This window comes from Blastomonas sp. CCH9-A1, assembly GCF_001557175.1.
Classification (GTDB): domain Bacteria; phylum Pseudomonadota; class Alphaproteobacteria; order Sphingomonadales; family Sphingomonadaceae; genus Blastomonas; species Blastomonas delafieldii_A.
The window spans coordinates 1-55,078 of sequence record NZ_LSHM01000012.1 but is presented as its reverse complement, the minus strand read 5'-3'; the positions used below and the strand labels follow the sequence as shown (position 1 = coordinate 55,078).

At 64.7% G+C, this 55,078-nt stretch carries 59 protein-coding genes and 1 pseudogene (1 of these 60 cut by a window edge); 31 read left to right on the top strand and 29 right to left on the bottom strand.

The window, feature by feature from the left end; all coding sequences use genetic code 11:
* The 3 genes in view from trbG to AX725_RS03570 are tightly spaced (each overlapping or abutting the next) and all read left to right on the top strand, a layout consistent with a single transcriptional unit that may run on beyond the window.
* Window positions 1–896: the 3' portion of a P-type conjugative transfer protein TrbG gene (gene trbG, locus AX725_RS03580; RefSeq protein ID WP_060977349.1), read on the top strand. Its footprint begins 127 nt before the window's first position; the window shows 896 of its 1,023 coding nt (coding positions 128–1,023); its start codon lies off the left edge, out of view; its stop codon occupies window positions 894–896.
* Complete coding sequence (locus tag AX725_RS03575) at window positions 896–2,119, top strand: TraB/TrbI/VirB10 family type IV secretion system protein (protein WP_060977365.1); 1,224 nt, start codon at window positions 896–898, stop codon at window positions 2,117–2,119. The genes trbG and AX725_RS03575 overlap by 1 nt, the downstream gene beginning before the upstream one ends.
* A complete protein-coding gene (locus AX725_RS03570; protein ID WP_060977350.1) occupies window positions 2,116–2,328 on the top strand; it encodes a DUF2274 domain-containing protein in 213 nt (70 codons plus the stop codon). Before AX725_RS03575 ends, AX725_RS03570 begins: the two co-directional genes overlap by 4 nt.
* A 16-nt stretch (window positions 2,329–2,344) precedes the next feature.
* Here AX725_RS03570 and AX725_RS03565 read toward each other — a convergent pair whose 3' ends face one another.
* The 6 genes from AX725_RS03565 to AX725_RS03545 form a co-directional block, all read right to left on the bottom strand.
* Entirely contained in the window at window positions 2,345–2,650 is a 306-nt protein-coding gene (locus AX725_RS03565; RefSeq protein ID WP_060977351.1) for a hypothetical protein, read from the bottom strand.
* Window positions 2,651–2,735: 85 nt separating this feature from the next.
* Entirely contained in the window at window positions 2,736–3,647 is a 912-nt protein-coding gene (locus AX725_RS03560) for a LysR family transcriptional regulator (protein ID WP_060977352.1), read from the bottom strand.
* Between the two features lie 106 nt (window positions 3,648–3,753).
* Complete coding sequence (locus tag AX725_RS03555; protein ID WP_060977353.1) at window positions 3,754–4,407, bottom strand: hypothetical protein; 654 nt, start codon at window positions 4,405–4,407, stop codon at window positions 3,754–3,756.
* A gap of 16 nt (window positions 4,408–4,423) precedes the next feature.
* Window positions 4,424–5,086, bottom strand: coding sequence for a HupE/UreJ family protein (locus tag AX725_RS03550; RefSeq protein WP_223811305.1), 663 nt, complete (start codon window positions 5,084–5,086; stop codon window positions 4,424–4,426).
* A gap of 119 nt (window positions 5,087–5,205) precedes the next feature.
* Window positions 5,206–5,595, bottom strand: coding sequence for a hypothetical protein (locus AX725_RS20855; RefSeq protein ID WP_124811103.1), 390 nt, complete (start codon window positions 5,593–5,595; stop codon window positions 5,206–5,208).
* 33 nt (window positions 5,596–5,628) lie between these two features.
* Window positions 5,629–5,895 (bottom strand): metal-sensing transcriptional repressor, encoded by a 267-nt coding sequence (locus AX725_RS03545; protein ID WP_060977355.1) that lies wholly within the window; start codon window positions 5,893–5,895, stop codon window positions 5,629–5,631.
* A gap of 171 nt (window positions 5,896–6,066) precedes the next feature.
* Here AX725_RS03545 and AX725_RS03540 point away from each other — a divergent pair, with 171 nt between their 5' ends.
* The 16 genes from AX725_RS03540 to AX725_RS03465 all read left to right on the top strand — a co-directional run bounded on the left by AX725_RS03540 (window position 6,067) and on the right by AX725_RS03465 (window position 22,651).
* Window positions 6,067–7,431 carry an MFS transporter gene (locus tag AX725_RS03540; protein WP_435653441.1) on the top strand — a complete coding sequence of 455 codons (1,365 nt, stop codon included), beginning with the start codon at window positions 6,067–6,069 and terminating at the stop codon, window positions 7,429–7,431.
* Entirely contained in the window at window positions 7,428–7,868 is a 441-nt protein-coding gene (locus tag AX725_RS03535) for a hypothetical protein (protein WP_150425505.1), read from the top strand. The genes AX725_RS03540 and AX725_RS03535 overlap by 4 nt, the downstream gene beginning before the upstream one ends.
* A gap of 51 nt (window positions 7,869–7,919) precedes the next feature.
* Window positions 7,920–9,188, top strand: coding sequence for a TolC family protein (locus AX725_RS03530; RefSeq protein WP_060977357.1), 1,269 nt, complete (start codon window positions 7,920–7,922; stop codon window positions 9,186–9,188).
* Window positions 9,185–10,342: an efflux RND transporter periplasmic adaptor subunit gene (locus AX725_RS03525; protein WP_060977358.1), complete on the top strand. Its 1,158-nt coding sequence runs from the start codon at window positions 9,185–9,187 to the stop codon at window positions 10,340–10,342. The genes AX725_RS03530 and AX725_RS03525 overlap by 4 nt, the downstream gene beginning before the upstream one ends.
* Complete coding sequence (locus AX725_RS03520) at window positions 10,339–13,584, top strand: efflux RND transporter permease subunit (RefSeq protein ID WP_060977359.1); 3,246 nt, start codon at window positions 10,339–10,341, stop codon at window positions 13,582–13,584. The genes AX725_RS03525 and AX725_RS03520 overlap by 4 nt, the downstream gene beginning before the upstream one ends.
* A gap of 69 nt (window positions 13,585–13,653) precedes the next feature.
* Entirely contained in the window at window positions 13,654–13,986 is a 333-nt protein-coding gene (locus AX725_RS03515; protein ID WP_060977360.1) for a DUF190 domain-containing protein, read from the top strand.
* Between the two features lie 30 nt (window positions 13,987–14,016).
* Window positions 14,017–14,499, top strand: a complete 483-nt coding sequence (locus tag AX725_RS03510) for an SRPBCC family protein (RefSeq protein ID WP_062344279.1) — start codon at window positions 14,017–14,019, stop codon at window positions 14,497–14,499.
* A gap of 152 nt (window positions 14,500–14,651) precedes the next feature.
* Window positions 14,652–16,529 (top strand): heavy metal translocating P-type ATPase, encoded by a 1,878-nt coding sequence (locus AX725_RS03505; protein WP_060978292.1) that lies wholly within the window; start codon window positions 14,652–14,654, stop codon window positions 16,527–16,529.
* 119 nt (window positions 16,530–16,648) lie between these two features.
* The gene (locus AX725_RS03500) at window positions 16,649–17,344 is read left to right on the top strand and encodes a VIT1/CCC1 transporter family protein (RefSeq protein ID WP_060978293.1); all 696 of its coding nucleotides are present in this window, start codon (window positions 16,649–16,651) and stop codon (window positions 17,342–17,344) included.
* 70 nt (window positions 17,345–17,414) lie between these two features.
* On the top strand, window positions 17,415–17,819 hold the full coding sequence (locus AX725_RS03495; protein WP_223806831.1) for a YqaA family protein: 405 nt from the start codon (window positions 17,415–17,417) through the stop codon (window positions 17,817–17,819).
* A 63-nt stretch (window positions 17,820–17,882) separates the two neighbouring features.
* Window positions 17,883–19,199 carry a histidinol dehydrogenase gene (gene hisD / locus AX725_RS03490; protein ID WP_060978295.1) on the top strand — a complete coding sequence of 439 codons (1,317 nt, stop codon included), beginning with the start codon at window positions 17,883–17,885 and terminating at the stop codon, window positions 19,197–19,199.
* Window positions 19,200–19,349: 150 nt separating this feature from the next.
* Window positions 19,350–19,874, top strand: coding sequence for a DUF2271 domain-containing protein (locus AX725_RS03485; RefSeq protein WP_060978296.1), 525 nt, complete (start codon window positions 19,350–19,352; stop codon window positions 19,872–19,874).
* A 9-nt stretch (window positions 19,875–19,883) separates the two neighbouring features.
* On the top strand, window positions 19,884–20,810 hold the full coding sequence (locus AX725_RS03480; protein ID WP_223811304.1) for a DUF4198 domain-containing protein: 927 nt from the start codon (window positions 19,884–19,886) through the stop codon (window positions 20,808–20,810).
* A 267-nt stretch (window positions 20,811–21,077) separates the two neighbouring features.
* The gene (locus AX725_RS20850) at window positions 21,078–21,368 is read left to right on the top strand and encodes a hypothetical protein (RefSeq protein WP_060978297.1); all 291 of its coding nucleotides are present in this window, start codon (window positions 21,078–21,080) and stop codon (window positions 21,366–21,368) included.
* Between the two features lie 127 nt (window positions 21,369–21,495).
* Complete coding sequence (locus tag AX725_RS03470; protein WP_060978298.1) at window positions 21,496–22,371, top strand: nickel/cobalt efflux transporter; 876 nt, start codon at window positions 21,496–21,498, stop codon at window positions 22,369–22,371.
* 13 nt (window positions 22,372–22,384) lie between these two features.
* Window positions 22,385–22,651, top strand: a complete 267-nt coding sequence (locus AX725_RS03465) for a metal-sensing transcriptional repressor (protein ID WP_060978299.1) — start codon at window positions 22,385–22,387, stop codon at window positions 22,649–22,651.
* A 12-nt stretch (window positions 22,652–22,663) separates the two neighbouring features.
* Here AX725_RS03465 and AX725_RS03460 read toward each other — a convergent pair whose 3' ends face one another.
* Genes AX725_RS03460 through AX725_RS03445 form a run of 4 tightly spaced genes read right to left on the bottom strand, consistent with a single transcriptional unit; the run spans window position 22,664 to window position 26,837 of the window.
* The gene (locus tag AX725_RS03460) at window positions 22,664–23,644 is read right to left on the bottom strand and encodes a YncE family protein (RefSeq protein ID WP_060978300.1); all 981 of its coding nucleotides are present in this window, start codon (window positions 23,642–23,644) and stop codon (window positions 22,664–22,666) included.
* A 9-nt stretch (window positions 23,645–23,653) separates the two neighbouring features.
* The gene (locus tag AX725_RS03455) at window positions 23,654–24,577 is read right to left on the bottom strand and encodes a DUF1259 domain-containing protein (protein ID WP_208597921.1); all 924 of its coding nucleotides are present in this window, start codon (window positions 24,575–24,577) and stop codon (window positions 23,654–23,656) included.
* Window positions 24,574–25,986 (bottom strand): chromate efflux transporter, encoded by a 1,413-nt coding sequence (gene chrA / locus AX725_RS03450; RefSeq protein WP_060978301.1) that lies wholly within the window; start codon window positions 25,984–25,986, stop codon window positions 24,574–24,576. The genes AX725_RS03455 and chrA overlap by 4 nt, the downstream gene beginning before the upstream one ends.
* Complete coding sequence (locus AX725_RS03445) at window positions 25,983–26,837, bottom strand: chromate resistance protein ChrB domain-containing protein (RefSeq protein ID WP_060978302.1); 855 nt, start codon at window positions 26,835–26,837, stop codon at window positions 25,983–25,985. Before AX725_RS03445 ends, chrA begins: the two co-directional genes overlap by 4 nt.
* A gap of 454 nt (window positions 26,838–27,291) precedes the next feature.
* Here AX725_RS03445 and AX725_RS21675 point away from each other — a divergent pair, with 454 nt between their 5' ends.
* Window positions 27,292–27,771 (top strand): Arm DNA-binding domain-containing protein, encoded by a 480-nt coding sequence (locus AX725_RS21675; RefSeq protein ID WP_331710215.1) that lies wholly within the window; start codon window positions 27,292–27,294, stop codon window positions 27,769–27,771.
* On the opposite strand, the pseudogene AX725_RS21670 reads toward AX725_RS21675, so the two are convergent.
* The 4 genes and pseudogenes from AX725_RS21670 to AX725_RS03425 form a co-directional block, all read right to left on the bottom strand.
* Window positions 27,655–28,011, bottom strand: a pseudogene (locus AX725_RS21670) (alcohol dehydrogenase catalytic domain-containing protein); the annotation flags it as partial. The gene AX725_RS21675 and the pseudogene AX725_RS21670 sit on opposite strands and share 117 nt — an antisense overlap.
* Before the next feature lie 69 nt (window positions 28,012–28,080).
* Entirely contained in the window at window positions 28,081–29,307 is a 1,227-nt protein-coding gene (locus AX725_RS03435) for an acyl-CoA dehydrogenase family protein (protein ID WP_060978303.1), read from the bottom strand.
* 14 nt (window positions 29,308–29,321) lie between these two features.
* Window positions 29,322–30,059, bottom strand: a complete 738-nt coding sequence (locus AX725_RS03430; protein WP_060978370.1) for an SDR family NAD(P)-dependent oxidoreductase — start codon at window positions 30,057–30,059, stop codon at window positions 29,322–29,324.
* An 11-nt stretch (window positions 30,060–30,070) separates the two neighbouring features.
* Complete coding sequence (locus AX725_RS03425) at window positions 30,071–31,099, bottom strand: phosphotransferase family protein (protein WP_060978304.1); 1,029 nt, start codon at window positions 31,097–31,099, stop codon at window positions 30,071–30,073.
* 71 nt (window positions 31,100–31,170) lie between these two features.
* Here AX725_RS03425 and AX725_RS03420 point away from each other — a divergent pair, with 71 nt between their 5' ends.
* Window positions 31,171–31,806, top strand: coding sequence for a TetR/AcrR family transcriptional regulator (locus AX725_RS03420; protein WP_060978305.1), 636 nt, complete (start codon window positions 31,171–31,173; stop codon window positions 31,804–31,806).
* On the opposite strand, the gene AX725_RS03415 is transcribed toward AX725_RS03420, so the two are convergent.
* Together AX725_RS03415 and AX725_RS03410 are read right to left on the bottom strand one after the other, a co-directional pair.
* Complete coding sequence (locus AX725_RS03415; protein WP_066113783.1) at window positions 31,793–32,512, bottom strand: anti-sigma factor; 720 nt, start codon at window positions 32,510–32,512, stop codon at window positions 31,793–31,795. The two genes, AX725_RS03420 and AX725_RS03415, sit on opposite strands and share 14 nt — an antisense overlap.
* A complete protein-coding gene (locus AX725_RS03410) occupies window positions 32,509–33,045 on the bottom strand; it encodes an RNA polymerase sigma factor (protein WP_081096934.1) in 537 nt (178 codons plus the stop codon). Before AX725_RS03410 ends, AX725_RS03415 begins: the two co-directional genes overlap by 4 nt.
* Window positions 33,046–33,079: 34 nt before the next feature.
* On the opposite strand from AX725_RS03410, the gene AX725_RS03405 reads away from it, so the two are divergent.
* The 5 genes from AX725_RS03405 to AX725_RS21410 all read left to right on the top strand — a co-directional run bounded on the left by AX725_RS03405 (window position 33,080) and on the right by AX725_RS21410 (window position 40,302).
* Window positions 33,080–34,351: a S8 family serine peptidase gene (locus AX725_RS03405; protein WP_067512251.1), complete on the top strand. Its 1,272-nt coding sequence runs from the start codon at window positions 33,080–33,082 to the stop codon at window positions 34,349–34,351.
* Window positions 34,352–34,450: 99 nt separating this feature from the next.
* Window positions 34,451–35,287 (top strand): hypothetical protein, encoded by an 837-nt coding sequence (locus tag AX725_RS03400; protein WP_060978307.1) that lies wholly within the window; start codon window positions 34,451–34,453, stop codon window positions 35,285–35,287.
* A 235-nt stretch (window positions 35,288–35,522) separates the two neighbouring features.
* Complete coding sequence (locus AX725_RS03395; protein ID WP_060978308.1) at window positions 35,523–35,867, top strand: hypothetical protein; 345 nt, start codon at window positions 35,523–35,525, stop codon at window positions 35,865–35,867.
* A 173-nt stretch (window positions 35,868–36,040) separates the two neighbouring features.
* A complete protein-coding gene (locus AX725_RS21415) occupies window positions 36,041–38,656 on the top strand; it encodes a PAS domain-containing protein (protein WP_082737491.1) in 2,616 nt (871 codons plus the stop codon).
* 86 nt (window positions 38,657–38,742) lie between these two features.
* Complete coding sequence (locus AX725_RS21410) at window positions 38,743–40,302, top strand: TonB-dependent receptor domain-containing protein (RefSeq protein WP_231733270.1); 1,560 nt, start codon at window positions 38,743–38,745, stop codon at window positions 40,300–40,302.
* On the opposite strand, the gene AX725_RS03385 is transcribed toward AX725_RS21410, so the two are convergent.
* The 13 genes from AX725_RS03385 to AX725_RS03325 form a co-directional block, all read right to left on the bottom strand.
* Window positions 40,274–41,830: a PH domain-containing protein gene (locus AX725_RS03385; RefSeq protein ID WP_060980114.1), complete on the bottom strand. Its 1,557-nt coding sequence runs from the start codon at window positions 41,828–41,830 to the stop codon at window positions 40,274–40,276. The genes AX725_RS21410 and AX725_RS03385 overlap by 29 nt on opposite strands.
* A complete protein-coding gene (locus tag AX725_RS03380; protein ID WP_060980115.1) occupies window positions 41,827–42,354 on the bottom strand; it encodes a PH domain-containing protein in 528 nt (175 codons plus the stop codon). Before AX725_RS03380 ends, AX725_RS03385 begins: the two co-directional genes overlap by 4 nt.
* Before the next feature lie 87 nt (window positions 42,355–42,441).
* On the bottom strand, window positions 42,442–43,038 hold the full coding sequence (locus AX725_RS03375; RefSeq protein WP_060980116.1) for a hypothetical protein: 597 nt from the start codon (window positions 43,036–43,038) through the stop codon (window positions 42,442–42,444).
* A gap of 71 nt (window positions 43,039–43,109) precedes the next feature.
* On the bottom strand, window positions 43,110–43,658 hold the full coding sequence (locus tag AX725_RS03370) for a demethoxyubiquinone hydroxylase family protein (protein WP_081097070.1): 549 nt from the start codon (window positions 43,656–43,658) through the stop codon (window positions 43,110–43,112).
* Window positions 43,655–44,161, bottom strand: a complete 507-nt coding sequence (locus AX725_RS03365; RefSeq protein ID WP_060980117.1) for a disulfide bond formation protein B — start codon at window positions 44,159–44,161, stop codon at window positions 43,655–43,657. Before AX725_RS03365 ends, AX725_RS03370 begins: the two co-directional genes overlap by 4 nt.
* A 43-nt stretch (window positions 44,162–44,204) precedes the next feature.
* Window positions 44,205–45,578 (bottom strand): S41 family peptidase, encoded by a 1,374-nt coding sequence (locus tag AX725_RS03360; RefSeq protein ID WP_060980133.1) that lies wholly within the window; start codon window positions 45,576–45,578, stop codon window positions 44,205–44,207.
* A gap of 239 nt (window positions 45,579–45,817) precedes the next feature.
* Entirely contained in the window at window positions 45,818–47,023 is a 1,206-nt protein-coding gene (locus AX725_RS03355) for a murein hydrolase activator EnvC family protein (RefSeq protein ID WP_099046571.1), read from the bottom strand.
* 10 nt (window positions 47,024–47,033) lie between these two features.
* Entirely contained in the window at window positions 47,034–47,456 is a 423-nt protein-coding gene (locus AX725_RS03350; protein WP_060980119.1) for a 23S rRNA (pseudouridine(1915)-N(3))-methyltransferase RlmH, read from the bottom strand.
* A 30-nt stretch (window positions 47,457–47,486) separates the two neighbouring features.
* A complete protein-coding gene (gene rsfS, locus AX725_RS03345) occupies window positions 47,487–47,840 on the bottom strand; it encodes a ribosome silencing factor (protein WP_081096834.1) in 354 nt (117 codons plus the stop codon).
* A 187-nt stretch (window positions 47,841–48,027) separates the two neighbouring features.
* Window positions 48,028–48,672 (bottom strand): nicotinate-nucleotide adenylyltransferase, encoded by a 645-nt coding sequence (locus AX725_RS03340; RefSeq protein WP_060980121.1) that lies wholly within the window; start codon window positions 48,670–48,672, stop codon window positions 48,028–48,030.
* Window positions 48,669–48,953, bottom strand: a complete 285-nt coding sequence (locus AX725_RS03335; protein ID WP_060980122.1) for a type II toxin-antitoxin system RelE/ParE family toxin — start codon at window positions 48,951–48,953, stop codon at window positions 48,669–48,671. The genes AX725_RS03340 and AX725_RS03335 overlap by 4 nt, the downstream gene beginning before the upstream one ends.
* Entirely contained in the window at window positions 48,953–49,255 is a 303-nt protein-coding gene (locus AX725_RS03330) for a CopG family ribbon-helix-helix protein (protein ID WP_060980123.1), read from the bottom strand. Before AX725_RS03330 ends, AX725_RS03335 begins: the two co-directional genes overlap by 1 nt.
* A 43-nt stretch (window positions 49,256–49,298) precedes the next feature.
* Window positions 49,299–50,579: a glutamate-5-semialdehyde dehydrogenase gene (locus AX725_RS03325; protein ID WP_060980124.1), complete on the bottom strand. Its 1,281-nt coding sequence runs from the start codon at window positions 50,577–50,579 to the stop codon at window positions 49,299–49,301.
* Between the two features lie 335 nt (window positions 50,580–50,914).
* Here AX725_RS03325 and AX725_RS03320 point away from each other — a divergent pair, with 335 nt between their 5' ends.
* The 5 genes from AX725_RS03320 to AX725_RS03300 all read left to right on the top strand — a co-directional run bounded on the left by AX725_RS03320 (window position 50,915) and on the right by AX725_RS03300 (window position 54,937).
* A complete protein-coding gene (locus AX725_RS03320; RefSeq protein WP_230962397.1) occupies window positions 50,915–52,027 on the top strand; it encodes a M23 family metallopeptidase in 1,113 nt (370 codons plus the stop codon).
* A 28-nt stretch (window positions 52,028–52,055) separates the two neighbouring features.
* The gene (locus AX725_RS03315; RefSeq protein WP_208598111.1) at window positions 52,056–52,439 is read left to right on the top strand and encodes a bactofilin family protein; all 384 of its coding nucleotides are present in this window, start codon (window positions 52,056–52,058) and stop codon (window positions 52,437–52,439) included.
* Window positions 52,440–52,485: 46 nt separating this feature from the next.
* A complete protein-coding gene (locus AX725_RS03310) occupies window positions 52,486–53,184 on the top strand; it encodes a hypothetical protein (RefSeq protein WP_060980127.1) in 699 nt (232 codons plus the stop codon).
* A 154-nt stretch (window positions 53,185–53,338) separates the two neighbouring features.
* Window positions 53,339–54,307, top strand: a complete 969-nt coding sequence (locus AX725_RS03305) for a PDZ domain-containing protein (protein WP_060980128.1) — start codon at window positions 53,339–53,341, stop codon at window positions 54,305–54,307.
* Window positions 54,308–54,346: 39 nt separating this feature from the next.
* Window positions 54,347–54,937 (top strand): GNAT family N-acetyltransferase, encoded by a 591-nt coding sequence (locus AX725_RS03300; protein WP_060980129.1) that lies wholly within the window; start codon window positions 54,347–54,349, stop codon window positions 54,935–54,937.
* The last annotated feature ends 141 nt before the right edge of the window (window positions 54,938–55,078 follow it).

Genomic DNA, 55,078 nt, shown 5'->3' with positions numbered 1-55,078 from the left:
TCGCGGCCACGCCGGCCGCACAACCGCCACGCGTGGTCGAGGTGGTGACTATCCCCGAACCGCTGCCGCTTCCGGGCCAGTTGAAGCCGGTCACGCAAAGCGCCTCGCCGCGAGAAGCGACCGATCCGCGCCGCCGCGTCGGGGCCGCGAACGCGGCCGCCCGCGTGCAACCCACCCGCGACGGCTATGTGAACGCCATCCAGCAATATCCCTGGACCGAAGGCGCGCTTTATCAGGTATATACCGCGCCCGGCCAGGTGACGGACATCGCGCTTCAGGAGGGCGAGCAGCTCGTCGGGCCGGGGCCGGTCGCGGCCGGCGACACCGTGCGCTGGATCATCGGCGACACGGTGAGCGGCAGCGGCGCGACGGCGCGCGTGCATATCCTCGCGAAGCCCACGCGGCCCGACATTTTCACTAACCTCGTCATCAACACCGACCGGCGCACCTATCATATCGAACTGCGCGCGACGGCCTCGACCTATATGGCGTCGGTGTCGTGGACCTATCCGCAGGACGCGCTGATCGCCCTGCGCGGCGCAAACGCCGCCGCTGCCGCCTCGGCCCCCGTCGCCACCGGCATCGACATCGCGGCGCTCAATTTCCGCTACCGGATCGAGGGCGACCGCGTGCCGTGGAAGCCCGTGCGCGCCTTCGACGATTCCGCGCAGGTGTTCATCGAGTTCCCGGCCGGGATCTCGCAGGGCGAGATGCCGCCGCTGTTCGTGACCGGCGCGGCTGGCGACGCCGAGCTGGTCAATTACCGCGTGCAGGGGCGCTATATGGTGGTCGATCGCCTGTTCGCCAGCGCGGAATTGCGCCTGAGCGACAAGCGCACCGAGCGGCGCGTGCGAATCGTGCGCGACGGCGCGGACACGTCCCGCAGGGGGCGGTGATGGCCGATCCCACCAATACGCCCGTCCAGCCAGCGCCGCAGGCATCCCCCCAACCCGCATCCGCGAACCCCGCCGCCTTTCAGCTTCGCGGGCCTGCGCCGCGCGTCATGCGCCTTTCGAGGAAGGCGCTGGCGACGCTCGGCGTGGTCGCGGGGCTCGGTATCGGCGGCTCGCTCTGGTATGCGCTCGCGCCCAAAGGAGAACAGGCGGCGAAGGAACTCTACAATACCGACAGCCGCGCCGCATCCGAGACCATCACCTCGGGGCCGAAGGATTACGGCCAGGTCCCGAAGCTCGGCCCCAGGCTTCCCGGCGATCTCGGCGGCCCGATCGTCTCGGCGCAGCAGCGCGGGGAGAATGTGCCCGTGCCACCGGTCGGCGCGCAGCCCGATCCGCGCATCCAGGCCGCCGAAGCCGCTCGCCAGCGCATCGCCCAGGAACGCGATGCAGCCCGCACCAGCATGGTGTTCCTCGGCGGAAGCAGCGCCGGGACCGGTGCGATGCCGTCCTTGCCGAGCCTCGCCATCGCAGCGCCGGAGGCCGCAGCTCCGCAACCGTCAGAGGCTGCGCAGGGCGACCAAGCCGCCAAGCGGGCGTTCATGGCGCAAGCGACCAATCAGCGCACTGTCAGCGCCGAGCGGCTGACCGCGCCGGCCTCGCCCAACATTGTCCAGGCCGGCAGCATCATCCCCGCCGCGCTGATCACCGGCATCCGTTCCGACCTTCCCGGCCAGATCACCGCCCAGGTGACGCAGAACGTCTATGACAGCATCACCGGGCGCATCCTGCTCATTCCGCAGGGCGCGCGGCTGATCGGCGAATATGACAGCGAGGTCGCCGCGGGGCAGACGCGTGTGCTGCTCTCCTGGGACCGCCTCATCATGCCGGACGGGCGCTCGATCGTTCTCGAGCGCCAGCCCGGAACGGACGCCGCGGGATTTGCGGGGCTACAGGGTCGCGTCAATCAGCATTGGGGCAATCTGCTGAAAGCCGCCGCCGTCTCGACCTTGCTCGGCGTCGGCGCCGAGCTGGGGGCCGACAGCGAGGACGACCTCACCCGCGCGCTTCGGCGGGGATCGCAGGACACCATCAACCAGACCGGACAGCAGGTCGTGCGGCGGCAGCTCAATGTGCAGCCGACGCTCACCATCCGGCCGGGGCATCCGCTCAGGGTCGTCCTGACGAGAGATTTGATCCTCGAACCCATCGGAGCAACGCGATGACCAAACTCAAGCTGGGGCAGATCCCCGAGGACAAGCCCGTCAAGCTCGCCGTGGAACTGCCCGCGCCGCTGTTCGAGGATTTACGGCGCTACGGCGAGATTCTCGGCGAGGGCAGCCCGATCCCGCCCGCGCGCCTGATCGCGCCGATGCTGGAGCGGTTCATGGCCACCGACCGCGCCTTTCGCCGGCATCGCGCGCAGGGGGACTGAAAGCCCGTTCGCGTGGTCAATTGCCAAAGAACTTCTTGTGCCGCGCTCGGCCCTCCGCCTCGGTCACGGCCATCTCGGCATTGAAGCATTCGTCGCCGCGCGTCGAGCCTTCCGCGCACTGTGTCAGAACCTGCCGGGCCTCGTCGAGATGCGCCGCGAAATATTGCTTGCCGCGCGGCTCCGCGGGCGCGGCGACGGGCACAGGACTCGCGACCGCTGCTGCCGGTTCGGCCGGCGCGATCACCGGGCGCAGAACGAAACCCGCTCCGAACCCGACGATCAGCGTGACCAGCACGATGATGAGTGTCTTTCCCTGCGTCATGACGGCTCCTTTCTCCGGTTGCAAATCAGGCCGGCCGTTGGTTGCGATCCCGCCTGTTAACGTCGCATGTCACTGTCTCGCGCGGTCACGGGATGTCGAAGGACAGCGCATAGCGGTCGCGCACGAAGGCGAGGAAACGCCTCAGCGCGGGATTGGCGTTGTCCTTTCGCCAGTAGCCCGAATAGTTGATGAAGGCCGGTCCCTGCTCGCCCTGGACGGGGCGATAGATGACGTCGGGATAGCGAGCGCCCGTCGCGCCCTCGCAGACGATCGACACGCCCAGACCGCCGCCCAGCACGCTCAGGATCGCCTCGCGGCTGGCCTGATGCATCCTGATATCGGGAGGCTCGCCCGCCATCATCAGGCGGCCGAGCAGCAGGTCGCGGATTTCCGGGCCGGGATCGGCGGCAGGCAGCAGAAAGCGCTCGCGCCGCAAATCGGTCCAATGAACGGCCTCGCTTGCGGCAAGGGCATGATCTGCCGGCAACGCGGCCATGACACGCTCGTTCCACAACCCCTCACGCCGGAATCCGGCATGGCCCGCTTCGCCGACCAGGACCGCGATATCGATCTCGCCCGTATCGAGCCCCGCGAGCAGCGCGCCCCGGTCGGCTTCCACGCCGTCGATCTCGACATCGGGATTTGCCGCTCGCCAGCCCAGTATGGTGGCGCGCAGATGGCCGGCCGAGATCGCGCTGTTGTGTCCGATCATAAGTCCCCCCGCGCGGCCCTGGCCCGCCGCCCGCATCGTTGCCACCATCTTGTCCGCGTTCGCCACCATCGACCGCGCCGCGCGGATGAACTGCGCGCCGGCGAGCGTCATGCTGACGCCGCCCTGCGAGCGGTTGAAAATCCGTCCGCCGATCACCCGCTCCAGCTTCAGGATGGCCCGGCTCAACGTCGACTGCTCCACGTCCAGCACCCTGGACGCGCGATAGAAGCTGCCATGATCCGCCGCGGCGATGGCGTAGCGAAGTTGGCGAATGTCGAAAGGCATATCTATTTCTTCAATCCGACATGGTCAGTACAATCTGAATGGCCGATACCGAGTATAACTCGGTATCGGCTGTAGAATCCCAAGGAAGGCACTCTGTTTTTATGCGCTAGATTAGCCGCTTTATGTCGGCATACTGGCCTTGAGTTTCCAGAAGCACGGTCACTTCGGCATCACCCCGATTGCGCCAATACCAACCATGATTGCCGTTAAACGCAGCCGTAATTACGCCTTCGCCCCTGGAAAGGCCGCGCTTCTTTTCGTAGCTGATCGATTGTCCGCCGCCGTCACCGTGGAGGTCGACATTCACGGCTCCGCCTTGAACGGTCCAGACGAAGCTCGCCTTTTCCCCTCGTTTCATCACGAGCTTCACCTCTGCACCCTCGCCGGGTTTCAGAGTGACGCTCATCCGATCAGTCCGGCCCGGCGCAGCGTCGACTGCGGGCGGGGCGTCGGCGCTCTGCCCAGGGGCGATGGTTCTTCCTGATGCAGCGGCCTCGATGATGGCCCTGCTTCTGGCATCATTCGCGGCGGTATCAACTTTCCTGTCCGCTTCGGCCTCTTCGGCGAGTTGGCGCTTTATATCCCCCATATCAGTGAAACCGAGCGCGCGGCCGATTCCGGTAGGATCGACACCATATTCGGCCGGGAGCACGATCGTGACGAGGAGCGCGACGGCTGTCACGGCAGCGATCACGGTCGAACGGATAAGCTGGCCGGATGACGGCAGTTCGGCTTGTGAGGGTATGGGCGAGTTATACATGGTTCAAATCCTTTGATCAGGCGACGACCCAGCCGGTGAGCTGATATCCGATCAGCACGAACCCGGCGGTCATCATCACGACGTTGGCGGTGTAGGCATGACGCCAGAAGCTCGGCGTTCGGCGCCAGAAGCCCATGATGATCAGAATGGCGGCGAGCGCGAGCAACTGACCGAGTTCGACGCCGACATTGAAGGCCAGCAGGTTAGGCAGCAGGCCGTCGGGAGAAATCTCATAGTCGATGATCTTGTTCGCCAAGCCGAAGCCGTGGCAGAAACCGAATATCAGCGTTGCAGCCTTGGTGTTCGGCTGGAAGCCGAACCAGCGTTGGAACGCCCCAAGGTTGTCGAGCGCCTTATAGACGATCGAAAAGCCGATGATCGCGTCAATAATATAGCTGTTGATGCCGAAGTCGAAGAAAACGCCCAGCAGCATGGTCGTCGAATGGCCGATCGCGAACAGGCTGACATAGATCGCGATATGCTTCATCCGATAGAGGAAGAAGATGATCCCGAACAGAAATAAAATATGATCGTATCCCGTCACCATATGTTTGGCGCCGAGATACATAAACTCCAGCAGGTGAACCCCGCTGATCTCCTGGATATAGCCCTTATCGCCTTCGGCGACGGCATGGGCGAAGGCGGTGCCGGTCCAAAGAACGAGGCTCAGCCCGGTCAAGAACAATAACAATAGGAGCCGGGAGGACGCACGTCGTCCGTGCGCCGGCTCAGTAAAAGCCTGTATCATGAGAATACCTGTCTATCTATGTGAATTGCCGCGCTGGCGCGGCGTCGCGGTCACATCGAGGACAGGTACTCCGGGGGGCGGTCCATAGGGTCGCTGTTGCGGCCGCTCAATATCGGTCCGGCCTGAGGTGGCCATCCCTGTTGCACAAGAGGGAGATCGACGCCTGACTGGGCAACACCGATAGGCGTATCATGGCTATGGTCGGCCGGGTTATGCCCATGCACATGGCCACGCACGCGCTCGCCATCATCGCCGTCGTCATGGATGTGGCCGTGGGCAGCGGATTGCTGCTTTAATTCGGCATGGCGTTCTGCCTCCGCAGCGAGCGTTGCACTAGGGGCGTGGCGTGCAATAGCCTGACAAGCGGAAAGTTGCACAGCAAAGGCGAGCAGGCCCAACAGAAAGCGGCGGAATGTTTGACTTGAAAACAGTGTGGACATGGCTCCGTCGCTGTTCTTTCCCGGCTGCGTCGGTTAGAGATATTTAGAGATAGCTTGAAACTCAGCCATCGCCTTTTCGCCGTGCGCCGGATCGCCACCGATGCAGTGGCTGAGGTGATCCTGGATCAAGGTTCGCTTGGCGGTCGCGATCGCCTTTTCGACCGCCTGCAATTGCATGGCGATATCGGAGCAGGATCGTCCGTTCTCGATCATGTCCACGATGCTGCGTAAATGACCGGTAGCCCGGTTGAGGCGTTTGACGATTGCGGGATGGGTCGAGTGAGGATGGGGATGGGACATCTTCTTATCATCGTTACCTAAGGTCATGCTGTCGAGACGTAGTTTTCGGTTCACCGACCGCCAGGTAGGAATTTGATCATGATGCCACCGACCGAAAGAGCGATCGACACCAGTCCTTTATTGACCTTTTAACCGCAACGAGGATAAAGGCAAGTATCCCCCTGGGGGGATATGCCCGACTCGTTGGAAACCATGCTCGCCGTTCTTGCGAACCGAACCTACCGGCATCTGCTGCTCGCCCAGGTCATCGCCCTGGTCGGGACCGGCCTTGCGACCGTGGCGCTCGGCTTGCTGGCCTACGATCTCGCTGGCGGCAATGCGGGCGCTGTCTTGGGAACAGCTCTCGCTATCAAGATGGTCGCCTATATCGGGATTGCGCCCATCGCCGGGGCCTTTGCTGATCGCGTCCCGCGCAGGGCGCTGCTCGTTTCTCTGGACCTCGTGCGCGCGGCCGTTGCGATCTGCCTGCCCTTCGTGAGCGAGATTTGGCAAATCTATGTCCTGATCTTCGTGCTCCAGGCTGCCTCGGCGGCATTTACGCCGACCTTCCAGGCGACCATTCCCGACGTCCTGCCCGATGAGCGCGACTATACCCGCGCGCTCTCGCTGTCGCGCCTCGCCTATGACATGGAGAATATCACCAGCCCGATGCTGGCGGCCGCCTTGTTGACCGTGATCAATTTCCATTGGCTGTTTTCCGGCACGGCGATCGGTTTCATCGGTTCGGCGCTGCTAGTCGTTTCGGTCATTCTGCCGCGCGCCGAGCGGTCAGCAGATCGGCAGGAAAGCCTCTATGCCAAGACCACGCGCGGGATGCGTATCTACCTCCAGACGCCGCGCTTGCTCGGTCTGCTGGCGATTACCTTGTCCGCCGCCGCCGCCAGCTCTATGGTAATCGTCAACACCGTGGTCATCGTCCAGAGCTTACTCGGGATGGCCCAACGCGACGTGGCGCTGACTCTGGCAGCTTATGGTCTGGGTTCGATCGCCGCAGCCCTGCTTCTGCCCCGATTGCTCGACAGGATCGATGATCGAAGGGTTATGGTCGGTGCAGCTGTCGCCCTGTCTGTGGGCCTCGGCGCAATGACCTGGATCAGTATCGCCGTTCCGGTCGGTCCTTCGTACTGGCACATGTTGCTCGCTGGTTGGGTCGTGCTGGGGATCGCATATTCGATGAGCGTCACGCCTTCGGGGCGGTTGCTCAAACGATCGGCCAATGCAGAAGACAGGCCGGCGCTGTTTGCCGCACAGTTTGCTCTCAGCCACATATGCTGGCTGATATGCTATCCGCTGGTTGGTCAACTCGGCGCCAATATCTCCATGACCGCTGCGTTCGGTGCGATGGCGATTTTTGCAAGTGCGGGCACGATTTTTGCCTTGCTATTTTGGCCGTCTGACGACCCCGATGTCGTGCCGCACGAGCATGACGATCTACCGAAGGATCATGAGCATATTCGTCTATATCATACGGGCGACGGTGCCGCACACGCCTATATGATCGACGATCTCCACCCGCATTGGGCGAGGCGGGCATGAGGGCCGTTCGCTGTCTTGCGGGAAGGTCGGGATTGCCGATTTGCGCATTTGCCGATAGTAAAAAGAAGATGCGCCTCGGCCAACGCCATGTCCTTCATGCAAAAGCCGCCAATCGATACCTCATCGTTGGCGCGCTGTTGGCCATGCTAGCGATGCTCAACGTGCTCGGCTTGAATGCTTGGCACAGTTCGATGGCCGGCCATGATGAGACGAGGATCGAAAGCGCTCTTGTCCAGCATGATGACGATAGTCCGTCCATGCCGGAAGTCGATCTTCATAAGGCGACCCACACGGTCATTCATGGGTTGGCGGACATCGTGCCTAGCACTGGCATGACTGCTACTTTCTTCGCCGTTTCAGGCGACTGGTTCGTTTCCAAAGACTTCGTCATCAGCGGTCTTTTACCGGAAGCCCTTCTGCGTCCCCCACGAGGCTGATGCCCGCGCGCCGACCGGCGTTCCGCAAGCATAACCTCAAGGAAAATCCAAATGACCGATTATATCGGCCAACGGCGCGTTCGCGTGGCGCTGTTTGGCCTGTTCACGGCGGCCGGCGGCCTGATGTGCACAAGTGTAAACGCGCAAACCGCCCCGCCTTTCGCAGAACTCTTTCGCGAGACACAGGAAGCGCCGCGTCAGGTGATCCTGGAAGCAGATGTCGAACGCGCCGAGGGCCTGGCCCGGCAAGCACGGGCACGGCCCAATCCCAGCATTGGGGTGATGACCGAGAACATCGCCGGTCAACAGCCCTATAGAGGTTTCGACCGGGCCGAGAGCACACTGCAACTCAACCAGGTCATCGAGCTGGGCGGCAAACGCTCCGCGCGCATTGCGGCTGGCGAAGCGGGAGTCGTAGCCGCTCGCGCCAGGAGCAGGGATGGTCGCCTGGCCTATGCCTATGATCTTGCCCGCGCTTACGGCGCGGCGGAGATCGCTGATCGACGAATCACTCTGGCGGAAGATGAAGTCGAGGAGGCCGAGACTGACCTGCGTGCTGCACGCGCGCTCGTTGGGGCTGGAAAGGAAGCGCGGCTGCGCAGCCTTCAGGCCGAGACCGAGGTCAATTCTTTACGGGCATCCGTGGACACGGCGAAGGCCGAGCGGGTCGGCGCCTATGCGCGCCTTTCCGCGCTTGCTGGTCAGACGACACCGTTCACTACCTTGTCCGAACCTCTCCTGGGAAGGTTCGAGGCGCGGTCCGGCTATGGTCCCGTGGACCCGATGCAGACCGCACCTTACCTCGCCGCCAAGGCTGAGCGAGAGGCGGCAGCGCATCGTGTGATCGTGGCACGGCGTCAAGCAGTGCCGGACGTGACGGCGTCAGTCGGCGTCCGTCGTTTGGAAGTCGACAAGGCCAATGCGATCATCGCGGGGATAACTGTCCCCTTTCCGCTGTTCGATCGCAATCGCGGGAACATTGCCGCCGCCCAGGCGGAGCTACGCGGCGCGGAAGCGCGGGCAAATGCTACCTTGCTAGAATTGGAAGCAGAAATCAGCGCCGCTGTCGCCCTCAACGAAGCGGCGGACGCGCGTGTCGCAGCGGCCGAACAGACGCTGCGAACGGCAGACGAGACCTACCGGCTTGCTCGCATCGCCTACGAGTCCGGCAAGTCGCCCCTGATCGAACTCATCGCGGCAAGGCACGGGCTGGGACTTGCGCGCGGGGTCGTTCTCGACGCTGCCGCTGCCCGCCTCGATGCCCGCGCCAATCTCGCCCGTCTCCAGGGCCTCACCATCACCGGAGAACCGGTCCAATGAACGACAAGAACCGCCTCTATGCCGGTGCCGCCCTTGGGCTGGTCGCCGCCGCCGCGCTCGGCTTCGGTGCCGCGCGCCTCACGCAGCCTTCCGCCTCTGCTCCGGCAGCAGAAACGGAGTCGCAAGCTTCGGCTGCACCAACCGATACGATAGCCATATCGCAGCAGGGCATCGCCGCGTCACAGATCGGCATTGCTCCCGCCGCGTCCGGTGAACTGGACGCGGCGATCCCGGCCGCCGCCACGGTTGAAGCTACGCCGGATGCCGAGGCGGTGTTGACCGCAAGAGCGCCCGGCACCGTGACCCGAATCTTCAAGCGGATCGGCGATCCCGTCGGGCAAGGTGAAACCCTCGCTCTCGTTGAGAGCCGGGATGCTTCGACGATCGCCGCCGATCAGGCGGCGGCGGCGGCGCGCGTCACGCTCGCCAACCGCCAGCTCGCGCGTGAGCGGGGCTTGCTGGCGCAAGGTGTGAGTCCGAGAGCTGACTATGAAGCCGCCGAAGCGAATCTCGCCGTCGCACAGGCCGATGCCCGCCGGGCGAGCGCGGCTGCGGGCGCAGCAAGGGTGTCGAGAGACGGCCGCTCGGTCGCGGTGGTGAGCCCGGTCAGTGGCCGCATCACGTCGGCTCCCGCCAATCTCGGCCAGTTCGTCGCTGCGGAAACCGAACTGTTCCGCGTTGCCGATCCGCGCCGTCTGCAAATCACGGCCAGCATTCCTCCGGCAGACGCCGGGCGCGTGCGCACAGGCGATCGCGTCGAACTCACCGTCAGCGACGGCCGCACCATCGAGGGCCGCGTCCGGTCCGCGACCGGCGTGATCGATCCGCAGAGCCGGGCAGCGACCGTCGTCATCGAGCCGAAGGGTGACGCGGGCTTGCTCGCTCCGGGGCAGCTCGTCCAGGCGCGCATTTTTGCGAGCGGCGGTGCCGTCAAAGATGGCGTTATGGTGCCGCAGGATGCCGTGCAGACGATCGGGGATCGCACCGTCGTCTTCGTTCGGACCCGTGACGGCTTCAAGGCGCAGACGGTCCAGGCCGGCAGCCGCAGCGGCGGGCTCGTTGCCATCGTCTCCGGCCTCAAGGCCGGGACGCCGATCGCCACCACCAACGCTTTCCTGCTGAAAGCCGAACTCGAAAAGGAGTCGGCGGAATGATCGCGCGTATCCTCAGCCTCTCGGTGAGGGGGCGATGGTTCGTCGCCTTCCTCGTCCTCATCATCGTCGGCATCGGCGCATGGCAAATCACCAAACTGCCGATCGACGCCGTGCCCGACGTCACCAACCGTCAGGTGCAGATCAACACCTTCAATCCGACGCTTGGTCCCGTCGACATGGAAAAGCAGGTCACGTTTCCGGTCGAAACCGCGTTGGCCGGTATTCCCGGCCTCACCCTGACCCGATCACTGACGCGCAACGGATTCAGCCAGGTGACGGCGGTATTCACCGACGACACCAACATCTATTTCGCGCGGCAGCAAGTGACCGAACGGCTCGCCCAGGCAAGGGATAGCCTGCCTGCCGGCGTCCAGCCCAATCTGGCGCCGCTCAGCACCGGCCTCGGGGAGATTTTCTTCTACTCGGTCGCCTTCCGCCATCCCGACGGGAAGGGCGTGAAGATCGAGAACGGAAAGCCCGGCTGGCAGTCGGACGGCAGCTATCTCACGCCCGAAGGCGAGAAGCTGACGACCGAACTCGCCAAGGCGGCTTATCTGCGGACGGTGCAGGACTGGATCATTCGCCCGCAGATGCGGACGGTGCAGGGCGTGGCCGGCGTCGATTCCAACGGCGGCTATGTGAAGCAGTATCTCGTCCAACCCAACCTCAATGCGCTGGCTTCCTATGGTCTCTCGATCACGGAGCTGGCAGACTCGCTGGAGCGGGCCAACCTCTCTGCCGGTTCCAATTACATTCGGCGGGCCGGTGAAAGTTTCCTTGTCCGCGCCGACGCACGCCTCAAGTCGATCCAGGACATTGAGGAGGCGGTCGTAGCCACGCGCGCCGGCGTGCCGGTGCGTGTGAAGGATGTCGGTCACGTCGAGATCGGTGGCGCGGTCCGCACCGGCTCGGGCAGCCGCATGGGATCGGAGGCGGTCATTTCGACCGTGCTGATGCTGACCGGCAGCAACAGCCGGATCGTTGCCACCAGCGCGGCAGACAAGCTCACGGAAATCAACCGGGCACTTCCACCCGACGTCTTCGCGGAGCCCGTTTACAATCGTTCCAAGCTCGTCAACGCCACCATCGCCACTGTCGAGAAGAATCTCGTCGAAGGCGCTTTGCTCGTCATCGTCGTCCTGTTCCTGCTGCTGGGCAATATCCGTGCAGCGCTCATCACCGCGGCAGTGATCCCGATCACCATGCTCATGACCGCTACCGGCATGAACAGGCTCGGCGTGTCGGGAAACCTCATGAGTCTCGGCGCGCTCGACTTCGGCTTGATCGTCGACGGCGCGGTCATCATCGTGGAGAACGCGCTCAGACGCCTTGCGGAGCGGCAGGAGCATGAAGGACGGCTTCTTACCCGATCCGAACGCATGGAGGAAACCACACTCGCCGCACAGGAGATGATCCGGCCGACCGTCTATGGCCAGCTCATCATCTTCCTGGTCTTCGTGCCGCTGCTCACCTTCCAGGGCGTCGAGGGTAAGACCTTCGCGCCGATGGCGATCACCCTGATGGTGGCGCTCGCGTCCGCCTTCGTGCTGTCGCTGACCTTCGTGCCCGCCATGATCGCGCTCGTGATCACCGGCAAGGTCAGCGAGACGGAGGTGAAGCCGATCCGCTGGTTCAAGGAGAAATACGCGCCACTCCTGACCAAAGCGGTGGCGCATCCACTGCCGTTTGTCGCCAGTGGCGCGGGCGTGTTCGTGGCGGCGATATTCGCCTTCGGCCTGCTCGGCGAGGAGTTCATGCCGCAGCTCGACGAGAAGGACATCACCGTTACCAACTTCCGCGTGCCCTCGGCCTCAATCGACCAGTCGACGCAGATGCAGCTTCAGATAGAAAATGCGCTGAAATCGCTACCGGAGGTGGCATTGGTCTTTTCCAAGAACGGCAACGCCGACCTTGGCACCGACCCGATGCCGCCCAACGCCTCGGACACCTATGTCATCCCCAAGCCCGAGGATGAGTGGCCGGCCGAGGTCAAGTCGAAGGAGGACATCCTTAAGCGAATCGAGGAACGGATGAAGCCGCTGATCGGCAATCGCACCGAGATTCAGCAGCCCATTCAGATGCGCTTCAACGAACTCATCGCCGGCGTGCGCGCGGATGTCGCGGTCAAGCTCTATGGCGACGACCTCGGCGCGATGAGTGCCCAGGCCAACCGGATCGCCGGTATCCTTCGCTCGATACCGGGCGCCGGTGACGTCAGCGCAGAGCAAACATCGGGTGCGCCGACCTTCGACGTTAAGATCGATCGGCAGGCTGCGGCGCGTTACGGCCTGTCGGTCGAGGAGGTGGCGAACACCGTCGCCGCCGCGCTCGGCGGGCGCGAGGCCGGGCTGCTGTTCGAGGGCGATCGGCGCTTCTCAGTGGTGGTGCGACTGCCGGACGCGCAGCGCGACGATCTGGAAACGCTTGGCGCGATTCCGGTCATGCTGCCCGCAGGACCGGGCGAGGTCGCGCGCTCGATCGCGCTGCGCGAGGTGGCACGGTTCAGCTACACACAAGGGTTGAACCAGATCAGCCGTGAGAACGGCAAGCGCATGGTCGTCGTGCAGGTCAATGTGCGCGGTCGCGATCTCGGGGGCTTCGTCACCGAAGCCCAGGAGAAGATCGGCCAGCTCAATCTGCCCGCTGGCATGTATACCGATTGGGGCGGCACGTTTGAAAGCCTCCAGTCGGCACGTTTGCGCCTGCTGATTGTGGTTCCGATCTGCTTCCTCGCCATTTACGCACTGCTTTACATGGCGCTCGGCGGCTTCGTGCCGGCGGCGATCGTGTTCTCGGCAGTGCCGATGGCGCTGGCGGGTGGGGTGTTTGCGCTGCTGTTGCGTGGCATACCCTTCTCGATCACGGCGGCGGTTGGGTTCATCGCCCTGTCGGGCGTCGCCGTGCTCAACGGCCTCGTCATGATGAGCGCGATCCGAAAGCGGCGTGACGATGGCGTCGATGAGGATGAAGCGATCATCGGCGGCGCGATGGAACGTGTCCGGCCAGTGCTGATGACCGCATTGGTCGCCAGCCTCGGCTTCGTGCCGATGGCGCTCGCCACGGGCACCGGCGCCGAGGTGCAGCGTCCGCTCGCGACAGTCGTGATCGGGGGCCTCATCACCTGCACGGCGCTCACCCTGCTGGTCCTGCCGGCGATCACTGCGCTCATGTCCCGCTACATGGCCGGGCGCGGGCAAAGGGATGAGCGCGCAGAGCCGCATGAGCCCTTGCCGGCCAACTAGCAAGAGGGGCCGGCGGCGAACCGCAAACGTCGTCGGCCCCTCGACACGAAACGAAGAGAGGACAGCGTTATGACAGCCAAATCCTATTCCTTGCTCCGTATCTTCACCGATGAACTGGCGATGAGCGGCGACCGTCCCGTGTTCGAGGTGATTCTGGAGAAGGCGAAAGCGCATAAACTGCTTGGAGTGACGGTCCTGAACGGGCGTGTCGGCTTCGGGCATTCCAAACTGATTCATGCCTCTGGCTTCCTCGATCGCAATGATCCCCTGGTCGTTGAAATCGTCGACGAAGACGAGCGCCTTCGGACGTTCGTGACGGAGATCAACACCATACGTAGCATCGGGCTCATCACGATCGCGCCGGTCGAGACATTGCTCGGCGCGCGCGACGATCAAGCCTGAAAAGGCCGTCGAGACGTCGGGAGCTGAGCCATGTTCACCGTCGAGAATGAAACCGTCATCCACACGTCGCTTCCGCGGGTTTGGACCGCCATCACGAGGTTTGACGATTACCCTCGCTGGCATCCTTTCGTCAGAATAACCGGTTCGCTGACGTCGGATACAAAGGTCGATTATTCGTTCCGCATGAAGACAGGCAATGCGCCTTTCCGAACCGTCGATGCCCGCATTGTAACGGTAGATGAGCAGCGGTGCTTTGCCCTGCGCTTCGGTCTGGGAAAGCTTTTCGCACTGGAGGAAAGCTACCTGCTCTCTGCAATCCCCCCAGGCGCGCGCGTGGTCCACAGTTTCCGCTGCACGGGGCTTTTATCCTTGCTGCCGCTCAAAGGTGCGAAGCGACTTTTCGGTTCGTTGCTCAGGGCCGAGGACCGCTTGCTCGCGCGGCATCTTGCGCTCCGCAGGCCGTCAACTGCACCCAGGCGTCGCGCCAGGAAGGGCTTTCGCTCCGGTGCTTAAAATCGAGATTGGTTCGGGCCTGCCCCTTGAGGTCTGAACCACGCCGCGGGCGCTCGCCCCCGCGCTCGCGGCGAAATGTCCCCTCAGGGTGCGGGAAACGGGAGCCTCTATCGGGCGAACGGAAAAATGAAGCGACAGGAGGCAGCGTTACGATGAGTGAGGCAGTTGAACCCCGGGAAGACGGTGCGACCTGGCGCGACCTGATGACACGGGAACGCTGGATCGAAATTGGCCGGATACTGCTTACCGGCACGGTGGCGCTGCTGTATTGGCAACAGCTTGTGCCGATCCAGGTGCTTTGGGCTGCGGTCGTCATCGGCCTCTATCCGCTGGTCAGGACAGGGCTCGCCGACCTCATAACTGAACGTAAGATCGGCACCGAGATCTTCGTGACGATCGCGACCATTGTCGCGATATTCGGCGGCGAAACTGTGGCCGGCGCCGTCCTAATGGTCATCATTCTCATTGCGGAGTTCATTGCCGACCTCAATACCGATCGCGCTCGCGCCTCGATCAAGGCGCTGATCGGGTCCGTGCCCCAAACCGCGATCGTGCGGGATAACGGGTCGGAGCGCACGGTGCCGATCGCGGCGCTCAAGGCGGGCAACATCGTCCTCGCGCGAACCGGCGAGAAAATCCCGGTCGATGGCGTGGTCGTCGGCGGGCGAGCCTCGGTCAACCAGGCACCGATCACCGGTGAAAGCGTCCCCCAGGACAAGACGGAGGGTGCAGAGGTGTTCGCCGGCACCATCGTTGAAGCCGGCGCGCTCGACATCCGAACCGAAAAGGTCGGCGGCGATACGATCTTCTCCCGCATCATCGCGCTGGTCGAAAATGCCGAAGCCGAGGCTGCCCCCGTGCAGAAGCTGGCCGACAAGGTCGCGGGATGGCTGATCCCGGTCGTGTTCGTCTTCCTGATCGTCGTTTTTCTGGTGACGCGCGACGTCTCCAAGATCGTGACCTTGTTGATCTTCACCTCGCCGGCAGAGCTTGGCCTGGCGACGCCGATCGTCATGATCGCCGCGATTGCCAGGGCTGCTCGCAGCGGCATTCTCATCAAGGGCGGGCTCTATCTTGAGCAACTCGCCAAGGCAGACGCGATCGCCTTTGACAAGACCGGCACGCTGACCGCCAACAAGCCGTTAGTGGTCGACGTCAAGGTGACCAATCCAGATTTTTCGGAAACGACACTGCTGCGGATCGCGGCCGCCGCCGATCGCCGCTCAGCCCACCCTTTGGCCAAGGCGGTGGTCGAGGCGGCCGCCGAGGACGGAATCACAGTGCCGGAACCGGAAAACTACGAGCAGGTTCAGGGTCGAGGCGTTAGGGCGACCGTGGAAGGCAGAACCGTTCTCGTAGGTAATCCGGCTTTACTTCGCGAGAACGGCGTGTCCATCGCCTATGCTGTCGAAGATCGGGATCGCACGCCCGTCCACGTCGCGGTTGACGGCCGGTTTTGCGGGATCATCTTCATCGCCGATACGCTGCGCCCAGGGGCGCGAGAAGCCATCGCCGCTTTGAAGGAAAATGGCGTCAGACATATCGTCATGCTGACCGGCGACAATCAGACGACTGCTAACGCGATTGCGAGAGACTTGGGTGTCGATGAGGTCAAGGCCGACCTGATGCCCGAAGACAAAGTCGCCATGATCGCCGACTTGCAGAAGCGCGGCTATAAGGTTGCGATGGTGGGTGACGGCGTCAACGACGCGCCGGCACTCGCGCGTGCCGACATTGGCATCGCCATGGGCGGCGGCGGCACGCAGGCGGCGTTGGAAGCCGCTGACATCGCACTGATGACCGACGACCTCGGCAAGATTGTTGGCGCGCGCACTATCGCGCGTCGCGCCTATCGGACCGTCCAGGAAAATCTCTGGGTCGGTGTCGGAGTGGTCCATGTGCTTGGCATCACCGCCGCGCTCATGGGCTGGATTGGACCAATCCAGGCGGCGTTCATCCATCTGGGACCAGACGTTCTCGTGTTCCTTAATTCGGTCAAGCTTCTGCGCGTCAGGATTGCGGAAGCATGATGGAGGGGTCTCGGCGTTGGCCACCGAGTGCTGAGTCCTTCGGGCATAAGTGCGGAAACAGTCCGCGCCATGGGCGTCTCACTGGATGCCCATCGCGAACGAGGCAGGGAGACTGAGGCATGCGACATCCGAGCGAACGGCATCTGGTGCAGCGGGTCGGCTGGCTGCGAGCGGCAGTGCTCGGCGCTAATGACGGCATCATTTCAACCTCCAGCCTGGTGGTCGGCATCGCTTCGGCCCAGACGAGTTCGTCGACGGTAATGCTGACCGGCGTCGCAGCGCTTATCGCCGGCGCAATCTCGATGGCGGCGGGTGAGTATGTCTCGGTGAGCAGTCAGGCCGATGTCGAAGGCTCCGACCGGCTGCGCGAAACGCGCGAACATGCATCAGACCCCGAGGAGGAACGCCGCGAACTGGCCGCTGTCTATGAAGCGCGCGGGCTTGCACCCGACCTCGCCGTCCAGGTCGCCGAGCAGTTGATGCGCAGCGATCCGGTCGGCGCGCACATGCGTGACGAGCTTGGCATCACGTCCGAATTGGCGGCACGGCCGATCCAGGCGGCACTGGCGTCGGCGGCAACCTTCTGCGCAGGTGCGATCATACCGGTGTTAATGGTCGGCGTGGTCCCGCGCGCCTCGCTGGTCATCGCAATCACGATCGCGACGCTCGTCCTCCTCGCCATTCTCGGCGCGATCGGCGCAAGGGCAGGCGGCGCGTCGATGTGGCGTGGCGCGGTGCGGGTGACCTTCTGGGGCGCGATCGCGCTGGCAGCCACGGCGGGCATCGGCCACCTGTTCGGCACGACTGTGCAGTGAAGGATGCGAACCGCTATGCCTTCTGTCGATCGCGATGATCGCTATAGCGGCGCCCTATGCCGGGTTGTTCGTGACAGCGTTCGTCGCCGCGACCCTGCTGCCTGCACAGTCCGAAATCCTGCTCTCGGCGATGGCGATCAGTGGGCGATACGATCTGCTCCTGCTGCTGTTAAGTGCGACGGCAGGAAACACGCTCGGTTCGCTTTTCAATTGGCTGCTCGGACGCGGTTTCGAACGGCTGCGCGACCGGCGCTGGTTTCCGTTCAAGGCCGCCACGGTCGAGAAGGCCGTTTGCTGGTATGCCCGGTGGGGCAAATGGTCTCTCCTGCTTTCCTGGGCGCCGATTGTAGGAGATCCGCTAACCTTTGCGGCCGGATTGCTACGCACGCCTTTACGGGTCTTCCTGCCGCTGGTGTTGCTGGCCAAAGGCGGGCGCTATGCCGTGCTGCTGATCGCGGTCGAGGCTGTGCGGTAATCTGCGAAAGCTGCTGCGTGTCGCCTCACCAAATTCAGCGCCCAACAAGTGGAAGTGTGAAGCATGGTTCGAAGATTTTTTGCGGACGCCCCTGATTTCAAATTGGATTTTGACGCACTGGTGGAAGCGCGGCGCGAAGCCGACGAGGATGTCTCGGTGGTCGTGCGCGAGGTGATCGCGGCTGTTCGCCGGGACGGCGACGATGCGTTGCGCGCCTATACTTGGAAGTGGGATCGGCACGACCTCGACCAGACCGGATGGACGATCGGCCGCGACGTTTGCGAGAGGGTGTTCCGCGACCTCGACCCTGACTTGCGTATGGCCCTGGAACTTGCCGCGCGGCGGATTGCCACCTACCATGAAAGGCAGTTGCCCACGGACAGCGACTATGTGGACGGTGCTGGCGTCCGGCTCGGCGCGCGATGGCGGGCAGTGGAAAGCGCCGGTATCTATGTGCCGGGGGGCCGAGCCACTTATCCCTCATCGGTGCTGATGAACGCGATTCCTGCCGCCGTTGCGGGCGTAAGTCGCGTGGTGATGGCGACCCCGATGCCCGATGGCATCGCCAACCCGCTGGTGCTGGCGGCGGCCTACCTCGCCGGCATTGACGAGGTGCGTCCGATTGGCGGTGCACAAGCGGTCGCCGCGCTGGCTTACGGCACTGGGTCGATCCCACGCGTCGATGTCATCACCGGTCCGGGCAATGCCTGGGTCGCCGAAGCCAAGCGGCAGGTTTACGGTGTCGTGGGAATCGACATGGTCGCGGGTCCATCCGAGATTGTCGTCCTGGCGGATGGAGCGAACGATGCGGATTGCATCGCCGCCGACCTTCTCAGTCAGGCCGAACATGATCCGACGAGCCAGTCGATCCTCATCACCAACGATCGGGCCTTCGCCGACCACGTCGCTGCGGCGGTCGAAGTGCAACTCGGCACCCTCGCCACTTCGGCGGTGGCGCGTTCCTCGTGGGAAGCGCATGGCGCGATCATTGTCGTCCCTGCTCTCGACGATGCCATACCACTCATCGATGCGCTTGCGCCCGAACATCTCCAGATCGCCACCCCTCGACCTCGCCATCTTTTTGACCGTGTCGCACATGCTGGCTCGGTCTTTCTCGGCCAGCATACGCCGGAAGCTATCGGCGACTATATCGCTGGCCCCAATCACGTCCTGCCAACAGGGCGCCGGGCGCGGTTCGCCTCAGGACTATCGGTGCTTGATTTCATGAAGCGCACCAGCGTTATCGAGCTGGACGAACGGGCTTTACGAGAACTCGGTCGTGCAGCCGTGACCCTTGCCGAGGCTGAAGGACTGCCCGCCCATGCTGCATCTGTGGGTCGCCGTCTTGAATGGAATAGCCGTTCTTACAATCGGAGTTAAGGTGCACGAACATGCGCTCTTCCCATTTGACGATGCAATATTGATGAACGCAAGTCCCTTTTGTTGCGAATGCGAATTGTTTGCGCTACGTGGGTGATGTTGAATTGGACCTTGGGCTTCTTAGAAGCAATCGAAATCAGGGATATATGCATGCGTTTTCGCTTGACGGGATTGACTGCGGCGGCTCTCGGCTCAAGCGGCTTTGGGGTAACGCCAGCTGGCGCGCAGACGATTGACCTTTCGTTCACGCTGCCGCGATTGTCGGTTGCCGAATATCATCGCCCCTATGTGGCGGTCTGGCTGGAGAAGGCGGGCAGCGCTCCCCGGACCCTCAGCATTCTCTATGATGTCGACAAGCGCAACAATGCGGGCGCCAAATGGCTGCGCGACGTGCGTCTTTGGTGGCGTGCTGCCGGACGAATGCTCAGTGTTCCTGCCGACGGCGTGAGCGGCGCAACCCGTCCGGCCGGATCGCATACGCTCAGCTTCACCGCCGGTCGGGGAGGTATGCCCGCGCTGACACCGGGGAACTATGTCCTCGTCGTCGAAGCAGCACGCGAGGCCGGTGGACGCGAAGCGGTGCGTCTGCCCTTCACCTGGTCGGGAACCCAGGCAACTGCATCGACGAGCGGCAAGTTCGAGCTTGGCCGCGTCTCACTGAACGCCCGGCGTTAAGGGGGAGCTATGCCTGTGAAGATGATCCGCACGTCGATCCTGTCGGCCCTCGCCATGGGAGCCGCGCTTGCGCCGATCGCTGTCGAGGCAGCGCCCCGGTCGTGGATGCTTCCTTCCGAGACCATGTTCGTCGGTAGCGGCGACGAATGGCTGACGGTCGATGCGGCCCTATCGACGGACCTCTATTATTTCGATCACGCCGTGCAGAATTGGGAACCGTTCGCGCTCGCGCCGGATGGCAGCAAGGTAGCGGTCGAGAACAGCGCGAAGGGCCGCCTGCGTCAGACTTTCGATGTCCATGTCGTGCAGCCCGGCACCTACAAGATCGCAATCGTTTCTGAATCGGTGAGCGGCAGCTACCTGCTGAACGGAGAACGGAAGATGCTTCCGCGCGGGACCACGCCTGCAACGCTCGCTCAAGCTGTGCCCGCCGGGGCGACCGATGTATGGAGCGCGGTCAATACGAGCCGCATCGAGACCTTTGCGACCGCTGGAGAGCCGACCACCGCGGTTTTCAAGCCGACCGGCAAGGGACTTGAGATGGTTCCGGTTACGCACCCTACCGAACTGGCGAGCGGCGAGGCTGCCACTTTCCAGTTCCTGCTTGATGGCAAGCCGGCGGCCGACCTTTCCGTGAGCGCGGTAAACGGTGGCGTTCGCTATCGCGATGGCATTCAGCAGCTTGATCTCACGACCGATGCCGAGGGCAAGGTCACGATCACTTGGCCGGACGCCGGTATGTGGTGGGTAAACGTCGCCAGCGGCGGTGGACGGAGCGCGGCCGGCCCCGGTGGTTCTGCGCCCCAAGCCAGTGCCAAGGCTGAACAGCCACTGGCTGCTGGTAATCTGCCCGGAGGCGAAGGAGCACCGCGCCCGATTGCGCCACCGCGGCCACGATCGTCTTATTCCATGACTGTCGAAGTTCTTCCGTCATAGACTCGACTGCGGCGGCGGCCCATCCGAATTGATTCGAATGTGCAAGCATTAGGGCGGTGTTACAGCGTAAATGTAGTGTTCATCATCGCGGGTCACCACATACCGTTGGTTTCCGCCGAAAATGACCTATAAACCGCCTTTGCTACGCCAGCGTAGTGACAACGGCGATCGATGACGGTCATGGAGTTCAAATCGATTGCGGAGATTCTGGCTACGTATCCGCGACCAGCATTCCGAAGGGACGGTGCAGTCTGACCGGCTTGATATTTGCTGGATCACAATGCCGATGCCCATCCGGGCACCGGCATTGCGTTTGCCTACGAGGTCGCCAACTTGGCCTTTGGCATGGGACCGATCTTCAGGCGGGCTGTCCAAGCCGTAATCGCCGGCAGCACCAGCCTGGCCTTCGGCCGCCGGCAGCATGACCGGGATGACGCCAAGCGTTTCAAGATCGTCGCGCTGGGCATCCGGCAAGCGGACCACCACCGCGAACCGCCGATCGCCCTCGAACAGGGCGATCGAGGGTTTCAAGGCAATCTCGCGCTACTTGTAGATTGAGCCAGCGGGCGCCGATGCTCATCAGGCGATGAGGAGTAATCTCCAGAACACAATAAGGTTCGTTTATCGATAAATATCCTATCCAGGGGGATGGGATGATGCGAAAGCTCATGCTAAACGCCACGCCATGACCTCTCTTGCAGACCTGCTTCAACAAAGCGCCGCCCATGCGTGGCTGTTTGTGCCTACCGCCATCTTGCTCGGCGCGCTGCACGGGCTCGAACCGGGCCATTCGAAGACGATGATGGCGGCCTTCATCATCGCGGTCAGGGGAACAGTGCGCCAGGCCGTGCTGCTGGGTTTGGCGGCGACGCTCTCCCATACGGTCGTGGTCTGGGTCGTGGCGCTCGGCGGCATGTGGCTGTTCGGCGGCCTCAACGCGGAAGCGACCGAACCCTATTTCCAGCTCGCATCCGGCGTGCTGATCGTCGTGATCGCCGCCTGGATGCTATGGCGCACCCGCCGCGAGCAGATTGCAGCCGAACACTATCACCACGATCATGGGCACCATCACGGCCACTCCCACGGCCACGGGCATAATCATCACGGCGATCACGACCACCATGAACATGAAGAATTCGAGGAAGCCGAGGAACGCGGCCTGGAGGTTGCGACCGGCGGCTTTGTCGATGCGCACGAAATGGCCCATGCAGAGGACATCCGGCGCCGCTTCGCGAACAGCAATGTCACCACCGGCCAGATCATCCTGTTCGGCCTGACCGGCGGTCTGATCCCATGCCCGGGCGCGATCACCGTGCTGCTGCTCTGCCTCCAGCTCCAGCGGCTCGCGCTGGGCGCCGTGCTGGTGTTGTGCTTTAGCATCGGGCTTGCCATCACCATGGTCGCGTCGGGCGTCATCGCCGCGATCAGCGTCAAGCAGGTGACGAAGCGCTGGAGCGGTTTTGGCGAGATCGTCCGCAAGGCGCCCTATGTTTCGGGTGGGGTCATCCTGATCGTCGGCCTCTATGTCGCCGTTCACGGATGGATCGCGCTACCGCATTGAGCAGGACATTTGCATGAGCCATGCCGCCAATCCCGATCTTCTCAACCGCCTGAAGCGCGCGCAGGGCCATCTCGCCAAGATCGTCGAAATGGTTGCCGAAGGCCGGGACGGCCTCCAGATCGCGCAGCAGATGCAGGCGGTGGTCGCTGCGCTCGACAAGACCAAGACACTGCTGGTCAGCGATCATATCGAACATCATCTGGAGGAACTGGTCGGGCCGTTGCCCAAGGCGACGCGCGACGAACTGGCTAAGCTGGGTGAACTGGCCAAATATCTCTGACGCCGCCGTGCTTCAGCGCTGGGGCTGCGCGAGATTCAGTTTGAGCGCCCAGATCGCGGCGGGATGACCATGGGCCGGAACCGCCACGAACAATCGGTCCAGCTCCGGCACATAGAGCCCGGTGCGTGCGCCGCCAGCAGTTTGCGCCCACGCGCTCTGTCCATCGGCGCCGATCACATCGACATGGCCGGCGCCGCAGACCAGCAGGATATGATCGCGCACCAGGAATAGATCGTCGGCATCACCGCAAGCTGATCCGAGGGAGAGCGTTTGGCCGCTCGCTGTATCGATCGTCGCCAGCGCCGCCGGGAGCCGATAGGCGATCACGATCCGGTTGCCTGACGGCTCGACCGCCATCGGGAAGTTAAGCCGGTGCAGTCCGGTCGGCCAGCGTGCCAGTTGTTTTCCCTGGTCGATGTCGGCCGCGATCACCGAGCCGTCATCGGGGATATTGATATAGGCGCGCGATCCGGACAGCCGAAACCCCTCCGGATGGCCGGGCAGCGCCAATCGGGCGAGAACCGTGTGACGGACGGGATCGATCGTGGCGAGGCCGCCCTTGCCATAGCCGACGATGACATGGCCGTTGCGCGGATCGACCCGCACATTGTCGGCATCGTCCTCAAGCGCGATCCGCGCCCGCTCGTGAAGCTCTGTGTCATAGAAGCGGACCGAGCCGTCACCGCAGGCGACCACCAATTCGTGGGTCGCCGGAAGCCAGGCGACGCCCTGCGGTTCGCCAAGGCCGGCGATGCGGCCGATGACCTTGCCGGCCTCAAGATCGACCTCATCGACCGTGCCGTTGGCGATCTCGGCAACGAACAGCCGATGGTCCGCCAGATCGACCGCCAGATGGTCGATGCGCCCCCTGGTGTCGGGGAGCGAGATCGTTCGCTCCAGCACGAGAGGGGAGTGCGGATCGGTCGGTTGTGCCTGGCTGCACCCCGGCAGCGCCAGCAGCAGTGCCGCTGCACATCCCCTCCAGGGTTTCATCGCTGCGCCCTAGTTCGCCGCGACCGCGACATGGCTGAGCGCGGCGGTCAACCCGCGCGCGAGCTTCTGCGCGTCGTCATTGGCCCAGAAGTGCATGAAGAACAGGCGCGGCTCGTCGTCGAGCATGTGGTTGTGGAGCGCCGTCACCTCGATCCCGTTCTGCCGCAACTCGCGCAGCACCGGATTGACCTCCGACGCTGTCAGCACGAAGTCGCCGGTGATCGCCGCCTTGCCGCCGCCGGTTGGCTGGAAGTTGATGGCGATGGCCGCGCCCATCGCGGGCGGTAACGCCATCCCACCATCGCGCGGTGCCTCGGCACGGGGAATGCCGAATGCATAGACGCCGCCGCCGATCTTGCCCTTGTGGCCCATGATGCGGTCGAGCGCGGCGGTGTCGAGGTCGATCGTCTCCGGCGCGGCGGGGCTTGCCGCCGGAGGCGCGGACAAGGGCGTGCCGCTCAGCGCCAGCGCATCGTGCAGCACCTTGGCGAGTTGCGCCGGATCGCCATGCCCGGCGATGTGCATATACATGGTGTGGGGTGTGTTCCGCAGCAGATGGTTGTGGAGCGCGGTGATCTCGATTCCGCCGGCGACAAGCTTGGCCATCACCGGATTCACTTCGGTATCGGTGAGCACCAGATCGCCCATGACCATCGCCTGACCCCCGCCATGCGGTACGAACGCCAGCCAGGAGCCGAGCGCCAGCGCCGGTTTCAAGGTCACGCCGTCGAGCACCACATGCAGGTCGCTGCGCGGCAGGCCGATGCGATAGACACCGCCCGGCATCTCGGCGCCCGGTTTGCCGATGGCGGTGGCGACCGCCTGTTCCCAGGGTTCAGCCGCCAATGCGGGCGAACTCAGAGCGAGAAGCCCCAACAGGCCGAACGTGGTGATACGCTTCATCATGATCTCCTTGAGCAGCAGCGGGATCATTGGACCACGCCTGACAGATAGAGGGCCGCACCGATCGCGGAACTTGCCGCGAGGACCGGGATCATCCCGACCTTGAACCGGAACACGGCTATCGCGGCGCCGGCGGCCAGCAGCGCCGCCGGGAGGTAAAGCGAGGTCAGAACCGGGAAGTCGAAGGCGAACCGCGCGACCCGGACCACCCGCACGTCCTGGAACAAGGTGTGGATCGCAAACCAGACGGCAAGGTTGAGGATCACGCCCACGACGGCCGCCGTGATCGCGCTGAGTGCGGCCGAGAGCGTCCGGTTGCCGCGCAACTGCTCGACGAACGGCGCACCCGCGAAGATCCACAGGAAGCAGGGCATGAACGTCACCCATGTCGTCAGGATCGCGCCCAGCGTGGCCGCGACCAATTGCGGCAATGCGCCCGCATCGCGAAACGCCGCGAGGAAGCCGACGAACTGCGTGACCATGATCAGCGGCCCCGGCGTCGTCTCGGCCAGGCCAAGGCCGTCGAGCATCTCGCCGGGCCTGAGCCAATGATAGGTGCCTACCGCTTCCTGCGCGACATAAGCCAGCACGGCATAAGCGCCGCCGAATGTAACCATCGCCATCTGGCTGAAGAAGGTTGCGATGCGCGTGAACACGTCATCGGGGCCGAGAAGCACCAGCAGCGCGATGACCGGCGCGAGCCAAAGGAACAGGAATGTCCCGGAAATCTTGAGCGACCAGCCAAGGTTGGGCTTGGCATGATCCGGCAGGCTTTCGCCGAGCGCGGTATCGCGGTCATGGACGACATTCCCGCCCGCGCTCCCATGTCCGCCGCCGCCCTTGAAGGCCGACAAGCCCAGCCGTCCGCCGACATAGCCGCCGATGCCCGCCGCTAGGACGATCAGCGGAAAAGGCGCATTGAGGAAAAAGATCGCGACAAAGGCGGCCGCCGCGATCCCGCGCATGACGTTGTTCTTGAGAGCACGCGATCCGACCCGCACCACCGCCTGGATCACCACCGCGAGGACCGCCGCCTTCAAGCCGAAGAACAACCCGGTGATCAGCGGCACATGGCCGAGCAGCACATAGAGATAACTGAGGCCCAGGATTGCGAGGAAGCCGGGCAGCACGAACAGTCCGCCTGCGACCAGACCGCCCTTGGTCTTGTGAAGCAGCCAGCCGATATAGGCGGCAAGCTGCTGCGCTTCGGGGCCGGGCAGCAACATGCAATAGTTGAGCGCGTGCAGAAAGCGCTCCTCACCGATCCAGTGCTTCTCCTCGACGAGGATGCGGTGCATTACCGCGATCTGGCCAGCGGGGCCGCCGAAGCTCAGCGATGCGATCCGCGCCCAGACGCGCACGGCTTCACCAAATGTGATGCCGTGATCCGGCGTGCCTGCTTCGCTGCCTACGGGCAGTTCCGTCACCGCGCCGCTCATGGCCGCACCTGCGCTTTGGCGCGGGCTTTCGCGGGCTGGTGCGAGACCCAATTATGGGTTTCGTCGGTCGCGTCGCGGCACCAGCGATAGAAGGCGTCGTAGAGGAGCATCCCGGCCTCGAGCTGTTCCTGATCGTCGGCATACATGCGCGACAGGCCGAGCGAGGCGGCAAGCAACCCGTCCGCTTCGGGCACGAGGTCGGGGCGGCCGGTATCGGCACCGCGCACGATCGGCGCGAGGCGTTTGAGTGACTCATGACCGCTGAGGCCGAATGCCTCGACCATGACGTCGAAGGTGCATAGCTCACCCCGATGGCTCCAAGTGACGCCTTCGCCTTCGATGTCGAAGGGAGCGGCGCCAAAGCGCTCGGCGACGCCCTGAACCTCGGAGGGCGCCACGAACAGGAAGATCGCGCTCGGATCGATGAAGCGGCGGATCAGCCACGGGCAGGCGATCCGGTCCACCTTGGGGCGACCGCGCGTCACCCAGACGGTCCGTCCCTCGGCATCGCGGGGCGGCAGCACGGTGTTCGGCACCATTGGAAGACCAGAGTTCGCCCATCCGGCCACACCGCCCTCCAGCGCCTCCGCTGACACGCCGTCGTGGCGCAGCCGGGCGGCGACGCCTTGGCTCAGCGATCCACCGTCCCGACAAGCAACAACGACCGACTGGCCGTGGAATGCTCGTGCCCAGGCGCTGACATCGCTGGCGGACCTTCGCAACGATCCAGGGATCAGCAGCGGTTCGGCCGAGAATTCCTCCTCGGGTCGAACGTCGATCAAAACAGGCCCGGTCGGAATACCGACCAAGCGAACGAGTTTATCCGGTGAGATCGTGTTGAGAACAGACATGATGCGTCCTTGTTGAAAGTAGGACGCGATTCTTGAGCCTGTCGCCTCGTGGGGAGACCGCGATCCCCATATTCAAATCATGGCAAATGCCGCATGGACGGTCAATCCTTTCGATGTGATGGTTTGCCGCAGGGTGATCGTTCCTCGACGGATGAGTAAAACGGTTCCTTTAGGTCATAGCGCTGGGGGCAATCCGGGGACGAAGGAAGGCGATCATTTGCGTTAAATGGCGGCTCTAGGGTAGTAGAAGCGGCGATTCATATTCATCGCTTTCGTCCGCCTTGGGGCACCAGTGCACCTTCCCAAAACGTTGCAAATCCTCGATTTTATGCGGGTTTCGGGCTATACTGCCCCTAACTGGAATCTCGTTTTGTTCCGAGTGATGTCACCAAGTCTCGAAAAATAGGGGGCAAATCTGGGGGCAACGAGCAGGGAAGAAAGGCGTTGCCCCCAAATGTCCCTGAAAGCCGCAGAAATCCGTGGGTTTCAGCCAGCTGATACCCCCTACCGCAAAACGGATCAAAATGGACTGTATTTGGAGATTCGGCCTAACGGTTCGAAACTCTGGTACTGCAAATTTCGGATCCAGGGGATCGAGAAGCGGTTGTCGCTCGGGCACCGGATCGATCGCATAGACGACATGCGCGCCCATCACGAAGGCGCTGTCCACCGCCATCAGCCCGATCGGCCCGCATCCGATCACCGCGACGCTGCTGCCCGGCACGATATCGGCATTGCGCGCGCCGAACCACGCAGTCGCGAGTGCGTCGGTCATCAGCAATGCCTGTTCTTCGGTCACGCCATCGGGGATCGGCACCGCGTTGACGTCCGCGGCTGGCACGCGCACCGCCTCGGCCTGCGATCCCTGCAGTTTTGCGGACAGGCCATAGCAGCCCGCCATGCCATTCTCACACAGGTTGACCACGCCCGATAGGCAGGCGCGGCATGATCCGCAGCCGACGGCGGCAGGGATCATCACCTTGTCGCCCACCTTGAGTCGCGACACGCCGCGTCCGGTTTCGACGACCTCGCCCACCGCCTCATGCCCGACGCAGAAGCCGATATCCTCCGAAAAGCCGTGACCGTGATAGATGTGGAGATCGCTGCCGCAGATCGCGCAGGCCGAGACCTTCACGATCGCATCGCGGTCCGATTGCGGCACCGGATCGTCCATGCTCTCGTAGCGGATATCGTGCGCGCCATAATAGCGAAGAGCCTTCATGACCTTGCCTCCCCCTGGTGTTCAGCGCCGGTTCGCGGCGACATATTCGGCGATCTTCTGCTTGCCGAGCTGTGACATATGCACCTCTTCCGGCCCGTCGGTAATCCGGACATAGCGGTTGAGCGTGAAGAAATAGGCGATCGGCGTGTCCTCGCTGACCCCCATGCCGCCATGCGCCTGGATCGCGCGGTCGGCGACGGTCTGCGCCATGGTCGGCGCGACCACCTTGATCGCGGCGATCAGGTCCTTCGCCTGCTTGTTGCCATGGCGGTCCATCGCGTCGGCGGCCTTGAGGGTCAGCAACCGCGCCATCTCGATCTCGCAGAAGCTGCGCGCGACATCCTGCCGGATGCTGCTCTGGTCGCCGAGCTTCCGGCCGAAGGCGACGCGGCTGTCGACGCGGCACGCCATATGTTCGAGCGCGCGCTGCGCTTGGCCGATCGAGCGCATGCAATGGTGGATGCGGCCCGGCCCCAACCGTCCCTGCGCGATCTCGAACCCGCGGCCCTCGCCCAGGATCAGATTCTCCTTCGGCACGCGGACATTGTCGAAGCGGAGCTCGGATTCGCCGCCGGGCGAGTTGTACGACCCGAAGACGGTCTGGTGGCGGACGATCGTCACGCCGGGCGTGTCGCGGGGGACGAGGATCTGCGAATGCTGCGCATGGCGCGGCGCGTCGAAATCGGTCTTGCCCATCACGATGAAGATCTCGCAGCGCGGGTGCATCGCATTCGATATCCACCATTTGCGGCCGTTGATGACATAGTCGTCGCCATCAGGGATGATCGACAGCTCGAGATTGGTGGCGTCGGACGATGCCACCTGCGGCTCGGTCATCACATAGGCCGAGCGGATCTCGCCGTTGAGCAGCGGCTTCAGCCATTTCTCCTGCTGTTCGGGCGAACCGAACTTGGCGAGCACCTCCATGTTGCCGGTATCGGGCGCCGAACAGTTGAACACCTGGCTCGACCAGGGAACGCGGCCCATCAATTCGGCGAGCGGCGCATATTCGAGATTGGTGAGGCCCGGGGAGAATTCGCCATATTCGTGCGGCAGGAACAGGTTCCACAGGCCCTGGGCTCGCGCCTTGTCCTTCAGCGCCTCCATCCCCGGCCATTCCTGCCAGCGGTTGTTCTGGTCGTGGACAAAGTCGTAATAGGCCTGCTCGTTCGGATAGATATGTTCGTCCATGAACGCCTCGATCTTCGCGATCAGCCCGGCGACCTTGTCGCTATATTCGAAATCCATCTGTCTGCCTTTCGTTACAGGGAGAGCCCGCCATCGACGATGAGCGTGTGGCCGGTGACATAGGAAGCGAGCGGCGATGCCAGGAAGATCGCGGCGCCCGCCATGTCCTCGGGCGTGCCCATCCGCCGCTGCGGGATCTGCGCGAGCGCGCCTTGCAGCCGCTCGGCGTTCTGTGTGGTCACCTTGGTCAGCTTGGTATCGACCAGCCCGGGGGCGAGACCGTTGACGCGGATGCCATCTGCCGCAAAGGCCTGACCCAGCGTCTTGGTGAGGCTGATCGCCCCCGCCTTGGATGCCGCATAAGCGGGATTGCCGATATTGGCCTTCAGCCCCGAAATCGAGCTGACGATGACGATCGATCCGCTTGCCTGCGACAATTGCGCGCGGAACTTGCGCGAAATGTGCATCAGGCTGTCGAGATTGACCGCCATCACCCGGTCCCAGCCTTCGCGCTCGAACTCGCCACGCCGATAGACCACGGTGCCCTGGCACAGGATCAGCACATCCAGGCTATCGAATGGCAGATCCGCCGCCTCGATCGCATCGGGATTACCGACATCGACACCGGTGTAGCCAAGGCCGGTCAGGTCCGATCCGTCCGCCGGATCGTAATCGCTGGCCGAAGCGCGCGTGCCCCAGACATGCACCTCGCCGCCGCGCGCGCGAAAGGCTTGCGCGATGCCGTTGCCGATGCCGCTCGACCCGCCGACGACCAGCACCTTCCGGCCCGTGAAATCGGTATCGTCTATCATGGCTTTTCCCTTCATCTGATGCGGCGCAGCGCGCGTTCGAACAGGTCGAGCGTGTGGGCGTGCAGGCGATCGCCGGTTTCCTTCGGCGCCTTGCCGGCGCAGGCGCGCGCGTGCGTGCCCTCCAGGATGATCCCGAGCTTGAAACAGGCGAGCACGACGTACCAGTCGAGCGCCGACAGTTCGCGCCCGCTGGCTGCGGCATAATGCGCCACCAGTTCGTCGGGGCTTGCAAATCCCTCCCATGGCGTGATGGCGACATCGGTGGCGCGCGGCACATCGTCCTCGGGCCAGGTCGCGAGCAGCCAGCCAAGGTCGAGCAGCGGATCGCCGATCGTACTCAGTTCCCAGTCGACCACCGCCGCCAGGTCCCCGCTGTCGGGACGCACCATCACATTGGCCAGGTGAAAATCGCCATGGATGATTCCGGGGTGGAAATCCGCAGGTCGATGTGCATCGAGCCAGTGGGCGACCTGATCGACGCCGGGGATTGCGCCGGGGCCGGGCCAGCCGGGCAGGTCGGCATAGCCCGCAAGCTGCGCCTTCCAGCGCCCGACCTGCCGCTCGAGATAATTGTCGGGCTTGCCGAACCCGTCGAGCCCGACCGCCCGATAATCGATCGCGCCGAGCGCCGCGATCGCCTCGACCATCGACAGCCCGATCCGGTGGCGTGCGGCAGCGTCGTTCGCGTGGAAATCCGGCAGGCCCTGGGTCGGGTTGAAGCCGTCGACCGGTTCCATCAGGTAGAAGGCGACACCCAGGACCTGATCGTCGGCGCAGGCGGCGATCAATCGCGGATGGGGCACGGCACTGCCGTCGAGCGCGGCCAGAACGCGCGCCTCGCGCCGCATCGTGTCGTTGGAACTGGCGCGCGGCACCGGCGGGGGCCTTCGCAGTACATAGGCCGCTTCACCCCGGCGAAAACGCATCAGGATGTTCTGCGTCCCGCCCGACAGCAGCCGCGCTTCGGCAATCGGTCCAGTACCGACGCCTTGGGCGTCCATCCAGCCTTCCAGCGCCGCGAGGTTTATCCCCTCGATCATCCGCCACCTCTCTTTTATCCATATGGATAAATGCATTTGACGCGCCGAGCTGTCAATGGCAAATCCAGGCCATGGCCCGTGACCCGTCGACCGCGCAATCGCCAGCGCCGCAGCATCTGAAGGAAGTGGCGCTCAAGCTTTTTGCCGAACGCGGGATCGATGGCGTCACCGTGCGGCAGATTGCCGAGGCGGCAGGGCAGAAGAACCATGCCGCGATCACCTATCATTTCGGGTCGAAAGAGGCGCTGATCCGGCAGCTTGTGATCGATGGCGCGCAAGCGATCGATGCGCGCCGCAATGCTGCGTTGGACCGTGCCACGGCCGCGGGCGGCCCGCACAGCGTGCTCGAGGTGATGGAGATTCTGGTCGAGACCTCGATCGATCCCGATCCGCCGTCCTGGGGAGAATGCTACAACCGCTTCGTGGTCGGGCTCCAGCTATCGAACCGCGCGCTGTTCATGGACGCGCTCGAGGGGCGCTGGAACTCGGGCTATCAGCGCTGTCTGGAAGAGGTTCGACGGCTGATGGCGCATTGCCCAGGCGACCTGCTCAACCAGCGCCTCGTCTTCATGGGCGGGGCGATCGGCGGAATATTGGCGGGGCGCGAAACCGAGCTGTCGGACCGCTCGCGCGAACACCCGATGTGGTCGCATCCCGAAACGCTGCCCCGCGTCGCGCGGGCGCTGGCATCGATTATCGAAGGTTGAGCCAGCCAGCGGCGCGGGCACTTCGCTCCGCCTGCGCATCCATCGCTCCGTCTTTCGCCATCTCCTGCGCGACGGCAAGAATGTCCGCGTCGCTGCCTGCCTGCCGGTATTCGCGGTCCGATTCCCGCGATCCGGCGAAGCGCCGCGTCACTTTCCAGCCCTTGCCGTCGCGACAGGCGATGCCGCCATCGGCGGTGCTGCGCCATGCGCGACAGACCGAACCATCGCTGGCCTGGAAACTGAGCAGAATGCGCGGATCGGCGTTGGTCGGCTGCTCCGCCACAAGCCGGGACTCGAGCACGGTCGCGAGCGCGCTATCCGCATAACCTGCTGGCTGCGAACCCTGCCAGGGCTGCCAGATCGCGAGCACCAGCGATGCCGCCAGGGCGGGGCCTGCCACCGGCAACCAGCGCCGCACCATCGGGGCAAGACTGCGTCTGGCACGCGCCTGCGCGAAGCTCACGACCTCGCCCGAGCCTGTCTCGGCATGCGCGGATTGCGCGATCAGGGTCAGCAGCCGATCGGGTACCGGTTCTGCGGCGATGGGCGCATAGCGGGCCGTCAGCAGGCTCTTGAGCCTGCGATGCCGATCGAGCTGCGCTGCCAGTTCGGGATCGGCGGCGATCGCGGCTCCCACCCGACGCCTCTCGTCAGCGCCTAGCTCGCCATCGGCAAAGGCGGCGATCAATTCGGGCGTCACGGTCATGCCGCATCCTCCAGCAGGTCCATCAGGGCATCGCGACCACGCACCAGGCGCGAATTGAGCGTGCCGACAGGACAGCCGACAATCTCGGCCGCCTCCTTGTAGGAACAGCCTTCGACCATCACCAGCAGGACCGCTTCACGCTGTTCGTCGGGAAGGCGCAGCATGGCCCGGTCGATCATCGCGAGTTCGACCGTCGCCTCCTGGCCGCCTTCGGCCCCGATGGCGAGGCCTGCCTCATCGGGCACGAAGGTTTCGCGGCGGCGCCGGGTGGCGCGGATTTCGTCGATGAACAGGTTGCGCATGATCTTGTATATCCAGCTGTCGAGGCGCGTTCCCGGCTGCCACTGGTCGCGACGCGCCAGCGCCCGTTCGATCGCCATCTGGCACAGATCGTCGGCATCCGCCGATGCCCCGGTCAGGCCATAGGCGAACCGCCGCATTCGCGGCAGCAGGTCGACGAGCAGGGTCTCGAACGTTTGTGTCAGGGTCCAGGCCTTTCTGATGGATGAAACGGCTGGCCTCGTGCGTTTCATCCATGGTTAAGCGAAAAAATCGGACGGAAAAGAAATGCGCATCCCCGCCATGATCCTGAGCATGCTGACCTGCGGCGCGCTGCTTGCGGCAACACCGCTGTTTGCGCAGTTGCAAACGCCGCTGGGCAATGTCGGGTTGCCTGGCATCGGGCGCGGGGTCGGTGACCTTCTCGACACGGCCGGAAATGGGATCGACGGACTGGGCAGGCTGGCCCAGCGCGAGGCTGACCGATTGCTGCAGTTGCGCGACAGGCGATTGACCCAGCTGCTGCGGCAGAACCGCGATCTGGTCGAAACTGACATGCGCGGCGATCTGGCGCGGCGGGGCGAGATCCTGGTCACCGGTCCGACCGAAAGCGCGACGGATGCCCTCCGGCGCGCGGGCTTTTCGGTGATCGCCGAGGAACAGGTCGAGGGCCTCGACCTCGCGATCGTGCGGCTGCGCGTTCCAGCTGGTCTCAGCCTCGCCAGGGCCGAAGCGCTGGCGCGGAAGGCTGCGCCCGAGGCCGAAATCGCGGTGGACAATCTGCACTGGCAATCGGGTTCGCTCGGCCGACAGAGCTCGGCTCTGCCCAGCTCCGCGCTCCTGGCGGCAACCGCAGGATCGCCGGTCGATACGCCCATCGGCATCATTGATGGTGCACCGGGGCCATCCTTTCGTCCGATAGCCATCAAGGGCTTTGCCAAGGGGGCACCGCTGGCCTCCGATCATGGCAGCGCGATCGTCAGCCTGCTGCGCAATGAAGGCGCAGGCCGGCTATGGGTGGCGGATGTCTATGGCAGCGATCCCGCTGGGGGCAACGCGCTGGCCATCGTCCGGGCACTCGGCTGGCTGGCGAGCAGTGGCTGCAAGCTGGTCACGATCAGCCTGGTCGGCCCGCGCAATGCCGTGCTCGAACGCGCGATCCGGCAGGCGCAGCGACGCGGCATCGTCATCGTTGCAGCGGTGGGCAATGACGGGCCGGCTGCGCCGCCTGCCTATCCCGCATCCTATGACGCTGTCGTGGCGGTGACCGGGGTGGATCGGAAGGGACGCGCGCTGATCGAGGCGGGGCGGGCGCTGCATGTCGACTATGCGGCGCCCGGGGCAGAGGTTCACGCGATAAATGCCAGGGGCAGGCCGGTCAGCCTGCGCGGTACATCTTTCGCCACGCCGCTGGTCGCCATCAGACTTGCCGATGCGCTGGCCAGGGGCGGCGACTGGCAGGCGAGGCTTGATCGGGAAGCGCGCGATCTGGGGCCCAGGGGTGAAGACAAGCGTTTCGGGCGCGGCTTGTTGTGCGAACAATGCGCCTGCAAGCCGTGAACTTTCCGGCGAAGCCATGAATTAAACCGGCCAGGCGAAGCGTTGTCCTTTCAGACGGGCAGGCAGTGATGCCCGCGTTCAAGCTGAAAGGAACCCATCATGAAGAAGATTCTGATTGCCGCCGCGACGGTCGCGTTGATCCCGGCTGCCGCCCAGGCGCAACTGCTCGGCGGTGGCGGACTTGGCGGCGCATTGGGTGGCACTCTGGGCGGTACATTGGGCGAAACGCTCGGGGGAGGGATCGAACGCCCGGTCGGCGGCACGCTCGAGCGGACTACGCGCACCGTACGCGGTTCGGCCGAAGCCAATGGCTCGACCACCGGCACGCAATCGGTCGATGCGCGGCGCGGCACCGTCTCGGCTCAACGCAGCGCGAACGGCTCGGTCCTCGCCTCGAGCGCCAGCCTGGCCGATATCGTGGTGCCGCCCGCCGACACGATGACCGAGGCGCAAGGCTCCGGCACGGCGAGCGGCCAGGGCAGCGCGCAGGCCCAGCTGATCGGCATGGACGCCCTGACCGACGCGGTTGCCCCCATCGCGCAGGGAACGCGCGCCCGCGCTGGCGAGGCTGTCTCAAGCGTGCGTGGGGTCACAATGCCTGCCGGAGCGACCGCGGCGGGAAGTGGCGCGGGCGCTGCAAGCGGATCGCTGCTGGCCAGTCCGCTGGCCGTTGCGGGCAGCGCGGCGGCGGCTGGTGACGGTGCTGCGATGGTCAGCCGCGGCATGCCGGTCACGCTGGCCGACGGATCATCGCTCGGCAAGGTGAAGGACGTCGTCGCGAACAGCCGGGGCGCGGTCGAGCAGATCGTGGTGAAACAGGGCAATGTCACACGCTCGCTGCCGGCCGGCATGTTCTCGGCCTCTGGCAATGCGCTGGTGCTGGCCGAGACCGGCAGCACAGCCGCTGCGCCAGAAGCGGCGGAGCCTTCGGAATGATCGGCTTGTCTTGAAGCCGAGTCCAGCTGCGGTGTGCTGCTCGCTGCCTGTGCGGGCAGCAAACCGCGGCCTCCTCAAGGCGGACACTCTCCCGGCGTCCGCCTTCCTTTATCTGAACGGCCGCCGCTCGGTGCTCCGCCGAAAGAATGTGCATCATTAACGGATTAAACCGGATGTACCGATCGTTTCCCTTTTGACCGCTTGCCATGGCGGCACTCAGCAAAGGGAGAATAGCATGATCAAATTTGTCACGACGTCGATCGCCTTTCTGGGCTTCGCAGCCGCAGCCACGGCAGCGGTCCCGATGCTGCACGAGGAACAGGTCGCCCGCGCCGAGGAATCGCGCATCATCGGCCTGCCCATTGCCGGGATCGAGAACCGCCTATGGTTCGATTATCGCATCAACGTCACCGAGGCGCAAAAGGAGCTGGGCAGCGACTTGCGCCGTGCCACCGACATCGAGGACCGCCGCGACGCCTGGGAAGAATATGCCGTCGAGCTGAAGCACGAGCGGGTGCATTATATCGAGGAAATGGCCGAACGCGGCTATCGCATGGGCAACGCGATCATCGTCGATTGATTGTTTTCAGCGGGAAGGGATCGAACACGGTGGCGATCCCTTCCCGCTGCCGCCCTGGGCCGGAATGAGGAACTGATCGACCGCTCCCGAGTTGGCTGGAGACACTTCATTCACTTACGGAATTCAGGCGTGCCCCCTATCTCCCCGCGATCGCTTACCTGCATGATCAGCCAATGACGCATGCCGAACAGGCGCAACTCGACGCCGCCCGCATTGCCGCCGCGATCGACGGAAGCGATGCAAATACCGATCCGTTCATCGCCGCCGTGCGGGCCACGCGCATGCCCATGGTCATCACCGATCCTCGCCAGCCCGACAATCCGATCGTGTTCGTCAATGATGCATTCTGTCGGCTTGCAGGATACGAGCGAGACGAAATCATCGGGCGCAATTGCCGCTTTCTGCAGGGCGCGGACACGGATCGAGACGCGGTCGCGCGACTGCGTCAAGCGCTAGAGGATGTTCGGCCGATCGAGCTGGATCTGCTCAACTATCGCAAGGATGGCGAACCTTTCTGGAACCGGTTGCTGATTGCGCCCGTAAGGGATGCCGCCGGCGAGCTTGCCTATTTCTTCGCCAGCCAGCTCGACGTGACGCTCGAGCGCGAGCGGCTGGCCAATCTTGAAAGCAGCAATGCGGCGTTGGTCTCCGAACTCGCGGGCCGCCTGCGCGAGCAGAAGGCGAGCGACGCCGAACTGCGCTTCACGCTGGAAGCGGGAAGGTTTGGCGCCTGGAGCCTGACATCGCCTGAAATGACACTGGAGACCTCGCCGGCCTGCCGCGTCAATTTCGGATTTCGGGATGATCAACCGCTCAGCTATGATGATCTTCTAGCCGCAGTGCACGCCGATGACCGCGAGCTCGTGCGCCAGAGCCTGGCCTCCAGCATCGAGCGGCGCATGGATTGCGATATCGAGTGCAAGGTTCAGACGCCGCAGGGCGAGATTCGCTGGGTAGCCTTGCGCGGAAGGCCGGCTGTGCATTCCGATGGCCGCCATGCAAAGCTCACCGGCATTTCGCTCGACATCACTGACAGGGTGCGGGCCGAGCGGATGCGCCAAGGGCTGATCGCGCTGTCGGACGCATTTCGCGACCTCGACAATGGCGCCGATATCTCGTTCGCGGCAGCGCAGATCCTGGGCGAGACGCTGGATGTCGATCGGGCTGGCTATGGGACGGTCGATCCGGTGGCCGAAACGATTACCATCGAGAAGGACTGGAACGCGCCAGGCGTCACCAGCCTGGCAGGTACGCTCAATTTTCGCGACTATGGCAGCTATATCGAGGACCTGGTCAGGGGAGAGACGGTCTGGTTCGAGAATGCGGAGACCGATCCGCGCACCATTGCCACCGCCGAAGCACTGAAGGCGATCACCGCCCAGGCGGTCGTCAACATGCCGGTGATGGAGCAGGGCGCGATGGTTGCGCTCTTCTATCTGAACCATGGCACGCCGCGCTGCTGGCGCGAAGACGAGATCGATTTCGTACGCGAGGTGGCCGATCGCACGCGCATTGCCGTCGAGCGGCGACGGGCGGAGCTTGCCTTGCGGGTCGCCAATGACCGGCTGACCTTTCTCGACTCCGTCGGACGCGCCGCGACGGAGGCGGGCGACGCGGATGCAGTCATGGCCATCACCACCAGGATGGTGGGCGAGCACATGCGCGTCACAAGCTGTGCCTATGCGGACATGGACGAGGACCAGGACGGGTTCACCATCCGCGGCGACTGGGCGGCACCGGGGCTGGAGAGCATCATTGGGCGCTATAGCCTTGCGCTGTTCGGCAAGCGCGCCGTGCAGGAACTGCGCGCTGGGCGACCTTTGGTCATCCAGGACATCGTTGCCGAGCTTGCGCCTCAGGAAGCGGCGACCTTCCAGCAGATCGGGATCGGCGCGACCATCTGCATGCCGCTGATCCGCGAGGGGCGGCTGGTCGCTTTGATGGCCATCCATGACGGGGCACCGCGGGCGTGGACCGAGGACGAGCTTGCGCTGATCCGCGACGTTGCCGACCGGTCATGGGCCCATATCGAGCGCGCCCGGGCCGAAGCCGAGCTTCGCGATCTCAATGTCACGCTCGAGGCGCGGGTTGAAGAGCGCACCGGGCAGTTGCTGCGGACCGAGGAGGCGTTGCGTCAGGCGCAAAAGATGGAGGCAGTGGGGCAGCTGACCGGAGGGCTTGCGCACGACTTCAACAATCTGCTCGCGGCGATCGGCGGCAGCCTTGAAATGATTCAGGCGCGCATCGCTCAGGGGCGGCTCGATACGCTCGATCGCTACGCTCATGCAGCGCAGGGGGCCGTAAAGCGCGCCGCGGCCCTGACCCATCGATTGCTTGCCTTTTCGCGGCGTCAGACGCTCGACCCCAAGACAGTCGATGTCAATCGGCTGGTATCGGGCATGGAAGAGCTCGTGCGGCGTACCGTCGGCCCGCAGGTGCAGCTTGAAATTGTAGAGGCCAGCAGCTTGTGGACGACCCATATCGATGCGCACCAGCTCGAAAACGCGCTGCTCAATCTGTGTATCAATGCGCGCGATGCGATGCCTGAGGGCGGTCGGCTGACCATCGAGACCGCGAACAAGTGGTTCGACGATCGATCTGCCGCTGAGCAGGACATGAAACCGGGTCAGTATATCTCGCTATGTGTCACCGATACCGGGACGGGAATGACGCGCGCGGCTTTTCGCCTGTCACCGCCAACAACATCCGGCTCGAAGGCCTGTATTTCGATCGCCCCGCCGCGTTCACCGACCGGCTGGTGCAGAGTAATGTCGTGCGCGTCGGCCTGACCGCGCAGAACTATCTCTTCCCGGCACCGACGGGAATTGTCGACTACAAGATACGTCCTGCGGGCAACGATCTGGTTGTCAGCACGATGCTAGGCCTCAACAGCTGGGGCGGCGGCAGGCTGGAGATCGATACGCAAATCCCGGTGATTAAGGACCGACTGAGCCTGGTCGCGGGGGCTGCCGGGTTCGTCGACGAGCTCGCGCCGGGCAACCAGTCGTTCTTCGGCTCCTATGCGCTTGCGGCGCGCTGGAAGCCGGGGCGCAATATCGAGGTGATCCCGTTCTGGAGCCGGATCGACCTGTACAATCGCGAGGCCGCGCCGCTCTACACGCCCGAGGGCGCGTTCCTGCCGCCCCGGATCGAGCGCCGGAAATTCCCCGGCCCCGAATGGGCTGACCAGCGCAACACGGTGCAGCATTATGGCGCGCTGACGAAGGCGGGGCTGGGCAATGGCTGGGATCTGGCGGCGGGCCTGTTCCGCTCGACTTCCGACAGCGCGACCAATTTCGCGACCAATTTCACCGCGCTCCGCCCCGATGGCACCGCTGTCCGCCGCATCACCAGCGACCCCCCGCTCTCGCTCGCCGGCACCAGCGGCGAGCTTCGGATCAGCAAGAGCTTCGCCGAAGGCCCGCGCCGCCACACGCTGCATGCGGCGCTGCGCGGGCGCGAGCGGGTGAGCCGCTATGGGGGAGGGGCGTCGATCAGCTATGCGCGCGCGCCGGTCGAGCAGGTGCTCGATGCGCCCGAGCCCGATTTCCGCTTCAACCCCCAGACCGACGAGACGGTGCGCCAGGCGATTGCGGGGATTGCCTATGACGGGCGCTGGCAGGGCGTCGGCGGGCTGAGCGTCGGCCTGCAGCACACCTGGTATCGCAAGCGCGTCGATCGCCCCGGCGCGGCGCTGGCAAAGACCGATGACGAGGCCTGGCTGCCCAATGTCACCGCCTCTGTCGAGGCGACGAAACGGCTCGCCTTTTACGGCGGCTATACCAGGGGGCTCGAGGAAAGCGGCATCGCGCCCGACAATGCCGCCAACCGGACCGAGGCGCTGCCCGCGATCCTCACCAGCCAGGTCGATGCCGGGCTGCGCTGGAAGATCCCCGGCGGCATGAGCCTGGTCGCGGGGCTGTTCGATGTCCGCAAACCCTATTTCGCTGCCGATAGCGCGAATGTCTTACGCGAGCTGGGCGACGTGCGCCATCGCGGGGTCGAGCTGTCGGCGACCGGGACGCTCGTGCGCCGGCTCACGGTGGTGGCTGGCGCGGTGCTGATGAAACCGCGCGTCACCGGCGAGGCGGTCGAGCAGGGGCGCGTCGGGCGCCGGCCGCTCGGCCAGCCCTCGCGCATCCTGACGCTGGCGACGCAATATGAGGTGCCGGGGCTCGACGGCGTGCAGCTGACGCTTAATGTCACGCATCGCGGTACCCGCGCCGCCGATACGCGCAACCTTGTCTTCCTGCCTGCCCGGACAATCATCGATGCGGGCTTCCGCTGGCGCTTCGATCTGGGCGACAATCCCGCACTTCTGCGCGTGACGATGCTCAATGTCGCCAACACCTATGACCTCGCGCTCGTCGGCAGCGGCAGCTATCAGGTCAACGCGCCGCGCCAGGTCACAATGTTCCTGACGGTGGATTTCTGACCGGACCGCCGAGCAGCTGTTCGCGCAGCGCGATCGCGTCGCCCAGTGGGATCGCCTGGATCGTGACCGCGCCGGACCGGCCCGCAACCCCGATCGCAATCTCGGTCTGGCCGATGAACCGACCGACAAAGCTCTGCTTGATGTCGACGCTCTGCACTCGGCGCAGCGGCAGCAGGGTCAGCTGCTGGTTCCAGAAGCCGTCGCGGACATAGACCTGGTCGCCCAGCAGCGCATAGCGGTGCGCGCGCCAGTGCAGCCAGCTGATCAGCGGGACCAGCGGCAGCAGCAGATAGGCGAGCGCGATAAGGGGACTGGCCAGATAGGCCGAGATGCCGAGGCCAAGGATCGGCACGGGCAGTGCGAAGACCAGCGGCACCCACCACATGGCCGGATCGACCGCGCGCATCGCCGGATAGTCGGTCTCCCAGGCAATCCGTGTCTCGCCCAGCACGTGGCGCAGCTCGTCTGCGGTGGCGAGCGGGGCGATGCTGTGATCGCTCTCCTTGTCGCTGTCGCTGGCGAGACTCTGCACCTTGAGTTCGTACCAGCCGAAGCGGCGGCGGATCGGGCCGGTGGCGATGACGGCGGCCTGGATGCGGTGCAGCGGCATGACGACATCGGTCAGCGTCAGCAGCCCGCGGCGGCGGCGAAAGCCGGTCTCGGTACGTTCGAGGCGGAAGCCATATTCGCGCAGGAAGGTGCGGACGATCCCGCCGACCAGCCCGACCACCACGAGCCCGATCAGCGCCGCAATCACCGATGCGATGCGCGCGGCAAGATCCAGCGCGGCGAACAGATCTTCGAGCCCCAGGAAATCGAGCAGGCGGCGCGGGTTCCAGAAGTCATCGGGCATCAGGAAGTCGAGATTGTTGACCACTGCGCCGACCACCGCGAAGAACACCAGCGAAAAATTGAAGACACCCGCGGTCAGGATGCGCTGGTTGTCCATGCCGAACAGCAACGGCGCCTCGGTCTGGGGCAGGGCTGTCGCCTCGGCACCGGCTTCGCTCTGGCCCGGGAGCGCGCCATCGGCCTGCTGGGCCTTGCGCAGGCGGATGACGTCGCGCAGCCGCTCGGCTTCGGCGAGGTCGACCGAATCGAGCGCGCCCTCGTCACCGCTGCCGCTGCTGCCGGTCTCCAGCCGGACCTTGGCGAGGCCGACCACCCGTGCGAGCGGACCCTGTTCCAGATTGACATCCTGGATGCGTTCATAGGGGATCGAGCGGACGTTGCGGCTGAACACCCCGCTCGCGATGCGCAGTTCCTCGGGATCGAGCCGGTACGAAAAGCGCCACCAGCGGTAGAATTCGAATCCGAACATGGCGAGGATCGCCACCAGCGCAAACAGCCCCACCCAGGGCTTGAGCTCGTCTGGCCCGGTGAAACGCAGCGCGATCAGGCCCAGAATTGCCTGGGGCAGCTGTCTGACCAGGTTGAGCATCAGGGTCAGCGGGTGGAGGCGCCGATCGCTGCCAGCGTCGGCAGCAGGCAGCGTGGCGGGCAGATCGGCGCTGAGAGCGTCGCTCATTCGGCCTCGCGGCGGATGTGCAGCCGCATCGCATCGCGCATCGCCTCGGCTTGATTTCGGGCAAGGCCGGGCAGGGTGACGATGCTGTTGTGCGTGCCGGCGGTGTGGACCGTCAGGCTGGCGAGGCCGAACATCCGCTCGATCGGCCCTTCGCCCAGATCGATATGCTGGATGCGCTTGAACGGCACGATGGTATCGGTGCGGAACATCCATCCGCGCGCGACGCGAAGCTGCTCCTGCGTGTCGCTGAAACCCCAGCGCTTCCATTTGCGCTGCGGCAGGAAGACGAGGATGAACGCAGCAAGCGCCAGCACCGGCGCTATGATCATGCCATGCTCGCCGACGTCCTTGGCGACCAGCGCGAACTCGACCACCGTTGCTGCAATCGTGACCGGCAGCAGCACCAGCGCGGTCAAGATGCGGATGACCGATCGGTAGCGCGGATCAAGCGGCTGAAGACCGGCGCTCAGTTCATCCGAAGATGGGACAGCGAAAACCAGATCGTCTGCCAGACTTGCCGACATTGCCGCGCGCTCCCTGCTCGCGAAGGCGAAGCGCCATCGCTCCTTCCTATATGCGCCAGGTGTGTTAGGCGTGCAAGGCGGTTGAGATCATTCCGGCGACGGCGCTTCCGGCTCGGGGCGCGGCGGCACTTCCTCGCCATTGGCCTGCGCGCGCATCGCGGCAGCGGCAGCTTCGCGTTCGGCCTTCCGCGCGTCGAGCTGTGCCTCGATCTCCTTCTGCCGCGCCTCGACGGCTGCAGCATCGCGGTCGATGTTCGACAGGCGACGCTGGCGCTCTTCCTCGATCAGACGACCGGCAATCGCCTCTTCACCCTGTTTCTTTTCGGCGCGTGCGGCCTGGACCAGCGTCTGCGTGCAACCGGTAAAGCCGCCCACGCCGACCGGCGAGCAGCTGTCGGTGCCGAAATTGCCGACGGTCTCCATCGAGCGGACGCGCTCGGTCCAGCTGGTATTGGCGATCGAATTGGGATCGCTGCGCAGTTTTTCGGGGATGCGATAGCGCTCCTGCTCGTCCATGCGCATGCACACGACGATCTCGTTCGGGTCGCTCGAGGGCTCGCAAGCGTCATCGCCATAGACGATCTTCTGGACGACCTTGTCGCCCGCATTGTCCTGCGCGGCGGCGGGGGCGGCGAAGGCCGTTCCGATCAGCAGCAGGGCTGCCAGGGTGCCGGTCTTCTTCATGTCGTCCTCCACTTGGATTCTGTCGTTCTTGGCCAATAGCCTGCGCCGGATGAACGGCGCGTGATCAGCGGTCAGATGCGCTTGGAAAGCGCAATTGCCGCGCGGCAGCCCATGCGGATCACCGCGCTCATCACCGGATAGCCGAAGGCCTGTTCGGCGCCTTCTGCCAGCGCACGATCCTTGTGCTCCAGCTCCTCGTCGCGGAACTTGGCGATGGCGGCGCTGAGCTCGGGGTCGCTGTCGCCCAGTTCCTCGAGCTGTTCGGCATAATGCCGGTCGATCTCGGTCTCGACCGCGACGGTGCAGGCCATCGCCGCCTTGGGACCGATGAGCGCGGTAACCGCGCCCAGGCCAAAGCCCGCGACATTCCAGAAGGGCTGCAGTGCAGTCGGGCGGACGCCGCGTTCGGCCATCAGCTTGTCGAAGAACGCGCGGTGCACCTCTTCCTGCTCGGCCATGCCCGCAATCGCGCGCGCTTCGGGTACATGATCGCCCATCACTGCGCGCTGCCCGGCATAGATGCGGGTCGCGCCATATTCGCCCGCCTGGTTGACGCGGATCATCTCCGACAGGTCAAGCTCCTTGCGGACGGGCTGGAGCGGTTCGTTCTCATGGGTCATGCGGCAATCGTCCCGGTCTTTCTGCGGCGCAGCAGCAGATAGATGGCGCTCGCCCCGGCCAGCGACAAGAGAAAATTATAGCCAGCCAGCGAGATGCCGAACAGCGACCAGGGCGCGGTGTCGCAGCGGACCAGGGGATTGGCCATGATCGAATTGAGCACGTCCTCGGTGGTGTTGCCCATCGGTGCGGCGGTGGCACAGCGGGTCAACCCTTCCCACCAGCCATATTCGACCCCGGCATGGAAACCGCCGATCAGTCCGCTGACCGCGATGGCGATCGCGGCGAGCGATGCCATGGCAACACCCAGGCCCTCGACACGCTTGACCGCGAGCACCGCGATCCCGCCCAGTACCAGCGCCGCCCAATGGGGCCAGCGCTGCCAATAGCACATCTCGCACGGGTACAGCCCGAACACATATTGGCTGATCAGCGCTCCGCCCAGCAGCGATGCGGGCAGAAGGAACGCCAGCCATGCGGCGAAACGCGGCGCGCGCGAAGTCATGTCAGCAAGCCCCCGATATTGGTGTGCAGCAAAGGATGCGAGATCAGTTCCGGCGCATTGCCGGACGTCCCCCGACAGCAGAACGCGCGGCGATCGGGCGGGTTGCCGAAAGTCGCGAACTGGCCAGCGTCGTGCGCTGCAGGGTGGCGAGCGCATAATAGAGCTGGAAGTCCTCGATGCCCTTTTCCTTGAGCTGCTCGGGCGTCATCGTGAAGCGCGGATCGTCCAGCTTGTCGACCTCCAGATCCTTGTCGTCGAGTCCGATCTCGTTGATCAAATGGCCACGCAGATCGGATTCGCGCAGCTTCATTCGCGTCTTGTAGTCGGGGTCGGAAATCTGCGGCACCGCGATATCGGGCTCGATACCGCCTTCCTGCACCGACTTGCCCGAGGGGGTGAAATAGCGCGCCGTCGTCAGCTTGAGCGCCGAGGTGCGCGAGAGCGGCAGCAGCGTCTGCACCGATCCCTTGCCGAAGCTGCGTTCGCCCATGACCAGCGCACGGCGATGATCCTGCAGCGCGCCTGCAACGATTTCCGAAGCCGAGGCCGAACCGGAATCGACCAGCACGATCAGCGGCAGGCCGCCGGTCGCATCGCCGGGCCGTGCATAATAGCGCTCGATATCGCCCTTGTGACGGCCACGCTGCGAGACGATCTCGCCCTTTTGCAGGAACACGTCGGAGACCGCGACGGCCTCGTCGAGCAGCCCGCCGGGGTTGGAGCGCATGTCGAGCACATAGCCGACCGGCTTGCGGCCCAGCTTGGCCTCGATATCCGCGATCGCCTGGTTCACATCCTCGCCCACGCTCGAGGTGAAGCTGGCGATGGTGATGATGCCGATATCGTCCTTCACTTCCCAGGTCACGGGCTTCAAGTCGATGATCGCGCGGGTGATGGTCACGTCGAACGGCTTGTCGCGGCCTTCGCGCACGATGGTCAGCTTGATCGAGGTGCCCGGTTCGCCGCGCATCTGATCGACCGCATCGTCGAGCGTGCCGCCATAGATCAGCTTGCCGTCGAGATGCGTAATATAGTCGCCGGCCTTGATCCCAGCCTTGTCGGCGGGGGTCTCGCGGGTGGGGGCGATCACCTTGACCGCGCCGTCCTGCATCGTCACCGACAGGCCAAGGCCACCATACATGCCCTCGGTCTGGGTACGCAGATTGGCGAAATCGCGCGCGTCGAGATAGCTCGAATGCGGGTCGAGCGCGGCGAGCATGCCGTCGATCGCGCCGCGCACCAGCTTGTCGTCATCGACCGGCTCGACATAATCGGTCTTCACCCGCTCGAAAATGTCGACGAATTTCGCGATCTCCGCCTGGGTGTCGGATTCGACCTGCGAAATGGCCGAGGTGGTGATCGGCACCAGGGCCACCGCAAGCGCGATGGCAGAGGCTCGGGCGAGGCGGGATTTCATCATCGAATGGCAACCTTGTTCTTGAACCGGCTATGTCGGGCCCGGATCGTGCCGCTTCTGGCCATCGACGATGGCAACGGCATTCCCCAGGCAGGTGCTTCGCGCTTACCCCTGGCGCGGCCCATGCAATCTAGTCCTGCGCGCGCCCAATTGCCAGATGCTTTGCCACCGGCACCGGATGCGCTTCGACCAACGCCTGTTGTGCGTGCGAAAGCTTGCTGCGCGGTGAACGGACGCTGTCAGGAGATAAGGGCGGCAATGTCGATCGGACGCCCGTTGCGGCGCAGCTCGACGGTGATGCGCGGACGGTTGTCGGCAGCGCGGCCGATCGGGTCGCCCTGCGCGATGCGTTCGCCGACTTTCAACCGCGTGCGCGCCAGCCCGGTGATCAGGCTGGTCCAGCCACCGACATGTTCGATGATGACGATCTGGCCGAAGCCGCGATAGGCTCCGGCAAAGGCGATGCGGCCATCGGCCGGCGCGACCAGTTGCGCGCCGGGCCGCGTGGCAAGCGTCAGCCCGCGCGATCGCACGCCGGTCGCGGCGACCTCGCCAAAGCCGGTGACGATCGCGCCGGCCGCGGGCAGCCGATAGGCGGGGCGGGCGTTGGTGGCGGGCGGCGCGGCATTTTCGACCACCTCAGAGGCTTGCGGGCGGGGCGGGCGAAGGACCGGGCCTTCCAACGATGCGAGTTGCTGGCGCAGCGTCGCGCTCGCCTCGAGGTCATCCACCAGGCTGTCGAGATCGCGCGCGCGTTCGCTCAAACCCAGCGCGCGTTCCTCCTCGAGCCGCGAGGTGCTCGCCAACTCGCGGGACCGGTTGCGCGCGCGCGCCTCGAGCCGGGCAAGCTCGGCGCGGCGATAGGCGAGCTGCTGGCGACCCTCGCGCTGCAGCGCGGCGGCGCGCGTCGCCTGGTGCGCGAGATCGCGCGAACGGGCGATGTCCTTGCGTAAGCTTGCGGTTTCCGCCTCGACCCGGGGCAGGGTGGTGGCGAGCACCGCACGGACGCGCACCAGGTCATCGATCGATCCGGGCTGAACCAGGGCGAGTACGGTGGGCCGCCGCGCCATGGATTGCAGCGCGGCCGTCAGCCGGGCGAGCGGCTGCTGGCGCGCGGCGAGCCTGGCCCGCTGCGCGCGCTGCAAGGTCGCGATGATCTTGACCCGCGCTTCGGCAGCGGCAATCTCGGCTTCGGCCTGCTGCACGCGCGAGGCGACGACACGCGCTTCGGCACGTGCCTTGTCCGCCTCGGCCACGGCGCTGTCGGCCTGGCGTTCGAGCGTGGCACTGCGCCGGGCGGCGGCTTTCGCATCGGCGAGCGCGCGGGCGAGTGCGGTGCGCTCCTGTTCGAGCAGATTGACGGGGCGGGCAGGCGCGGCGGCGCTGCCGGGCAGCGCTGCGATCACGGCGGCTCCTGTCACCATCGCGAGAACAAGCGCACGCATCCGCACAGCGTCAGCCTTCGCGATGATAGGGATGGCCGGCCAGGATGCTGGTCGCGCGGTAGAGCTGTTCGGCGAGCATCGCGCGCGCCATCATGTGCGGCCAGGTCGCCTTGCCGAACGCGATCAGCAGATCGGCATTGGCGCGTTCGGCATCATCGAAGCCGTCCGCCGCGCCGATCAGGAAGCGGGTTTCGCGCACGCCATCGTCGCGCCAGCGGCCGAGCTTCTCGGCGATTTCCATCGAGGTCAGCTGCTTGCCGAGTTCGTCGAGCATCACCGTGCGGCTGCCCTGCGGCGCGGGCGGAACGGTGCCACCGCGATCGGGCAGTTCGGTGATGCTGAGCGGCCACTGGATGCGCTTGGCATAGCGCTGCACCAGCTCGGCCTCGGGCGACCGGCCGATCTTGCCGCGCGCGATGATGTGCAGGCGCATGCTGCCTCAGCCCCCCGGCCTGTTACAGGCTCAGGCGTTCGGAGCCTCGGGCGCGTCGCCAAAGGCCCACATGCGCTCCAGATTGTAGAAGCTGCGCACCTCGGGACGGAACAGGTGGACGATGACATCGCCCGCGTCGATCAGCACCCAATCGGCATTGGTCAGCCCTTCGATCCGCGCGCTGCCACCGGCTTCCTTGATCCGCTCGGCCAGCTTCTGCGCCATCGAGGCGACCTGGCGGGTCGAACGGCCCGAGGCGATCACCATGAAATCGGCGATGTTGCTCTTTCCGGCGAGCGGGATCGAAACCACCTCCTGCGCCTGATCGTCGTCGAGCGACTGCATCACCAGCGCGTGCAGCTTGCTGGCTTCGGCCAGTTGCAGATCGGTGGCCGACGGGGGCGGGCTGGCGACCGACTGATGGGCTTGAGAGAGGTTGGTCAATGGAGCTCCTTGCACAAAGGCATCTGTTGAACGGATGCGGCACCGCAAGCGTTGCGATGGCGCACGAGGGGAAAGGGCGGGTTGAAGGAAACGTCCTGAAGGACGGGCGGAGTGGCTGGACCGGCTGTCACGCAAAGACCTGCCGGGTTACTGCATCGCGCACGATTGTGTCGGCGTAATCCAGAAACCAGTCGGGATCCTGACGGCGCAGGGCCGTGGCAGATCGCGGATCAGGACGAAAGCGCATCAGCACAAGCGCTGGCAAACTCCATCGTGTCCAGTCTCTTGCCTGGCTGCGGGGACGGACACGATGCCCGAACCAGGCCATTGCGGGGCCCGAAATGGCGGCGCCATCATATCCCGGACGGGCGACAACTGCAATCGGCATTTGCCGGGCGATGGTGCGCCAGTGCTTCCAGCGGTGGAATCCCGCCAGATTGTCCGCGCCCATGATCCAGACGAAGTCGCGTTTTGGATAGCGCGACGTGATCTTTTCGAGCGTCTCGACGGTGTAGCGCGTGCCCAGTTTGGTCTCGATTCCGGTCGCGCGAATCCGGCTGCGCCGCGTCATGACGCGCGCCGAGGCGAGCCGCGCCTTGAACGGCGCCATGTCACTTGCTCCGTCCTTCAGCGGATTGCCAGGGCTGACCAGCCACCAGATTTCGTCGAGCCCCAAGGCCTCCATCGCGAACAGGCTGATCGCCCGGTGCCCGCGATGCGCCGGGTTGAACGATCCGCCCATCAGGCCGGTGCGGACGGGACGGCCGTTCATGGTTCGATGCTCCAGTCCTGGCGCTCGTGAAGGACGCGGAGGATGTGCAAGCCCTGATCGCCCGCGCGATAAATGATCAGGAACGGCGTTCGTACCATACGCCATTTGCGGTGATCGGCCGATCCGACCGGTGCGCCGATTTGAGGGAGTTCGGACAAGCGGGCGATGGCCTTTTCAAGCGCGCTGACCAAATCCAGTGCATATCTGGCGTCGTCGTCGAGCGCCTGCCGATAGATGATGTTGAAGTCGTCCTGCGCGCGCAGCGACCAGGTGACGCGCATCACGCCGCTTTATCTTGCTCTTGCTGGGCTTTGGCGTCCTGCTCGGCAATCTTGGCCTTGGCTTCGGAGCGCAAGTTGGCGACCCACTCCTCCATCTGCTCCTGCGTGAGGAAGCGCCCGGCGGCGATGTCGTCCTCGCCCTGCTGGATGAAGTCCATCATTGCGACTTCGGCGCGCACCATCTTCTCGATCGCGCGCGCGGCGAGCCAGGAGCGGCTGCGGCCCTGCGCTTTCGCAACACGATCGACCAGGTCCATGATCTCGGGATCGATACGGGCGGTGATGATCTGCGACTTGCTCATGTCCGCATGTATACATTGTATACGTGGGCGCGGCAACCTCGGCTCAGGCGCGGATATGGCCCTCGCCGTCGACCAGCCATTTATAGGTGGTCAGCCCTTCGAGCGCCACGGGCCCACGCGCGTGCAGCCGTCCGGTGGCGATGCCGATCTCGGCGCCGAGCCCGAATTCGCCGCCATCGGCAAACTGGCTCGAGGCGTTGACCATCACGATCGCGCTGTCGACCTCGGCCTGGAAGCGGGCGGCGGCGTCCATGTCGCTGGTGATGATCGCATCGGTATGGCCCGAGCTGTGCCGCGCGATATGCGCGAGCGCGCCGTCGAGCCCCGCGACGAAGCCGACAGACAGGATCGCGTCGAGATATTCGGTATCCCAGTCCTCGTCGCTGGCCGACACGGCGCGCGGTTCGAGCTCCATCACCATGTCGTCGCCGCGCAATTCGCAGCCCGCATCGGCGAGCGCGGCGAGCAGCGATGCGCCATGCGGATAATCGCGGTCGATCAGCAGCGTCTCCATCGATCCGCATACGCCGGTGCGGCGCAGCTTGGCGTTGAGCGCAATCTTTTCCGCCATCGCCGGATCGGCGCTCGCATGGACGAAGCTGTGACAGATGCCGTCGAGATGCGCGAGCACGGGAACGCGCGCATCGGCCTGGACGCGCGCCACCAGCGACTTGCCGCCGCGCGGAATGATGAGGTCGATACCGCCCGCCGCCGCGAGCATCGCGCCGACGGCTGCGCGGTCCTGGGTCGGCACGAGCTGCACTGCGGCTTCGGGCAGGCCCGCCGATGCGAGGCCGCGCGACAGGCTGGCGTGAAGCGCGCGGTTGGAGTGCATTGCCTCGCTGCCGCCGCGCAGGATCGCGGCATTGCCCGATCGGACGCAAAGCACCGCAGCGTCGACGGTGACGTTTGGGCGGCTTTCATAGATGATGCCGATCACGCCGATCGGCACGCGCACCCGGCGCAGCGTCATGCCGGCAGGCGCGGTGCGCCGGTCGATCTCCTCGCCTACCGGATCGGGCAGGGTGGCGACGGCTTCGACGCTGTCCGCAATCGCTGCGAGCCTCGCCTCGTCGAGCTTCAGCCGGTCGAGCATCGCCGCAGACAGTCCGCGCGCTTCGCCCGCCGCCATGTCGCGCGCATTGGCCGCGAGGATCGGCTCCGCATCCTCACGCAGTGCGGCTGCGGCGGCGCGCAGCGCATCGGCCTTGGTGGCATCCGGCAGGGTGCGCAGCAGTTTGGCGGCATGGCGCGCGGCGGTGCAGCAGGTGGCGATCACGTCCTGCGGTGAGGCGCTGGCGGTGCTGGCAACGGCTTCAATCATGGCTGCGGCGTGTAACAGCCAAGCCAAAAGGTTCCAAGCCGCGACTCGGTTCGTCGCAAATATAGGAAAAAAACGACTCGCAACCGTTTGCTGCGACGATTCTGGCAGGGGGAATGACAAGAAAATTGCGGAAAAATCACGCCAGGTTGCAACTCATCGCACGACTCGTCCGATTCGTGGCAAAGCCGCAGGAGTCGATTCGCTATCCATCGGACCCTTTGCTAGCGGCGCTGCGGGGTCAATTTTAGGGTCGAACGGGTCGCATGCGCATTCTAACGATGCGCAAGCGCGTAACGGACGCGCTTGCGCTATGGTTCCCTGATCGTGAATTTTTCATGCGGTCACAGGGGCAGATCAAATTCGTCAAGGTCTCTGCACGCCTGCAGATGACCGTCGCCGGGGCTGTGGCCGCTGCATTGCTGTTGTGGCTGGTCGTCACGCTCGCGATGCTGGTCAGCCAGTACAGCATCAGCATGGAGCGCCTAGCACTCGTCCAGCGCCAGGCCGAGATCGAAAGCTCGGCGAGCCGGGTCAAGGCCTATCGCTCCTCGGTCGAGGACGTTGCCAAGGACCTCGAGAAGCGCCAGGCTTTTCTGGAGGACATCGTCACCAGCTATATCGGCGAGCAAGCCGCGAGCGAGGATGCGAGCACCGTCGTCGGCAGCACCGAAAAGGGCACCAGCGACGAGGCCGCGCAGACCGCGCGCAAGATCAGCGCGATGGTCCCCGAAGCGGCAGGGCTCGCCCGGATGGAAGCGCGGCAGATCGCATTTGTTGAACAGCTTACCCGCGCCGCCACCGTCCGCGCGCGCAATGCCGAACAGGCAATCCGCAAGTTCGGACTGAACCCGGAGAGCGTTGCCAAGGCCAGCGCCAACGCACAGGGTGGTCCGTTCATTCCGTTCAAGGGCTCGGGCAATGCCCGGCTCGATCCGCGCTTCACCACTCTGGGCCAGACGCTCGCGCGCATGGACGCGCTGGAGCGTGGCCTCGTCGCCATCCCCTCGGGCACGCCCGCTGTGGCCCCCGCGATCACCAGCGGTTTCGGCTATCGCCGTGACCCGTTCACCGGCGCCGCCGCCTTGCACAGCGGCATCGATTTCAAGGGCGCGCCCGGATCGCCGATCCTTGCCGCGGCGCAGGGCAAGATCGTTTTCGCCGGCGTGAAATCGGGCTATGGCAATTGCGTCGAAGTGGCGCACGGCAACGGCCTGGTCACCCGCTATGCGCATATGTCGTCGATCGGCGTGAGGGTCGGTCAGAAGGTCGACAAGGGCGAGCGGCTGGGCGGCATGGGCAGCACCGGTCGTTCCACCGGCACGCACCTGCATTTCGAGGTGCGGCACAATGACCGCGCCATGAACCCGCGCCCGTTTCTGGAGGCCAATCGCGATGTTCTCAAGATCCAAGCCGTCGCCGAACAGCGGACCGACGACGCCGCCCGCTAACGCCCGCTCGAACAGGTCAGGAAGCAGCATGGTCGGACATTCCACCTTCTCGGTTATCGGCGCGGACGTCGTGATCACCGGCAATATCTCGGCCACGGTCGACCTGCATGTCGATGGCCGGGTGGAAGGCGACATCTCCTGCGCCTCGCTGGTGCAGGGCGAAGCGAGCAGCATCCACGGCGCGATCAGCGCCGAATCGGCGCGACTTGCAGGTACGGTCGACGGATCGGTTGACGCGCGCGATCTCGTCATCACCGCAACCGCCAATGTCACCGGCGATGTCAGCTACGAGACGATCACGATCGAACAGGGCGGCCATGTCGATGGCCAGTTCCGCCACAAGAGCAAGGTCATCGCGCCAAAGATCGCGAGCGGCGACGACAAGCCGGCCCTGATGCTCTCGAACGGCTGACGACCGCCCGGGCGCGGGCGGCGCAAATGCCGCCTTGCGCTGGGCGATGGCTGGCGTAATCATCGTCGCCATGACCAAGCCCGTCCCGCACCGCCTCGCCACCGTCGTTCTTGTCACTGCCCTGCTTGCCGCGTGCCAGCAACCGGCGGAGAAACCGGCCGAGGGCGATCCGCAAGCCGGGATCGAGCTGCCGCCGGGCCATCCGCAGATCGACCTGTCTCAAGGCGATGTCGCGGCAGAGGCGGGCGCTGCGCAGCATCCGCCGGTGATGAGCCTCGACGGCGAGGGGCTGCGCCTGGTCGATCCCGATAGCGGCGCGACCCGCCCGCTTTCCTTCGGCGTGCCGCTCGATCAGCTCAAGCTGGTTACCGAAAAGCTCAAGGGCCCCGCCGAGGCCGGCCGCGCCGAGGAATGCGGGGCAGGGCCGCTCGCCTATCTCAGCTGGAAGGACGGGCTGACGCTCTATGCGCTTGACGGGCTGTTTGCCGGATGGGCGCTCGATGCGGCGGACAGTCCCGCAGCGAAGGGCAAGGACGGAAAGCCTTTGCCCAGGCTAACCACGATCAGCGGCATCGGCATCGGTTCGACTCGCGCGCAGCTGCTCGATGTCTATGACGCGAAGATCGAGCAGACGACGCTGGGCACCGAGTTCAATGCCGCCGGGCTTTCGGGCATTCTCGACGGTACCGGCGCGAAGGCGAAGGTGACCAACCTGTGGTCAGGGGTGAACTGCGTCTTCCGCTGACATCCGTGTCAATATGCGCTTCTGACCGTTCGCCGCGCTGGATTTGCGTGCAGCATTGGTGCAGATTCGCGCGGCCGGCGCGGGGCCGACTCGCAGGGGGCTGCGGGTCCGGAAAATCGTTCCCACGCAAGCCCGGCGCTGATTGGGGGAATTCATGAACAAGTCTGGATCGCGCGGCTTTTCGCGCAAGACGCTGCTGTGCGGCGTAGGCCTTGCCGTGCTCGCGCTTGGTGCGCCGGTAATATCGGTTGCAGCCGCACCGCCCGCCGCTGCCCAGGCGGCCAAGCTGCCCAAGCCCTATGTGTCGCGCGCGATCGATGCAACGCTGATGGAGCTGACCCCGGCGGTGCGCTCGCAGTTCGGCATCAAGCCCAGGGTCAAGGGCGTTCTCGTCATCTCGACCGATCCCAGGGGCATTGCCGCCAAGAACAAGATCGTCCCCGGTGACATCATCACCGATGTGCGCGGCAAGCGGGTGCTCAAGCCGATCGATGTCGATACGCACGTGCTCTATTTCCTGAAAAAGGGCGACAGCGCGTTCCAGTTCGGCGGCAATCGCCAGAACGCCCGGTTCAGCACGGCGGCGGAAATCACGCTCGCGCTGTTCGATGCGGTGATCGATCTGGCGACCATCGGTTCCTGGGCCTCCTATTCGACCCCGACCTTCAGCTATGCCAGCTATTACGAGGAATACAGCACCGTCATCGTCGAGGAATATACCTATAGCGAGACGATCATAGAGGAGACGATCACCTCCGAAAGCTATGTCAGCGAGATCAGCTCGGAAGAATCTTCCTATGAGGAAACCAGCGAAAGCTATGAGGAAAGCTCCGAAGAGGTGACCGAGGAATCGTCCGAGGAAAGCGCCGAAGAGGTCAGCGAGGAATCGTCCGAGGAGGAGTCGGCAGAAGCAGCCGATGAGTCCGAGGAAGAGGCCGACGAAGCCGAAGAAGCTGACGAGGCTGATGAGGCGGACGAGGCCGATGAGGCAGAAGACGAAGCCGAAGAGGCGGACGAAGCCGAAGCCGAGGAAGCCGAGGAGCCTGAGGAAGAGGAAGCCGATGAACCCGAGGACGAGCCCGAGGAAGACGATTCGGGCGGCGATGAAGAGCCCGAGCTCTGATAGCCCATCCGGCCCGCTGGCAGCAGCGGCGGGCCGGGCATGAGCTCGCGCTTCCTTTCCGTCGAGCGCGGGCAGATCGCCACGGTGGTGACGCATCTGGAGATGCGCAGCCGGCCGGGCCCACGCCCGGTAAAGCCTGTGCCGTTGCGATTGAAGCGCTGGAAGGCGCCCGATAACGACAAGTATCGCACGCTCTATCGCCGCGTCGGCGAGCCGTGGCTGTGGTTTTCGCGGCTGGTGATGGCCGATGACGCGCTGGCGGCGATCCTCACCGACCCGGCGGTCGAGATCTTCGCGGTGCTCGATCCGAAGGGCATCGAGATCGGGCTGCTCGAACTCGACTTTCGTGAAGCTGTCCAATGCGAGATCGCGTTTTTTGGGCTGATCCCGCAGCTCACCGGCCAGGGCTTTGGCGGCTGGCTGATGGGCCAGGCGCTGTCGCTGGCCTGGCGCGCTGGGGTGGAGCGCGTCTGGGTGCACACCTGCACGCTCGATGATCCGCGCGCGCTCGGCTTCTATATCGCGCAGGGGTTCACCGCGACGGGCCGCGAGATCGAACTGCTCGACGACCCGCGCCTCACCGGGCTGATCCCGAAGGACTGCGCCCCGCACGTGCCGCTGATTGGGTGATCGCGTAAAAAATTCTCCCCCGGCTTTCCGGGGCCAGCTGCCGTTTCCAAATCCTCCCACAGCTTGCTGGGGCCAGTTGCCTGATTTCAAATCCTCCCACAGCTTGCTGGGGGAGGGGGACCGCCCGCGAAGCGGGTGGTG

Bases quoted from the DNA above. Each gene is read 5' to 3' on its own strand.
- AX725_RS03575 (WP_060977365.1), top strand. From the start codon at position 896: ATGGCCGATCCCACCAATACGCCCGTCCAGCCAGCGCCGCAGGCATCC.
- AX725_RS03570 (WP_060977350.1), top strand. From the start codon at position 2,116: ATGACCAAACTCAAGCTGGGGCAGATCCCCGAGGACAAGCCCGTCAAG.
- AX725_RS03565 (WP_060977351.1), bottom strand. From the start codon at position 2,650: ATGACGCAGGGAAAGACACTCATCATCGTGCTGGTCACGCTGATCGTC.
- AX725_RS03560 (WP_060977352.1), bottom strand. From the start codon at position 3,647: ATGCCTTTCGACATTCGCCAACTTCGCTACGCCATCGCCGCGGCGGAT.
- AX725_RS03555 (WP_060977353.1), bottom strand. From the start codon at position 4,407: ATGTATAACTCGCCCATACCCTCACAAGCCGAACTGCCGTCATCCGGC.
- AX725_RS20855 (WP_124811103.1), bottom strand. From the start codon at position 5,595: ATGTCCACACTGTTTTCAAGTCAAACATTCCGCCGCTTTCTGTTGGGC.
- AX725_RS03545 (WP_060977355.1), bottom strand. From the start codon at position 5,895: ATGTCCCATCCCCATCCTCACTCGACCCATCCCGCAATCGTCAAACGC.
- AX725_RS03540 (WP_435653441.1), top strand. From the start codon at position 6,067: ATGCCCGACTCGTTGGAAACCATGCTCGCCGTTCTTGCGAACCGAACC.
- AX725_RS03535 (WP_150425505.1), top strand. From the start codon at position 7,428: ATGAGGGCCGTTCGCTGTCTTGCGGGAAGGTCGGGATTGCCGATTTGC.
- AX725_RS03530 (WP_060977357.1), top strand. From the start codon at position 7,920: ATGACCGATTATATCGGCCAACGGCGCGTTCGCGTGGCGCTGTTTGGC.
- AX725_RS03525 (WP_060977358.1), top strand. From the start codon at position 9,185: ATGAACGACAAGAACCGCCTCTATGCCGGTGCCGCCCTTGGGCTGGTC.
- AX725_RS03520 (WP_060977359.1), top strand. From the start codon at position 10,339: ATGATCGCGCGTATCCTCAGCCTCTCGGTGAGGGGGCGATGGTTCGTC.
- AX725_RS03515 (WP_060977360.1), top strand. From the start codon at position 13,654: ATGACAGCCAAATCCTATTCCTTGCTCCGTATCTTCACCGATGAACTG.
- AX725_RS03510 (WP_062344279.1), top strand. From the start codon at position 14,017: ATGTTCACCGTCGAGAATGAAACCGTCATCCACACGTCGCTTCCGCGG.
- AX725_RS03505 (WP_060978292.1), top strand. From the start codon at position 14,652: ATGAGTGAGGCAGTTGAACCCCGGGAAGACGGTGCGACCTGGCGCGAC.
- AX725_RS03500 (WP_060978293.1), top strand. From the start codon at position 16,649: ATGCGACATCCGAGCGAACGGCATCTGGTGCAGCGGGTCGGCTGGCTG.
- hisD (WP_060978295.1), top strand. From the start codon at position 17,883: ATGGTTCGAAGATTTTTTGCGGACGCCCCTGATTTCAAATTGGATTTT.
- AX725_RS03485 (WP_060978296.1), top strand. From the start codon at position 19,350: ATGCGTTTTCGCTTGACGGGATTGACTGCGGCGGCTCTCGGCTCAAGC.
- AX725_RS03480 (WP_223811304.1), top strand. From the start codon at position 19,884: ATGCCTGTGAAGATGATCCGCACGTCGATCCTGTCGGCCCTCGCCATG.
- AX725_RS03470 (WP_060978298.1), top strand. From the start codon at position 21,496: ATGACCTCTCTTGCAGACCTGCTTCAACAAAGCGCCGCCCATGCGTGG.
- AX725_RS03465 (WP_060978299.1), top strand. From the start codon at position 22,385: ATGAGCCATGCCGCCAATCCCGATCTTCTCAACCGCCTGAAGCGCGCG.
- AX725_RS03460 (WP_060978300.1), bottom strand. From the start codon at position 23,644: ATGAAACCCTGGAGGGGATGTGCAGCGGCACTGCTGCTGGCGCTGCCG.
- AX725_RS03455 (WP_208597921.1), bottom strand. From the start codon at position 24,577: ATGATCCCGCTGCTGCTCAAGGAGATCATGATGAAGCGTATCACCACG.
- chrA (WP_060978301.1), bottom strand. From the start codon at position 25,986: ATGAGCGGCGCGGTGACGGAACTGCCCGTAGGCAGCGAAGCAGGCACG.
- AX725_RS03445 (WP_060978302.1), bottom strand. From the start codon at position 26,837: ATGTCTGTTCTCAACACGATCTCACCGGATAAACTCGTTCGCTTGGTC.
- AX725_RS21675 (WP_331710215.1), top strand. From the start codon at position 27,292: ATGTCCCTGAAAGCCGCAGAAATCCGTGGGTTTCAGCCAGCTGATACC.
- AX725_RS03435 (WP_060978303.1), bottom strand. From the start codon at position 29,307: ATGGATTTCGAATATAGCGACAAGGTCGCCGGGCTGATCGCGAAGATC.
- AX725_RS03430 (WP_060978370.1), bottom strand. From the start codon at position 30,059: ATGATAGACGATACCGATTTCACGGGCCGGAAGGTGCTGGTCGTCGGC.
- AX725_RS03425 (WP_060978304.1), bottom strand. From the start codon at position 31,099: ATGATCGAGGGGATAAACCTCGCGGCGCTGGAAGGCTGGATGGACGCC.
- AX725_RS03420 (WP_060978305.1), top strand. From the start codon at position 31,171: ATGGCCCGTGACCCGTCGACCGCGCAATCGCCAGCGCCGCAGCATCTG.
- AX725_RS03415 (WP_066113783.1), bottom strand. From the start codon at position 32,512: ATGACCGTGACGCCCGAATTGATCGCCGCCTTTGCCGATGGCGAGCTA.
- AX725_RS03410 (WP_081096934.1), bottom strand. From the start codon at position 33,045: ATGAAACGCACGAGGCCAGCCGTTTCATCCATCAGAAAGGCCTGGACC.
- AX725_RS03405 (WP_067512251.1), top strand. From the start codon at position 33,080: ATGCGCATCCCCGCCATGATCCTGAGCATGCTGACCTGCGGCGCGCTG.
- AX725_RS03400 (WP_060978307.1), top strand. From the start codon at position 34,451: ATGAAGAAGATTCTGATTGCCGCCGCGACGGTCGCGTTGATCCCGGCT.
- AX725_RS03395 (WP_060978308.1), top strand. From the start codon at position 35,523: ATGATCAAATTTGTCACGACGTCGATCGCCTTTCTGGGCTTCGCAGCC.
- AX725_RS21415 (WP_082737491.1), top strand. From the start codon at position 36,041: ATGACGCATGCCGAACAGGCGCAACTCGACGCCGCCCGCATTGCCGCC.
- AX725_RS21410 (WP_231733270.1), top strand. From the start codon at position 38,743: ATGCTAGGCCTCAACAGCTGGGGCGGCGGCAGGCTGGAGATCGATACG.
- AX725_RS03385 (WP_060980114.1), bottom strand. From the start codon at position 41,830: ATGAGCGACGCTCTCAGCGCCGATCTGCCCGCCACGCTGCCTGCTGCC.
- AX725_RS03380 (WP_060980115.1), bottom strand. From the start codon at position 42,354: ATGTCGGCAAGTCTGGCAGACGATCTGGTTTTCGCTGTCCCATCTTCG.
- AX725_RS03375 (WP_060980116.1), bottom strand. From the start codon at position 43,038: ATGAAGAAGACCGGCACCCTGGCAGCCCTGCTGCTGATCGGAACGGCC.
- AX725_RS03370 (WP_081097070.1), bottom strand. From the start codon at position 43,658: ATGACCCATGAGAACGAACCGCTCCAGCCCGTCCGCAAGGAGCTTGAC.
- AX725_RS03365 (WP_060980117.1), bottom strand. From the start codon at position 44,161: ATGACTTCGCGCGCGCCGCGTTTCGCCGCATGGCTGGCGTTCCTTCTG.
- AX725_RS03360 (WP_060980133.1), bottom strand. From the start codon at position 45,578: ATGAAATCCCGCCTCGCCCGAGCCTCTGCCATCGCGCTTGCGGTGGCC.
- AX725_RS03355 (WP_099046571.1), bottom strand. From the start codon at position 47,023: ATGCGTGCGCTTGTTCTCGCGATGGTGACAGGAGCCGCCGTGATCGCA.
- AX725_RS03350 (WP_060980119.1), bottom strand. From the start codon at position 47,456: ATGCGCCTGCACATCATCGCGCGCGGCAAGATCGGCCGGTCGCCCGAG.
- AX725_RS03340 (WP_060980121.1), bottom strand. From the start codon at position 48,672: ATGAACGGCCGTCCCGTCCGCACCGGCCTGATGGGCGGATCGTTCAAC.
- AX725_RS03335 (WP_060980122.1), bottom strand. From the start codon at position 48,953: ATGCGCGTCACCTGGTCGCTGCGCGCGCAGGACGACTTCAACATCATC.
- AX725_RS03330 (WP_060980123.1), bottom strand. From the start codon at position 49,255: ATGAGCAAGTCGCAGATCATCACCGCCCGTATCGATCCCGAGATCATG.
- AX725_RS03325 (WP_060980124.1), bottom strand. From the start codon at position 50,579: ATGATTGAAGCCGTTGCCAGCACCGCCAGCGCCTCACCGCAGGACGTG.
- AX725_RS03320 (WP_230962397.1), top strand. From the start codon at position 50,915: ATGCGGTCACAGGGGCAGATCAAATTCGTCAAGGTCTCTGCACGCCTG.
- AX725_RS03315 (WP_208598111.1), top strand. From the start codon at position 52,056: ATGGTCGGACATTCCACCTTCTCGGTTATCGGCGCGGACGTCGTGATC.
- AX725_RS03310 (WP_060980127.1), top strand. From the start codon at position 52,486: ATGGCTGGCGTAATCATCGTCGCCATGACCAAGCCCGTCCCGCACCGC.
- AX725_RS03305 (WP_060980128.1), top strand. From the start codon at position 53,339: ATGAACAAGTCTGGATCGCGCGGCTTTTCGCGCAAGACGCTGCTGTGC.
- AX725_RS03300 (WP_060980129.1), top strand. From the start codon at position 54,347: ATGAGCTCGCGCTTCCTTTCCGTCGAGCGCGGGCAGATCGCCACGGTG.